We start from the raw sequence: 57,500 nt of genomic DNA, 5'->3' as shown, positions 1-57,500 counted from the left end.
CGTCAATCCTAGAGTTGCAGATTCTCGGCCGCGGCGAATTGCTCGATGCGCTGGCGCAGTGTCATGCCGGTTTCGGAATGATCGAGCAATGGCCCGATCGCGGCCAGCGCCTTTTCGGCATCGAGTTCGAGCAGCATGGATTTGACCGGGCCGACGGCCGAGGGCGTGAGCGACAGCGACCGGTAGCCGATGGCGACCAGCACCAGCGCACCGATCGGCTTGGAGGCAAGCTCCCCGCACAGCGTCACCGGCTTCTTGTGTTCGCGGCCCTTGCGCGCGATCAGCCGAAGCGCCCGGATCACCGGCACCGAGATCGGATCGTAGCGTTCCGCCACCCGCGCATTGCCGCGGTCGGCCGCGAACAGGAACTGGCAGAGATCGTTCGAACCGACCGACAGGAAATCCACCTGCGGCAGCAGGTCGTCGAGCTGAAACAGCAGCGAGGGCACTTCCACCATCACCCCGATCTCGACCCGCTCCGGCAGGGTGTGGCCGTGCCGGCGCAGATAGGTGAGTTCGTGCTCGACCATCAGCTTGGCCTGGTCGAATTCGTCCACCACGGCCACCATCGGGAACATGATCCGCAGCGCCTTGCCGGATGCGGCGCGCAACAGCGCGCGGATCTGGCTGCGCATCAGGCCGGGCCGGTCGAGCCCGAGGCGGATGGCCCGCCAGCCCATGGCCGGGTTCTCTTCCTCGAAGGCGCTCATATAGGGCAGCACCTTGTCGCCGCCGATATCGAGGGTGCGGAAGGTCACCGGCTTGTCGCCGGCCGCCTGCAGCACCGCGCGATAGAGCGAGAGCTGTTCGCCGATGCGCGGAAAGGTCGGCGCGACCATGAATTGCAGCTCGGTGCGGAACAGGCCGATACCGGCGGCGCCGGTCTCCTCGATGTGGGGGAGATCAACCAGAAGTCCGGCATTCAGATGCAACGCGATTTCGTGTCCGTCCCGGGTGAGGCAGGGTCTGCCGCGCAGCGTCTGGTATTGCGCCTGCTTGCGGGCGCGCAGCCGCACCCGCTCGACATAGGCGGCCTCGATATCCGGCGGTGGACGCAGATAGACGTCGCCAGAAACACCGTCGACGATGATCGGGTCGCCGGATTCCACGAGACCGGTGGCGTTGTCGACCTCGCCGACGGCGGGAATGCCGAGCGCGCGCGCGACGATCGCGATATGAGAGGTCGGGCCGCCTTCTTCCAGCACGAGGCCGCGCAACCGCCTGCGGTCATAGTCGAGCAGCGCCGCCGGCCCCATCATGCGGGCGATCAGGATCGCATTGTCGGGAAGCTGATCGCGATGCGGGGCATGCTCCACGCCCATGAGCTGGCGCATCAGCCGGTTGGCCAGGTCGTCGAGATCGTGCAGCCGCTCGCGCAGATAGGGGTCGGTGGCGCGCAGCATGCGGGCGCGGGTGTCGGATTGCACGCGCTCGACCGCGGCTTCCGCGGTCAGACCGGTGCGGATGGCCTCGCGCATGCGCGACAGCCAGCCGCGGTCATGGGCGAACATCCGGTAGGCCTCCAGAATGTCCTTGTGCTCGCCGCCATCGGCGATTTCTCCGCGCTCCAGCATCACATCGACGTCGGACCGCAATGCCGCGATCGCGTCGTCCAGCCGCTTCAATTCGCCCGGGATGTCGTCGGCGACGAAATTCTTGATCACCACGCGCGGCTCGTGAAGAACGGCATGGCCGAGCGCGATGCCGTCCGCGAGCACGGTGCCGGCGAGATGCCGCCGCGGATGCACGGCCGGTTCGGCGCCGGGCTTTGCCAGCGAGGTCAGTTCGCCGGATGCGATCATCTCGGCGAGCACCATCGCGGTGGTTTGCAGCGCCTCTTCTTCCTCCTCGGAATAATTGCGGTGGGCGCGGTTTTGCACCACCAGAACGCCGAGCGTATTGCCGGCGCGCAGGATCGGCACGCCGAGATAGGAATGATAGATTTCCTCGCCGGTCTCCGGACGGTACGAGAAGGCCGGGTGCGACTGCGCGTCCGACAGGTTGATGGCATTGGCCTGGCTTGCGACCAGGCCGACCAGGCCTTCGTCGATCCGCATCACGGTCTGGTGCACGGCTTCCTTGTTGAGGCCCTCGGTCGCGTAAAGCTCCAGCGTGCCGTCCACGCGCAAGACGTAGACGGAGCACACTTCCGCGACCATGTTGGCGGCGATCAGCACGACGATCCGGTCGAGCCGGTCCTGCGCGCTCACCGGTTCCGCCATCACTTCGCGGAGCCTTCGCAGCAGCACGCGCGGGCCGCCCATTGCGCCTCGCATGGGCAAATCCTTCCAGGAGTCACCGGCAAAACCGGCTATGGCGGGCTATAGCCGCTGTCCGCGGCTGGCCGCAAGGGAACGCTGGGAAAAGCGATTATTTCGCGGACTTCTTGTCGAAAAACTGCGCCAGCGCGCCGATATCCGCCTTCTCGCTGTGATTGTCGGCGGCCAGCCGCTCGTACAGGTCGGCGATCGCCTCGTACATCTCGCGCGAGGGGCCGCCGCCGGTGAAATGTGCGATCTCTTCCATTTCGGCGACCCAGCGATAGGCCTTGCCGAACATGTCCGGCACGCTGCGCTGGAAATAGGCGAGGAGGTTCGGCTGGCTGGCGGCAAGCTCCGCATGCAGCGCTTCGGCGACGCCGGCGCGATTGGCGGCGAGCAACATGGCCGAGCCGACCGCAGTCAGTCCCTTGGTGATGCCGCCATAGCTCATCTTCAGCGCCGACGCCGCGCCGATTTCGTCATTCACGCGGCGGAACACCAGGCCGAAGTCGTTGAGCCGCTCCAGCGACCCCGCCTCCGGTCCTGAATAATAGAACACCGGCCCGCCATAGCCCGCTCGCGGCGGCCCGCCGATGATGCCGGCATCGGCGAACGGCGCGCCGGTCGCCTCGATCGCAGCGGCAATTCTCTTCACCGTGTCCGGGCTCACCGCATTGCAGTCGGCATAGACCGGCTTGTTGTTTGCGGCGGTGAGGGCAGGGGTCAGCCGCTGCGCCAGCGGCAGCGCTTCGCCCGGCGGCACGATCGAGAGAATGACGTCCGCCGCCGCGATCTCGGTGTCGCTCGCGTCGATCATGCCGGCAGCCTGCGCGCGCTTCGCGCTGGCCTCGCTGCGTCCTGCTAGCGAGGTCAGCACCCGCACGCCGTTTTCGGTCAGTCGCGCCGCGGTGGCGGCGCCCATGCTGCCCTGCGCGATGATGGCGATTGTGGGGGGCATGACGGTCTCCGATTTTTCTCTCAGTGCATCCATCACCTCCGCTCATGCCCGCGCAGGCGGGCATCCAGAATCTGGACTCTGGGTCCCCGCCTTCGCGGGGACGAGCGGTGGAGAGAGCACATCCATCAATCCTGCGGTCCCAGTGCCTCGATCAGTGCCGCAAGCGCGGCGCGTTCCTCGGCGGTGAGGTCGGTGAGCGGCGCGCGCACGTGGCCGCCCGGGCGGCCGACGATGTCGGCGCCGGCCTTCACGATGCTCACCGCATAGCCCGGCTGTGCTTTTCGGATGCGGATATACGGCTCCAGAAATTCCGTCGTCAGCCGCTGCACCACAGCCTCATCGCCCTCATGCACCGCGCGGTGGAATTCGATCGCGGTGCGCGGCACGAAGTTGAAGATCGCCGACGAATAGGTCGCCATGCCGAGCGCCCGAAATTCCGTGGCAAAAGCCTCCGCGGTCGGCATGCCGTTCAGCAGCAGCATGCGGTCGCCGAGCAGGGCGCGGATCGCACGTATCGTCTCGACGTCGCCGACGCCGTCCTTGAAAGCGATCAGGTTCGGGCAGTCCTCCGCCAGCCGCGCCAATGTCTCCGGCTGCAGGCGGCAGGTGCCGCGGTTATAGACGATGACCGGCAGCCGGGTGGACCGGCACACCGCGGTGACATGCGCGCGAAGCCCTTCCTGCGGGCCTTCCACCAGATAGGGCGGCAGCAGCAGCAGCCCGTCGGCGCCGATCTTCTCGGTCTTCTGCGCGTAGCTGATGGCCGTCGCGGTGCCGTAGCCGGCGGCGCCGATCACCGGAATCTTGCCGCGCGCGGTCTGCACCGCGACCCGCAGGACGTTGGCGTATTCCTCGGCCGTCAGCGAAAAGAATTCGCCGGCGCCTCCGGCCGAGAACATCGCCGCTGCCGGATAGCGCATCAGCCACTCGATCCGCGAAGCCGAGGCGCGCGAATCGAACACCCCGCGCGCATCGAAATCGGTCAGCGGGAACGAGAGGAGGCCGCCCGACAGAGCGTGCTTCAGGTCGTCGGGGGTCATCGTGCAAGTCCGATTGCCGCAAGTCCTGTTGCCGCAAGTCCTGTCGCCGCAGGCTCAAACATTATTTCTGCCCATCTTTGCCCACCGCTCGCAGCGGGGACGGATTGTCGCATAGGATACCTCACACATAAGAACACCGAATGGTTTCGGGAGGATACAATGCTCAAAGTTGTCGTGCGAATTGCCGCCCTTGCACTGTGCGGCGCGGCCGCTGCGTCCGCGGTCCATGCGCAGACCTACCCATCGAAGCCGATCCGCATGCTGGTCGGCTTTCCCGCCGGCGGGCCGAGCGACGTGCCGGCGCGCATCATCGGCGCGCAATTGCAGTCGGCGCTTGGCCAGCCCGTGGTGGTCGAGAACAAGACCGGCGCCGCCGGAATGATCGCGCTCAACGAAATGCTGGCGCAGCCGCGCGACGGCCACACGCTGCTGCTGTGCTCCTATATCGATCCGACCAACGTGCATCTCTACAAGAAGGCGGCCTACAAGGTCGACGACATCGCGCCGGTGTCGATGATCACCAGGGCATATTACGCCATCGTGGTGCCGGCGGATTCGCCCGCGAACACCATCAAGGACTTCATCGCGCTGGCGAAAAGCAAACCGGGCGCGCTGAATTACGGCAAGGTCGGATCGGGTTCGGTGACCGAAATCATTCCGCGGCAGATCGAGAAGGAGACCGGCATCAAGATGACCGGCGTGACCTTCCGCGGCACCGGCCCGGCGCTGCAGGAGGTGGTCGCCGGCCGCCTCGATTTCGCGGTGTCGCCCCTGTCGCTCGCAATCCCGCTCTACAACGAGAAGAAGGTCAAGATCATCGCGATGACGAGCCCGGAACGGCTTCCGGTCGCCAAGGATGTGCCGACCCTGAAGGAAGGCGGCGTCAATATTGTCAATTACGGCTGGTGGGGTGTGTGTGCCGCATCCGGCACGCCACGTCCGATTCTCGACGCGCTGAACAAGCATGTCGCGGCGGCCGTAGCGTCGGATGCGTTCAAATCGACAATGCAGAAGACCGGCGTGATTCCGGAGACGAACTCGGTCGACGCCTTCGGCAAGATGATCGTCGATACCGCGGCGGACGCCGGCAAGACGCTGAAGGACCTCGGCATCGAACAGCTGGATTAGTGAGCATTCAATCCAGGTGCCATGGGGCGGGCTGGGGCGCGCAGCGCAGAGCCCACAAAAACTGATTGAGACTTTGGGGTGGCTCGCTCAGCCCACCCGTGCCTTATGTTTGCATGTCGATAGGTCAGTCGGTGCTTTCAATGACTTGATCGGCACGAGCGAGCAGTGTGACCGAGGGCTCGATCCCGAGTGCTCTGGCGGCTTTGAGATTGATGACGAGTTCGAACTTGATGGCGTTCTGAATGGGCAACTCGCCTGGCTTCTCGCCTTTCAGGATGCGATCGATATAGGCCGCGGCGTTCCGGTGCAGTTCAATATTGTCGATACCGTAGAAGGCGAGACCGCCGGCGCTGACCCAGTAACGAAATGGATACACGGCTGGCAGCCGATAGCGTTCGGCGAGTCGAACGATCTGGTTGCGCCGGACGATGATCGACGGACCGGGTCCGGGCAGGATGATCAGCCCGCCATCCGATCCGTGACTGAAGCGTTCCACAGCGGTATCGAGTGCGGCGGCAGCAAGTTCATGCGCTCCTGAGACCGGGACCGGCAGTTCCACGACACTGGCGTCGAAGCTGGGCGCGCTGTCGCGGATTTTCGTCAGGTATCCCGCCGTGGCCGGATTGTTCGGATCGAATACAATCCCGACCCGCCTGACCCTGGGGGCCAGCTCGCGGAGCAGTTCAAGCCATTTCACGCCGATCGAGAAGTCATGCTGCGTGAAGCCGGTGATGTTGCCGCCCGGTCTTGCAAGGCTTTTGACGAAGCCTGCCCCAACCGGATCGGTGACTTGCGCAAACACAACCGGGATCGTGCCGGTCATCTTCTGCAAGGCTACGAGCGCCGATGTCGCGGATGCAAACAGCACGTCCGGCTTCAGATCGATGAGTTCTCTTGAACTCGCAAGAAGCGCTTCCGGGCTGCCTCCGGCATAGCGTACGTCGATTATCACATTGCGGCCGTCGCTCCAGCCCAGCTTCCCGAGTCCATTGAGGAGCGCCGCGATGCGATCGTTGGTTTCGGAGTCGCCCTGGATTTGCGAGCTCAATACACCGACCCGTGGCATCCGCCCGGGCTGCTGTGCGAGGGCTCGCGGGCGCGACCAGAACGCCGCAGCCCCGCCGATCACGCCGAGAACTTGCCGTCGTTGCATGGCGTCCCGTTCCAGATTCGATCGGCCGCAGCGGCCAGCTTGGTCCAATTCGGCGGGGCTGACCAGTCCCGCCGCCGCGCCAGGCAAGATCGAAAATGGGAAAAAAATCCTCAATTTCGCCTCTTTCCTGTGATCCACTGCGTCCATCCCGCCTCGTCCAAGGGGCGTCTGATCAGCGTCATGAGACGCGGGGCGGGATGCGGTGGCCGTTGCCTGCGTCAAGACGTGACGCGGGCGGCGGCAGGTTCAAGCCGCGTCCCGCCGGGTTAGCCACCCGGCGTTTCGGTGGAGGAACATCCACCGGGGACGATGGGAGCAGACCTTCAAACACCGCGCGCGGAACGCCGACGCAATCGGCGGTCCGTGGTGACTGCAATCTCGTGTGCTTTACCCACTCGCACACGAGGCCATGGGCTGGCTGAAAGCCCGGCGTTCCGCGCGCCCCTTGGCATATCGGGCCTGCCCGATATGCCAGTGAAAAAAGGGCCACGGGTTTGGAAATACGGGCGCGCCCGCGCCGGCTAAAAAATAAGGGACGGCGGAGCCTTGCCTGCCTGTCGTCCCCGCGAAAGCCGTCGAGAGTGACCGGCCCGACAGAGTCGCACAAGTGATCCCCCGGTCGCCCTATCCATTTGGATAGTGACGCCGCGGGTCGAATGGACCATGATTTCTGCCCGAATGACAGCCGGAACTGCGACTGCTCCTGATGTCTGAATGAGATCCGGCCGTATCAGGTGGTTCTCGATCGGCTGGAAGTGCCGGTCTGCGAACGAACGCGCCTCCATGGAGCCCGGACGATGGCCACGATTTTCGGCACCAATCTCGACGACATCATCGATGCGACGCACAGCGCGCCGGGGCAACCCTTTGCGACAGAGGGCCCCGATACGATTCTCGGGAGAGATGGCAGCGACGTCATTGACGGCGGCGGTGGCAACGACTCAATCACCGGAGGCAACGGCATCGACACCATCTACGGCGGCGACGGGGACGACTACCTCATTCCGTTCGCAGGCACCGGCCTCGACGCCTTGTCCAACGTCACGCCTGCCGACGTCGTTGACGGTGGAAACGGGACAGACACCCTCGAAATCAACTATGCCGGACAAATCAGCCAGGGGCTGCAGAGAGAATACGATGTCCTTGTCGATATTTCGATCGCCTCCGGAAATGTCAGGTTTGCCCTGCCGGTGATCCTCTCCGGCACGCTGAAGGCCGTCTCCTTCACCAGCATCGAAAAACTGCGCTTCACCGGCGGCGCAGGCAACGACGACGTGACCGGCGGTGCGCTTGACGATCATATCTTCGGCGGCGACGGCAACGACATCATCATAGGCGGCGCCGGCGACGACCTCCTCGCCGACGGCCTCGGCGTATTGAGCATCGATGGCGGCGACGGGATCGACGTTCTGAGCATCGATCGCGGCGACGAACCAGACGATCTCGTGTTCGACGCGAATGCGGGCACGCTTTCGATCGGCGGCCTCTCCGGAAGCCATATCTTCAACGTCGAGGTCATTTCGTTTCGCGGCGGCGCGGGCAATGACACGATCACCGGATTGAGTACGCTGCCGACAGGTACGGTGGTCACGCTAAGAGGTCGCGGCGGGAACGATGAGATCACCGGCGGCGACGGATCGGAAATCATTCGTGGCGATGCCGGCGATGACATCCTCATCGGCGGCGGCGGGAACGACACGCTTGAGGGCGGCGACGGGGTCGATGAGGTCTTTGGCGGGGGCGGCGACGACCTGTTCGAGGTGGTGCATCACCCCGTGACCGGAGAAACCTATGACGGCGGCGCGGGACGCGACACGTTCCAGATCAGCGTCGGCACGGGCGGGGTGAGTGACTTCACCGTTGCCAGCATCACCGGCTTCGAGGTGATGCACAACCACAATTTCGGTACGGTCGATTACACCTTCCGGATGAACGCAATTCAGCTTTCGCAATTCGGCGAGATTACGCTCAGTGAGGGCAGGGTCACGATCGAACTGGCGGACAGCGGGTCAATTATCTTTGCCGCCGGCGGCGTCATCGACCTGGAAGCCATTCGCCTGAGGGACGGTGGCCAGTCGATCGACTTCTCGGCGACGTCCGGAGCCCGCCTGTCCGACGGTTTGATCGGCGGTGACGGCGACGACGTCGTCCTCGGACCGGGTTTTGCGAGCACGGTGACCTATCAGACCTTCAAGGCGTTCCTCGGCGCAGGAAACGACACCTTCACGGCCTCGTCGGCTAACGTGTACAATGTCGTATCCGGCGAGAGCGGCGACGACACGCTCACCGGCGGGATCGGTGACGACACGTTGAACGGCGGCGCCGGCGCCGACGCTCTCGACGGCGGCGGCGGCATCACCACTGCTACATATGCGAGCAGCACCGCTGGCGTCACCGTGAACCTCGCCACATCGACCGCATCCGGCGGCGAGGCCGCCGGAGACACGATCGCGAATTTCCGCAACGTCACCGGCGGCAGCGGCAACGATACGCTGACCGGCGACGACAATGACAACGTCCTCGACGGGCAGGGCGGCGACGACACCGTCGACGGCGGTGGTGGCAATGACACCATCCGTGGGGACATCTCCTACACCGGTGTTGGCGCTGACACGCTTCGCGGCGGCGACGGCAACGATACCATCTTCGGGTATGCCGGGAACGACACGCTGATCGGCGGTGACGGCGACGACACGTTGTCCGGCGACACATTGAGCGCCGGCTCCGGGCAGGACATCCTCGAAGGCGGCGCCGGCAACGACACGATGACCGGAGGCCAGGCCAACGACACCTTCGTCTATGACGGGCAGGGCGCCGACATCATCACCGATTTCAATGGCGGTCCGGGCGTCGGTGATGTGATCCGGGTCACCGGCGTCTACACTACGTTTACACAGATTCAGGCCAACGCCACGCTGGTCAACGGTGGCGTTGACACCCGCATCGATTTCGGCGGCGGCAACGCGCTGACGTTGCGTGGCTTCAGCGGCGTGCTGGATACGAACGACTTTTCGTTTGATGCGGTCGAGCCTCCCCCCAGCGGCCCCGAGGTTACCGTCACCGGCAACGGCGTCGTCATCGCCGACGGCGACGGAAGCCCGGATATCGCCGATCACACCCATTTCGGCACGGTGGGCGTCGGGGCCGTCGCCACGCGGACCTTCACGGTCGAGAATGACGGCAACGCGCCGCTGTCCATCGCGAAGCTGAAGATGCCGAAGGGCTTCAAGCTGAGCGAGGGGGTATCGAGCCCGATCGCACCGGGTGGGTCCGACACCTTTACGGTGAGCATCGACACCAAGAAGGCCGGATTCAAGAGCGGCGAGATCACCTTCAGCACCAATGATCCGGACGAAGCTGCCTTCAACTTCGCGCTCTCCGGCGACGTGGTGGTGCTGCCGCCGGAAATCGAAGTCACCGGCAACGGCAACGTCATCATTGACGAAGATTTGCCGGACCTGGCCGATGGCACCGATTTCGGCGACGTCACGGTCGGCAGCGCGGTCATTCAAACCTTCACGGTGAGCAATAGCGGTCCCGGCACCCTCACCATCTCGAAGCTGAAGGCGCCGAAGGGCTTCAAGGTCGTGGAACCGCTCGCTTCCTCGATCGCTTCGGGCGGGTCCGATACATTCAGTCTGCAACTCGACACCAAGAAGATCGGGCTGAAGACCGGTCAGATCGTTTTCACCACCAACGACGCCGACGAGGGCGCGTTCAACTTTGCGCTATCCGGCAATGTGATCGCGCCGGTCGCGCCGCTTCGGCTGGATGGTGCGTTCGGGAGTGAGACGGCAGGCCTGTTCACCCCGGACGACCTGATGTCTTTCATCTTCGACAAGCTCGACATCAGCGAAGTCTTCCCGCGCAACGCACTGACCGATTTCGATCTGGTGTGAGCGAGCGCCGGATGGTACCCGGCCCCTCCGCTCTGCGTCGGGCAAAAAAAGGGGGCGGCGGCGCCTTGTTTCCCGCCCCGGACGCGGCGCTACGCCTTGTCCAGTCCGTACAGCGAATGCAGCGTACGCACTGCGAGCTCGGTATAGGCGGCGTCGATCAGCACCGAGAACTTGATTTCCGACGTCGTGATCGCGCGGATGTTGATATTGCGCTCGGCGAGCGCCTTGAACGCGCGCGCGGCGACGCCGGCATGGCTGCGCATGCCGATGCCGATCACCGACACCTTTGCCACGTCGCTCGCGCCGTCGACGCGCTGATATCCGATCTGGTCCTTGGCCTTGGCGATCACGTCCATCGAGCGGGTGTAATCCGCGGCCGGAACGGTGAATGTCAGGTCGGTGGTCTTGCCGTCGGCGGACACGTTCTGGACGATCATGTCGACATTGACGCTGGAATCGGCCAGCGGTCCGAAGATCGCGGCGGCGATGCCCGGCTTGTCCTCGACGTTGCGGATCGAAATCTGCGCCTCGTCCTTTGAGAAGGCGATTCCGGTGACGACCTGTTGCTCCACGATATCCTCCTCATCGCAGATCAGCGTGCCAGGCGGCATGCCGTGCGGATCGATGTCTTCCGGCTTGTCGAAGCTCGAGCGCACGAAGATCTTGACCTTGTGCACCATGCCGAGTTCGACCGATCGGACCTGCAGCACCTTGGCGCCGAGCGAGGCCAGTTCCAGCATCTCCTCGAACGCTACCCTGTCGAGCCGGCGCGCCTTCGGTACCACCCGCGGGTCGGTGGTGTAGACGCCGTCGACGTCGGTGTAGATGTCGCAGCGGTCCGCCTCGATCGCGGCCGCAATCGCGACCGCGGAGGTGTCCGAGCCGCCGCGGCCAAGCGTGGTGATGCGCCCGGTCTCTCTGTGGATGCCCTGGAAGCCGGCGATCACCGCGACCTCCTTGCGCTCGCGGAAGCGCTTGACGAGTTCAGAGCCGTTCAGCTCGGCAATGCGCGCCGACCCGTGCGCGTTGCTGGTGTACATCGGCAATTGCCAGCCCTGCCAGGAGCGCGCGCTGATACCCATGTTCTGCAGCACGATGGCAAGGAGACCGGCGGTGACGTTTTCCCCCGACGACACGATCGCATCGTATTCGCGCGCATCGTGCATCGGCGCGGCGTCCCTGCACCACGCGACAAGCTCGTTGGTCTTGCCAGCCATGGCGGACACGACGACTGCGACATCGTGGCCGGCCTTGTATTCGCGCTGCACATGGCGCGCGACGTTGCGGATGCGGTCGATATCGGCGACCGACGTTCCGCCGAATTTCAGCACGAGACGTGACATGAAAGGATCGGCGCCCCCCGTGGAAACGTTAATGCGCGGCGGAGGGGGCGGCGCCCGGCGCGGGCCGCAGTCATAGCGACGGGCGGTGGCTCCTGCAAGGCACCGGGCTGAGCGAAAAAGTGATAGGGTTCCGGTTGCAGCGGGACGCTACAAAGGACATCGCCCGGACCCGGCGCATCGTACCGGCCGCGGGCTTTCCGGAATGCGGGTGAATGAATGCCGAAGCAGGGCGAGACCACCATCGACCGGGCCGAGGTCGAGCAGTTTTCGAAACTCGCCGCCCAATGGTGGGACGAGCGCGGCCCGATGGCGATGCTGCACAAGTTCAATCCCGTCCGCCTCACCTATGTCCGCGACCAGGTGGCGACCCATTTCGGCCGTAACCCGCGTCAGATCGGCTGCCTGTCCGGATTGCGCATGCTCGATATCGGCTGCGGCGGCGGCATTCTGTCGGAGCCGCTGGCGCGGCTCGGTGCCAGTGTGGTTGGCGCCGATCCCTCGGACTCGAATATCGAAGTGGCGCGAAAACATGCTGCACAGGTCGATCTCGTCATCGATTACCGCGCGGTCACGGCGGAGGACCTCGCAGACAGGGGCGAGAAATTCGATGTCGTGCTGGCCATGGAGGTGGTCGAGCATGTCGCCGATGTCGGCCTGTTCGTGCGGCGCTGCGCCGAGATGGTACGGCCCGGGGGCATGATGATCGCCGCCACTCTCAACCGCACGATGAAAAGCTTTGCGCTCGCCATCGTCGGCGCGGAATACGTCCTGCGCTGGCTGCCGCGCGGCACCCACCGCTGGGACAGGTTCGTGACGCCCGCCGAACTGGAGGCCGCGATGCAGGGAGCCGGCCTGAATGTGGTTGACGAGCGCGGCGTGGTCTATCGCGTGATGGGGGACCGCTGGGAGTTGTCCACGGACATGGACGTGAACTACATGCTCACCGCTGCACGCGGTGCATGACAGGCAGAACGCGGGCAGAAAAGTTATGCTCCCCGGCTGCGCTCGTGCGAAGATGAACCATTGATTGCGTTAGGGAGCAGCCCATGATTGTCGAACTCGTGACCTTCACCTTCCCCGCCGGCCATGATCGCGAAAGCGAACTGGAAGCGGTGCGCGGCGTGACGGCGAAATGGGCCGCCAACAAGGAGCTTGTGCGCAAGCATTTTCTCTGGGGCCTCGGTGAGGCGGCCGGTACCGGCGCGGGCTTCTATATCTGGCCGTCCATCGAAGCCGCTGAGCGCGCCCATGGCGACGAATGGCGCGAGGCCGTAAAGAAGCGCACCGGCGGCTATCCGACCATCCGCTATTTCGATCTGATGACGCTGGTCGACAATGAGCGCGGAGCGATCACCGAGTGGGATGCGGCCGGCAAGACCCGGCAGCACGAAACGGTGTGATGACGTGTCCCACCAGAGCCGCTCTCCTCTTTGTCATGCCCCGCGAAGGCGGGGCATCCAGTAATCACGGCGCGCATCGCGTTTACTGGATCGCCCGCCTGCGCGGGCGATGACAGATAGCGATTACGAGCGGACTGCCTCATGCCCGATACCGGCTGGCTGTGGATCGTCTTCACGCTGCTCGCGGCCGCCGGACAGACCATCCGCAACGCGATGCAGCGCGAGCTGACCGCGACGCTTGGCACCGCCGGAGCCACCCACGTTCGGTTCCTGTTCGGATTCCCGTTTGCGGTTCTGTTTCTCTTTGGCCTGATCCTCATCAGCGGCGCACCGGTGCCGCGCCCCCCGGCGATATTCTGGCTCTGGGTGCTGCTCGGTATGGGCGCGCAGATCGCCGCAACCGCGTTGATGCTGATGGCCATGGGCGAACGCTCTTTCGTCGTCACCATCGCCTATATCAAGACCGAGCCGGTCCAGGTGGCGCTGTTCGGGCTGATCTTTCTCGGCGACCGCCTAACGCTCGGCATGGTCACAGCGATTCTGATCGCGACCGCGGGCGTGGTCGTGATGTCGCTGAAGCAGGGCGGTGACGCGAATGATGGGTGGCGGCCCACAATCCTCGGGCTTTCGTCGGGAGCCGCCTTCGCGCTGTCGGCGATCGGGTATCGCGGCGGCATCCTGAGCCTGGGGCTTTCCGATTTTGTGATGGCTGCGACCTTCACGCTGACGGTGGGCCTGCTGATGCAGGCGGTCCTGCTGTCGGGCTGGCTGATGCTGCGCAGTCCGGAGGTGATGCGCGCGATCGTGACGGCCTGGCGGCCGTCGCTGTTCGCGGGCTTCATGGGAGCAACCGCCTCCCAGTTCTGGTTTCTTGCTTTCGCGCTGGCAACGGCGGCAAGCGTGCGTACGCTTGCTCTGGTCGAAGTGCTGTTTGCGCAGGCGATCTCAAGCTTCGTGTTCGGGCACAGGACCACGGCCCGGGAAGCGTTGGGTATCGTGCTGATTGTGATCGGCGTCGTGCTGCTGATCTGGGCGCATTGATGCCCGCACGTCTTCGATCGAGCCTGAAATGCGAAACCCCCGTTCGCGACGAACGGGGGTTCCTGAAATCAATTGCGTTTCGAGGCGACGGAGGCGCCCCCGAGGGTCACCGGCGCAAGCCCGGAAAATCCCAGCGCCCGCGCCGCGGCCGGCGAAAGGTCGATGACGCGGCCGCGCACGAAAGGCCCGCGATCGTTGATGCGGACGGTGACCGAACGACCATTCTTGCGGTTGGTCACGCGGACATGGCTGCCAAACGGCAAGGTCCGGTGAGCGGCGGTCATCGCGCCAGGGTTCATGCGCTCGCCGCTGGCGGTCCGCTTGCCGGCATGTCCGTCACCGGCCCCATAGACCGATGCGATGCCGGACTGTGCGTGAGCGGCTCCTGCGAGAGAAAGACAAAGTGAAAACGCCAATGCGTAGGCTCTTGCCTGCATCAAAACTGTCCCGTGGTTGTTGGAGAAGGGCGCGCGCTTGCCGGTCGAATGCGACCACGATGTGGCAAGCTGTTCGCTTTGTTACCGCCGGAAAGAATTCTTGAGCCGGCTGCGGCGCCCCAATTCGGGTCTGCCGGAAGTGGAAATGTATCTGGCTGTGCCGAACTAGTGGTCCGATTCTAACGTTCGCATCCCGTTTCGGCGACCTCTTTTGCGAACGTTAGAATCAAAGGACCACTAGCAAGTATTGGTTTCTGGTGGAGCTTTGGATTTGACATTCGCTTTACGAACTCGTGGTGGGGTGGGTAGCGAATGTCAAATCCGCTCCACTAGTTGCGTTCGTCCGGCAGCACCGGCAGCGGGTGAAACTCGATGCCCTCGTCGTGCAATTCCTTGGCCTCCTGCGGCGAGGCTTCGCCGTAGATCGAGCGATGCTCGACCTCGCCGTAGTGCATCTTGCGTGCCTCTTCCGGAAATTGCTTGCCGACATTGTCGGCATTTGCCGTCAGATGATCCCGCAGCTCCTTCAGCTTGGCGCGAAACTCACGCTCCTGCGGAGAGATCATGGCGACCGGCTCGGGGGCCGCAGGCATGTCGGGTGCGGCACCAGGTGCCTCGACATGTGCCTCGATCGCTGCTTTGCGCTTGCGTGCGCCACGTCCCAGCGACGGCGCCATGATCGCCTTTTCAACCTTCTTGGAATCGCAGACCGGGCACGTCACGAGCCCACGCTTGCGCTGCCTATCGTAGTCGGCGGAATCGCTGAACCAGATATCGAACCCATGCTTCCGCTCGCAGACCAGCGCGTATTTCATCATGACGGGTCACCAACGACATGCAGATGTGCCGGCTCCGCCATCGGCTCGATGATGTCGAAGCGACGGCCGTGCTGCAGCGACGGCACCTTGGCCCGGGCGGCCGCGACTTCGGCCGGATCGATCTCGACCATGATGACACCCGGCTCGGTGCCGCCTTCGCCGATGATGCGCCCCCAGGGGTCGACGGCGAGCGACCGGCCGAAGGTCTCGCGGCCGTTTTCGTGCGGGCCGCCCTGCGCGGCCGCCAGAGCGAACGAGCCGTTCTCGATCGCGCGGGCGCGGATGAGCGTATGCCAATGCGCCTCGCCGGTCTGGCGGGTGAACGCCGCCGGAATCGTCAGCACCGTGGCGCCGGCCTCGGCGAGCGCGCGGTAAAGCGCCGGAAAGCGCAGGTCATAACAAATGGTCAGGCCGAACCTTGCCCAGGGCAGATCGACGACCACGGCGTTTTCGCCGGGGCGGAAATTGTTCGATTCGCGATAGCTCTCGCCTCCGGCGAGGTCGACGTCAAACATGTGAATCTTGTCGTAGCGCGCGACGATCTTGCCCCGGGGGTCGATCATGAAGGCACGATTGGCGGCCTTCTCGGGCGAGACCTTGATCGCGAGCGAGCCGACATGGAGATGGAGTTTGAGATCGCGCGCGAGTTCGCGGAACGCTGCGAGGCAGATGTCCTTCTCTTCCTCCGTGATCGCGGCGAACAGTTTCGCCCGCGACAATTCCATGATGTTGGTCATTTCCGGGGTCTGCACATAGACGGCGCCGGCGCTGGCGGCTTCGCGGATCATCTTGACCGCGGCGTCCAGATTGACCTGGGGGGTGCGGCCCGACCGCATCTGAATCAGGCCGACGCGAAACTTGCCGTCGGATTTGGTCATGCAGCGGGTCCTGACTGGGCCAACAGCGGGTCGAGCTGGCCTGCGTCCTCCAGCGCGTAGAGGTCGTCGCAGCCTCCGACATGGGTCGTGCCGATGAAGATCTGCGGAACCGTGGTGCGCCCATTGGCGCGCCCGGTCATCTCGGCGCGCAGCGCCGAATTGCCGCCGACATCGATTTCCTTGAAGGCAACGCCCTTCTTGCCGAGCAGGTCCTTCGCCCAGGCGCAATAGGGACAATAGGCAGTGGTGTAGATTTCGACCGGAGGCATGAGATTTCGCTTCGACGAAACCACTATATGGGCGCGCGGACGCTGTCGACAACCCGCGCGAAGACGAGGACATCCACCTGCCGGGCGCCCGCGCGCAACAGCGCACGGGCACACGCATCCGCGGTCGCGCCCGAGGTCAGGACGTCGTCGACCAGCACCACCCGCCGGCGCGCGATCTCGGCCTTGTCGGCGGACCCCACCCGAAAGGCGCCCTGTACATTGGCGGCGCGTTCGGTCTTCGACAGGCCCACCTGCTGCGGCGTGGCCTTGATCCGTTTCAGCACCGAGGTGCTCACCGGCAGGCCCAGCGGGCGCGCCAGGAGGTTCGCAATTGTCGCCGACTGATTGAAGCGGCGGGCCCACATCCGCCGCCAATGTAGCGGAACCGGAACCACGACATCGGCCTCGCAGAGGACATCGGACCCGGCGCGGCCCATCCATCGCGCCATCACCGGCGCAAGGTCCAGCCGGTCCCCATATTTCAGGGCGTGAACCATGTTCCGGGCAATCTCGTCATAACGCACGGCCGCGCGCGCCCGGGTATAGGCCGGCGGGTCGGCGATCGCCTGCATCGAGTAGATCCCGGGACCCGGATCATAGGTGAACGGAATTCCGAGCCTTTCACAGAACGGCCGTTCGATGGGCGACAGCTTCGACCAGCATTTCGCGCATAGCCCGGCGCCGTCGCCAACCGGGTCACGGCAGGACGGGCAGAGCGGCGGCAAGCCGACATCGAGCATGAGCCGGAGCGGCATTCGCACCGTTGCCGCAATTTGCGACAGACGCGAGGATATGCGTTCGTCCATGCCGGCGCCAAGCATGGCGTACCGTAGCGCCGGCAAGAGGTCTGTGGAAGTGGCAGAAGCGCCCCGAATCTTTGATCGTGATTTGCAACGCCGGCGCCGCCTGCGCGCGCGGCGGGCCGCGCCGGTCGACTTTCTGCTCAGGCATGTTGCGCGGGAGTTGGTGGAGCGGCTGCTTCTGGTGAATCGCTCCTTTTCAGTCGTGGCCGATATCGGCACGCCCGGTGATGCGTTGCGGGCCCTGATGCGGCCGCAGCTCGCGGCCGCGGATGTCATTGCGGTCGATCCGCTGGCGCTTCGATGGCGTCGCGATGAGCCGCTTCAGGTTGCCGCCGACGAAGAAGCGCTGCCTTTCGCCGATTCCTCGCTCGATCTCGCGGTCTCCGCGCTTGCTCTCCACGTCGTCAACGATCTGCCGGGAACGCTGGTGCAGATTCGGCGCGCGTTGAAGCCGGACGGCTTGTTTCTTGCGGCATTGCTCGGCGGTGAGACGCTGACGGAATTGCGCCAGGCCTTCGCCGCGGCAGAGGCCGAGATCGATGGCGGTGTCTCGCCGCGTGTCGCACCCTTTGCCGATGTGCGCGAACTCGGCGGCCTGCTGCAGCGCGCGGGATTTGCGCTTCCGGTCGTCGATTGCGATCGTGTGACGGTGCGCTACGCGACGCCCTTCGATCTGATGCGGGATTTGCGCGGCATGGGCGCGACCAATACTCTGGTGGAGCGCCGGAGGACGCCGCTGAAGCGCGTCATCGTGCAACGCGTGGCGGAAATCTATGCGGAGCGCTTCGGCGACCCGGACGGACGTCTGCGCGCCAGCTTTGACATCGTCTGGCTGTCGGGATGGGCGCCGCACGAAAGCCAGCAGCGGCCGCTACGCCCTGGGGCGGCGAAAGCGCGTCTCGCCGACGCGCTGAAAACAATCGAGTTGCCGGCGGGCGAGAAGACGAAAAAATTCGACTAGCTTCCCATCGCCGTGCTCACCGAGTCGTACATTCCCTTGACGGACACGCCGAGCGCATTGACCGCGGCGACGATTGCAACCGCAATACCGGCTGCGATCATCGCATACTCGATCGCGGTTGCCGCGCGCTCGTCGCCGATAAAGCGTTGGACCATTTTGTCATCCGGCTTGCGCATTTCCTGGGTTCCCGTCTGCTTCTTTCGGTCACAACAACGCCATCAGGTGTGGGATCAACGGTTCATCCGCTGGCGGCATCGGGTATTCCCTGAGCTTGTTGGGCCGGACCCAGGCGAGCTGCACGTGGTGCCTGGCGCTGACCTGCCCCTCCCATCGCCGGCACACATAAAGCGGCATCAGGAGATGAAAGCCGGGATAGGCGTGGCTCGCGAAGGTCAGCGGTGCAAGACAGGCTTCCCTGACGACGATTCCCAGTTCCTCCTGCAGTTCCCGTATCAGTGTCTGTTCGGGCGTCTCGCCGTCCTCGATCTTGCCGCCGGGAAACTCCCATAAGCCTGCCATCGCCTTGCCGGCCGGCCGCTCCGCGATCAGGATGCGGCCGTCGGCATCAATCAGGGCGCAGGCCGCGACAATGATGAGTCTGGCGTTCAATACCGTTGATCCACTCTAGGTAGTGCCGCGTTAACGGCTGCTTAAGAGCAGCATGCAGACTACGACCGGTAGTCGCCGTTGATCGCGACATACTCCTTGGTCAAATCGCAGGTCAGGACGCGGTCGCGGCCTTTTCCGATCCCGAGCGACACGCGCAATTCAATCTCCGGCTTTTTCATTGTTTCGGAGACCATGGCTTCGTCATAGGACGGATCGCGCGCACCCCTGGCGGCGACGCGGATACCATTGAACCAGATCGACAGCTTGTCACGATCGGCCGGTTCGCCGGCCTTGCCGACCGCCATTACCACCCGGCCCCAATTGGCGTCCTCGCCCGCAATCGCCGTCTTCACCAGAGGCGAATTGGCAATCGACATGGCGATGCGCCGCGCGGATTTGTCCGAAGCCGCGCCTTCGATCCTGATCTCGACGAGCTTGCGGGCGCCTTCACCGTCGCGCGCGACCTGTTCGGCGAGATTGCCGAGCACGGCATGCAACGCCCTGGCAAAGCCCTTGAGGCGGGGGTCGTTGGCACGTGCGATTCGCGGTGCCCCGCGCGCCGACGCCGCGCCGGTCGCAAAGGCCAGCAACGTATCGGAGGTCGAGGTGTCGCCGTCGATGGTGACGGCGTTGAAGGTGTCGGTGACGGCTTCGCTCAGGAGCTTCTGCAGGACCGGCGCCGCAATCGGCGCGTCGGTGAAGACGAATGACAGCATCGTCGCCATGTCGGGCGCGATCATTCCGGCGCCCTTGGCGATTCCGTTGACCGTCACCGTCGTCTTGCCGATGCGGGCCTGCGCGGTCGCGACTTTCGGGAAGGTGTCGGTGGTCATGATCGCCTTCGCCGCATCGAGAAAGCGGCCCGGCGCCGCACTCTCGACGAGCGTCTGCATCACGCCGTCGAACTTGGTGGCGTCCAGCGGTTCGCCAATAACGCCGGTCGAGGCGAGAAACACGTCGTCGACGTCGCAGTCGTTGGCCCGGGCGGCAAGCCTTGCGGTAAGCTGTGTTGCCGCACGTCCCGACTTGCCGGTGAAGGCATTGGCGTTGCCCGAATTCACCACCAGCGCGCGGGCCGTGCCGCCCTTCAGCCGCGCGCGGCACCATTCCACCGGCGCCGACGGGCATTTCGAGCGCGTGAGCACGCCGGCGACCGTCGTGCCCTTGTCGAAGGCGGCGAACAGCACATCGGTGCGGTTCCTGTAGCGGATGCCGGCTTGCGCGGTTGCGATGCGCATGCCGTCGATCGCGGGCATCTCGGGTGTGGTGGCGGGAGCCAGCGGGGAAACAGCGGTCGACATGTGCAGGGCCTCGTCGCCCGGCGGCATGCGGGCAGCCCCGTCATAGCGGCATGGTTGCAAAAATAAAGCGGGACGCTCGCACGTCCCGCCCGCAACCGCTCTGGAGCCGCGGCTTATTTCTTGGCCGGGGCCTTGGTATCGGGCTTGGCGTCCGGCTTGGCGGCCGGTGCCGGATCGGCAGACTTTTCGCCGAGCTTCTCGATCTTGGCCTCGGCGCGCAGCTTCTGGATCATCTCGGCCTGCGCCTTGCGCTGGACGAAATTCTGGATCTGCTCCTTAACCTGGTCGAAGGTCGGCGGCTGCTTGGCGCGCTTGTCATCGACGCGGATCACGTGCCAGCCGAACTGCGACTTCACCGGGTCGGAGACCTGACCCTTGTCGAGCTTGAAAGCGGCTTCGGCGAATTCCGGCACCATCTGGTCCTTGCCGAAGAAACCGAGGTCGCCGCCGCTGTCCTTTGAACCGGGGTCTTTCGATTTTTCCTTGGCGATGGCGGCGAAATCGCCGCCCTTCTTCAGGTCGGCGGCAATCGCCTTGGCCTCGTCTTCCGATTCGACCAGGATGTGGCGCGCGCTCACCTCCTGCTCGTCGCCGATGTCCTTGATGGCCTCGGCATAAACCTTCTTCATTGCCTCGTCGGTGACCGCGCTGCTTGCCTCGCTCTGCAGCAGCGCTTCCATCAGCAGCTTGGTGCGGGCGAGCTGAAGCTTCTTCTTGAAGTCGTCGGTTTCGCCGAGCTTTTTGGCCTCCGCGGCCTTGGCCACGAGGATCATGTCGGCCACATAGGTCGTCAGATATTCCTTTTTGGCCTCCGGCGACATCGGCGGGAGCTGGGCGCCGATGTCTTCCTCGGCGGTTTTCAGGTCGCTTTCCTTGATCTCGGTACCGTTCACCCTGGCCACCACCGGGTCGGTCTGGGACTGCGCGGGCGTGCCAAAGGGGCCGGCTATGACGAACATGGCGGCGGCAAGGGCCGGCAGCCACAGGAGCGACGAACGGGGTCTGGTCATTGGTCCTTCCTCAAGGAGGCTTGTGCCGGCGGCAAATCGCGCCGGACACTTACGCAAGCCCTATAGCTTGGCAATGCCCAAGCCTTCTTAATTTTCCGCAATCACCGGCCCACGGGCTCTGATTGACAAGGGTCCGACCCCCTCCTATTTCTCCAAGAATTCCGGCCGCAACCCACGAAATTTCCCCGCGATCCGGCTATATTGGGGTCCGCGACCCGGACCGTTTCCGGGGCGGATTCGCGCTCGGTTGACCGGCGGGTGTCCCGCGGCGTCAAAACTTCGTGTGTTGAACGCCTGGGCCGAACCCGCGGTTCCAATCGTCCGACCCAAGACGACCTGAAGAGAAGGAATTCGTATGCTCGGCGCAGTCGCCCGCAAGCTGTTTGGCTCCGCCAATGACCGGCGGATCAAAGGCTACCAGCCCCAGGTCCAGGCGATCAACGCGCTCGAGCCCGAACTCGCGAAGCTTTCCGACGACGAATTGCGTGCGCGCACCGCGGCGTTCAAGAAGCAATTGGCGGACGGCAAGACTCTCGACGACATCCTGGTTCCGGCCTTTGCCACCGTACGCGAGGCCGGCAAGCGGACCCTCGGCCAGCGCCATTTCGACGTCCAGCTGATCGGCGGAATGATCCTTCACGAGGGCGGCATCGCCGAAATGAAGACCGGCGAAGGCAAGACGCTGGTCGCGACCCTTGCGGTCTATCTCAATGCGCTGGCCGGCCGCGGCGTCCATGTCGTTACCGTCAACGACTACCTCGCCAAGCGCGACTCCGAATGGATGGCGCAGATCTATGGCTTTCTCGGCCTGACCACCGGCGTGATCGTGCACGGTCTCGACGACGAGGAGCGCAAGAAGGCCTACGAGTGCGACATCACCTATGGCACCAACAACGAACTCGGCTTCGATTATCTGCGCGACAACATGAAATACCGGCTCGAGGACATGGTGCAGCGCGGTCATGTGTTCGCGATCGTCGACGAGGTCGACTCGATCCTGGTCGACGAGGCACGCACGCCGCTGATCATTTCCGGGCCGCTCGACGATCGTTCCGATTTCTACAACACCATCGACAAATTCATTCCGCGGCTCGAAAAGTCGGATTACGAGATCGACGAAAAGCAGCGCACGGTGAATCTCACCGAGGCCGGCATGGAAAGGATGGAGCAGTGGCTCCGTGACGATGGGCTGCTGAAGGGCAATTCGCTGTACGACATCGAGAATGTCTCGACCGTGCACCATGTCAACCAGGGTCTGCGCGCGCACAAGCTGTTTCAGCGCGACAAGGATTACATCGTTCGCAACGGCGAGGTTGTGATCATCGACGAGTTCACCGGCCGCATGATGCCGGGCCGGCGCTATTCGGAGGGACTGCATCAGGCGCTCGAGGCGAAGGAACACCAGCCGATCCAGCCGGAGAACCAGACGCTCGCCTCGATTACCTTCCAGAACTATTTCCGCATGTACGACAAGCTTGCGGGCATGACCGGAACCGCGCTGACGGAAGCCGACGAGTTTCTCGACATCTACAATCTCAGCGTGGTCGAGGTGCCGACCAATCGTCCGATGATCCGCGACGACCAGGACGACGAGGTGTATCGCACCAACGACGAAAAATATCGGGCCATCATCGCGCTGCTCGAGGAATGCAAGCAGAAGGGCCAGCCGGTGCTGGTCGGCACCACCTCGATCGAAAAGTCCGAGACTCTTGCCGAAATGCTGCGCAAGGACGGCTGGGAGGCGCATGACTTTACCGACCCGAACGCCTTTGCGGCACTCTATACCGGTGACGAGGGCGCCAAGAAGACCAAGGTGTTCGCGATCCTGAACGCCCGCTACCACGAGCAGGAAGCCTATATCGTGTCGCAGGCCGGCGTGCCGGGCGCGATCACGATCGCGACCAACATGGCCGGCCGTGGCACGGACATTCAGCTCGGCGGCAATGCCGATATGCGCATCAAGCAGGAATTGACCGGAATCGAGGGCGAGGAGCGCGAGAAGCGTGCCCAGGATATCCGCGATCAGGTCACGCGTCTGAAGGAAAAGGCGCTGACGGCCGGCGGGCTGTTTGTGCTCGGCACCGAACGCCATGAAAGCAGACGTATCGACAATCAGCTGCGCGGCCGCTCGGGCCGGCAGGGCGATCCCGGCCGTTCGAAGTTCTTCCTGTCGCTGGACGACGACCTGATGCGCATTTTCGGGTCCGACAAGCTTGAGGGGATGCTGACCAAGCTCGGTCTCAAGGAGGGCGAGGCCATCATCCATCCCTGGATCAACAAGGCGCTGGAAAAGGCGCAGCAGAAGGTGGAAGCCCGCAACTTCGACCTGCGCAAGAACATCCTGAAATACGACGATGTCGCCAACGACCAGCGCAAGGTCATCTTCGACCAGCGCATCGACCTGATGAAGGACGACAACGTCACCGAGACCGTCGCCGATATGAGGCACGCCCTGATCGACGAATTGGTGTCGAAGCACATTCCGGAGAACGCATATCCCGAGCAGTGGGATACGGCGAACCTGCAGGACGCGGTGAAGCACATCCTCAATCTGGACCTGCCGATTCAGGACTGGGCCAAGGAGGAGGGCATCGCCGACGAGGAAGTGCGGGACCGCATCAACAAGCGTGCCGACGAGCATATGGCCGGCAAGATCGCTCAATATGGCCCTGAGGTCATGCGCTATGTCGAGAAATCGATCCTGCTGCAGACACTCGACCATCTGTGGCGCGAGCATCTGGTCATGCTCGAGCATCTTCGTCAGGTGGTGGGCCTGCGCGGATACGGGCAGCGCGATCCGCTGAACGAGTACAAGTCGGAGGCGTTCCAGCTGTTTGAAGCCCTCATCGCCAATCTTCGCGAAGGCGTGACCGCTCAACTCATGCGGGTTGAGGTGATGCAGGCTCCGCCGGAGGACATGCAGCAGCAGCTCCCGTATATGGAGGCCCACAAGATCGATCCGTTCACCGGCGAAGACGAGATGGCGTTCGCGGATGCGACTCTGTCTCCGGCGATGGCCGGTGGAAACGGTGCGCAGCGGGCGATCGAGCGCGATCCCAAGAATCCGGCGACCTGGGGCAAGGTCGGACGCAACGAGACCTGCCCATGCGGATCGGGCAAGAAATACAAGCATTGCCACGGCCGCTTCGGCTGAACGGCGGTCGCCGTTCGAGCAAAAGTCTGATAATTGTCAAGGCCGGGCTTGAGCCCGGCCGTTTTGCTTGGGGCGTCCCTGCCGACGCAGCCGAAACCAACATCTCGGCCGCGCGTTGGCGTTCATAGATTGATCCAGCGAGTGCAAAGATGCAGGTCCCCCTCGAAATTGCCTTTCACAACGTCGATCATTCCGACTGGGCTGAAGACGAGATTCGAGGGCACGTTGCCCGCCTTGAAGAAATCTACAAGCGATTGACATCCTGCCGCGTCCGTGTCGATCAGCGCGCGAACAATGCCAATCAGACCATTCCCCCGGTTGTGCGCATCGAAATCGGTCTGCCGGGACACAAGGATATCGTTGTCGCGCACGAGCCGGAGCATCTGCAGCGCAAATTCCAGCGGCCCGATCTTCATCACGCAATCAACGAGGCGTTCCGGCTTGCCGAGCGGCAGCTGAGCACGTTCAAGGAGCGGGTGTCCGACCGCAAGACAGCGCTGACGCACGAGGCTGCCCAGGAGTTTCTCGGTCAGGTCGCGGAGATGCACGCGGACAAGGACCACGGCTTCCTGATGACCAAGGAAGGCGGGCTCCTTTACTTCCATCGCAACGCGGTCCTGATCGGGGAGTTTGACCGGCTCAAGCGCGGTGACGCGCTGAGCTATGTCGAGGAAGTCGGAGATACCGGGCCGATCGCCACGAAGATTCGTGTGAAGGTGGAGTCGAACGGGAGCGCAGGTTCCTGACCGGATCCAGCGTGATGTCGCTTCAATTGAGCGTGCCTTTATCCGCGCCGGAAAGCAGCGGCGCGGCTGGCGCAGCCAACGTCAGCGAAACGCGCTCCAGCGGCTGTCGAAGTTCGAGCTGGAAGGCGCAGGCTGCGCGCCGCTGACAAATGCGCGGCTGGGCAGCGGCGCGGGCGCTGATGCCGCGGGCGCTGGTGCCGGTGGCACTTCCGCAGTCTTGACATTCGACGTGTTGTTTGTGGCCCGTGCCGGGGCGGCAGGCTTTACGTCAGCTTGGGGGCCGGACGGTTGCGGCTGTTCGCTCGATCCGCGAAGACCGACCATGCGCGACACCCGAGACCTGACGCTTTCACGCTTGGGTGCGGGCCGCGGCGCTTCGACTGCTGCCACTTGTGTTTGCACCGGCTCCGGATTGGTGGTTCCGAACCGGAAGAAATTTCCGACCTTCTCTGCAAAGCTGGGCTCGCTCGCTGGCCGGGCGTCAGGTTTTGCCAGCGGCGCGGTGCGGGGCAGCGGCACGTTGGCCATGCGCACGGGCTCGGGCGCGCGGGCCGAACTGGTGATGTCGTTGTCGGATGCTTGCGGCGAACTATAGGCGACGATACTGCCCTGGCTGTTGCGGTCGACAACCAGTTTCACGTTGCCGCGCTCGTCTACCATCTCCCGCGGTTGCAGCTTGGCAACGAAAGTCGGGTGCATGCCGCCATCGCGGCCGGTTCTTACCGGGGCGACCGGCACCCCGCGCGACGCCAGCTGGGCGACCTGCAATTCATCGCTGCGCTGTTTGCTGTAGACCGCGGAGGCGATCTCGTCAGGCACCTCGTAGACCGGACATTGGCCTCGCGGGCTGAAATTCAGCGGTGTCGCGCCTCCGCCGGCCGACTGGGCGTTGAACACATAGCGCTTCTCGCAGACATCGACCTTGGGCTCGAGACGCGTCACCTCAAAATGGTCGTTGCCCTGCTTGAGCATGCGCCAGAATGGCATATTCGGATTGTTGCGATGCTTGGCCATGTTCGCGGCGGTCATCCGGAACGGATAGGCCTGCACCTGGAACGACTTCTGCCCGCCGAAGAAGGATTCCCGGCCGAGCGCGAAGATTTCCTGGATCTGCTCGTCGCTCATGGCATAGCAGCCCCGGGACGAGCAGTCGCCGTGAACCATGAGATGCGCGCCGGTGCGATCATGGGCGCGGTCAAAGGCGTTCGGATAACCGAGATTGAACGCCAGATAGAACTGCGAGTTCGGATTCATCTGGCCGGGCGTGATGTCATAGAAGCCTTCGGGCGCCTGGCGGTCGCCTTCCTTGATCTTGGGTCCGAGATCGCCGGACCACTTGCAGATCGGATAGGTCTTGAGCAGCGCATAGCGGCCGGTTCGATCCTTCTTCCAGACCTCAAGTTCGGATTCGGTCTTAAATACCCGAACGAGGATCGGAGAGGTGACGTCCATGTTCTTGTCGCCGATTTCCGCCAGCAGTCGCGGCGGAATCGGCGCATTGGCCTTCGAGGAATAGGGGAACGTAGCGTCGGACTTGCAGCCGGACAGCACCACGGCACCGGCCAACGCCGCCGAGATCAGAAACGTCCGCAACAGGTCAGGGCGTGACGTCAAACCTTTTGCCCCCAAAATACTGCCCCGAAATAGTGCCCCAAGATCGGCCTTCCCAAGCCTTCGGACGCCAAGCCTTCAGACCCCAAGTCTCGGAGAGATTGCTATCCCCCCGGATAGAGCCGTGCAAGGGCCTCAGCTCCGTTACCGAATGATCATACCACCATGAACGTCCGGTAAAATCGTATAAATACAAGGCTTTCAAGGCGGCGGCATTATGGCCGGAACAGGGCAGGCGAGGAACCCGGTAAGGTTAACACCTAAAATCACAGCGAAATCCAGGGACTTTGGTATCCGCTTCCGGCAGCGGCCCGCATCTTACAGCTTGCCGCGTCCGATGCTCAGGAACTTGTCCCGGCGCGACTGGCGCACAGCGCTGCGATCGAGCGCTTTCAGGTCGGCAAAGGCGGCCGCAATCGCTTCGGCGGCATGGGCAATGGCTGCCTGGGGGTCGCGATGCGCGCCCCCGGCGGGCTCCTCGAGGATCTGGTCAACGATCCCGAACCGGATCAGGTCCTGCGCCGTGATCTTCATGTTGGTCGCGGCCTCCTGCGCCTTAGTGGTGTCATGCCACAGGATCGAGGCCGCCCCCTCGGGCGAGATCACGCTGTAAATCGCGTGTTCCAGCATCAACACGCGGTTGGCGGTCGCGATCGCGATGGCGCCGCCCGAGCCGCCCTCGCCGAGAATCACCGCGACATTGGGTACGCCCAGATTGAGACAGGCTTCGGTGGACCGGGCGATCGCTTCCGCCTGCCCGCGCTCCTCCGCTCCGATGCCAGGATAGGCGCCCGCAGTATCGACCAGCGCCAGTACCGGGATGTCGAAGCGGTCCGCCATGTCCATCAGCCGCACCGCCTTGCGGTAGCCCTCGGGGCGGGCCATTCCGAAATTGTGCCTGAGCCGCGCCTCCGTGCTCGAGCCTTTTTCGTGGCCGATCACGCAGATGCTCTCGCCACGGAACCTGCCAAAGCCGCCGACGATCGCATCGTCATCGCCGAATTTCCGGTCACCCGACAGGGGCACGAAATCATCGATCAAGGCGCCGATGAAGTCGAGACAATGGGGACGCTGCGGATGCCGCGCCACCTGAGTCTTCTGCCAGGGGGTGAGGTCCTCGTAGATTTCCTTGAGGGTCGCGGCGGCCTTCGACTCGAGCCGAGCGATTTCCTCGTCGACCTGTACTTCGCCGCCGCCATCGGCTTGCACGACTCGCAATTCCTCGATTTTGGCTTCGAGTTCTGCGACCGGTTTTTCGAAGTCGAGGTAGGAGCGCATCGGGTTTTGCCGGCATCGCGGGCCAAGGTGCCGCGGCCGGGCGCACATGGCGGTTTGCCGCGCTCAAGTCAAGCAATGCGGGCTTCAGCAGCGTTAACGCCGGGGGCCGGAGGCGGCCGGGTCGTCGTTCAGCGGATGCAGGTCGCGGACCAGACTCTTCAACCGCTCTTCCAGAATATGCGTATAGATCTGTGTGGTGGAAATGTCGGAATGCCCGAGCAAGGTCTGGACTACGCGTAGATCCGCGCCGTTCTGCAGCAGGTGGCTCGCAAAAGCGTGCCGCAGCACGTGCGGGCTGATGGCGTTGGTGCGCAAACCGCAAAGCGCTGCCAGCGCCTTGAGATCGCGCGCAAAATGTTGCCGTGTCAGGTGGCCTTCCTTTCCGGATGACGGGAACAGCCAGACCGAGTTCCGGTTCTTGGTATCCTTCAATAGATCCCGGTATTGCGTCATGGCGCGCCGCGCCGCGTCGTTAAGCGGTACCATGCGCTCCTTGCCGCCCTTGCCGCGCACGATCAGCATGCGCTGGTCACGGCGGGCGGCCGACGCCGGAAGTTCGACCAGTTCCGAAACCCGCAGGCCGGTCGCATACAGCAATTCGAGCAGACAATAGAGACGCGCTGCGCGTTGCCGGTCGGGGGCCGAACGCTCTGTCTGCTCCGCGTTGGCGCGGGCCGTCGTGATCAGCCGGTCGACTTCGGCGACGGTGAGCGTCTTGGGAAGCGAGCGGCCGCGCTTCGGGCCTTCCAGGATGGCGGCGGGGTCGTCGGATCGATAGCGCTCGGCATAGAGGAAGCGATAAAGCTGACGTACCGCCGACAATTTGCGCGCAACCGATGATGGCGCGAGACCGCGGCGGGAGAGGGCGGCGAGATAGCTTCGAATGCCGTCACTCGTGATGTCGGCAAGTCGGGCTCCCGCCGCGGCGGCGTGGCCGGCGAAGTCTTCGAGGTCGGAACGATAGGCCGCAAGCGTGTTCGGACGGGCACCGCGTTCGGCCGCGAGCATGTCCAGGAACAGCGCGATGCTGTTTTCGCTCGATATTGCTGCCGGGCGTGCCATGCGCGCCGGCTGCTAGCGCTGCTTGCTGAACCGGTCCTGCGGGATCGTCACGCTGATCTCGCGGGATTGCGGCTTTACCAGCAAGGTGAGCGCGACCATGCCGCCATAGATCACCCCGGCGATGACAGCGACGACAGCGAGGAAGCGGAACAGGCTCGGCATGGCAGCTCGATGGGATAGAGGCTTTCGATCAGCCGAAATCGAAGGAAGGCGTCAGTACCAACATGTTCGCGCCGGTCTGACAAGGATGGGCCCGCAACCCGACAGGATCAAGGCAGGCGCGGGCTTGCAATGCGCCGCACGTGCTATAGTCGGCATGTGTCCAAGGCAAACCCGCAGAATCCTGATGCCGCAAACCGTCGTCCATAGCGCTACCCGTACCAAGGAGGCTGCGATCGTGCATGCGCTCGGACGGCGGGCGCTGGTGCTGGTCGGCATGATGGGGGCAGGCAAGTCGTCGGTCGGGCGCAAGCTTGCTTCCCGGCTGGCCATGCCCTTTGTCGACGCCGATACTGAGATCGAGGCGGCTGCCGGAATGACGATTCCCGAGATTTTCGAGGTGCGCGGCGAACCCGAGTTCCGTTCTGGCGAGGCGCGGGTGATCGCGCGCTTGCTGGACGCCGGGCCGCAGGTGCTGGCGACCGGAGGCGGCGCCTATATGAACGATGATACGCGCGCAATCATCGCACAAAAAGGGGTTTCCATCTGGCTGAAAGCCGACTTCGATGTCCTAATGCGACGGATCAGGCGTCGCAACGACCGGCCGCTCTTGCGCACTGCCGATCCCGAGGCGACTTTGAAGCACTTGATTGAACGGCGCTACCCCGTCTACGCGCTTGCCGATATCACGATCGGATCGCGCGACGTCTCGCATGATGTCATCGTGGATGAGTTGATCGAGGCTTTGGCCGGACATTTCGCGCTCTCGCCGAGGGACGAACCATGACCGCTCCTCTCCGCTCCGGCGATCCGATTACGGTCGACGTTGCGCTCGCCGGTCGCGCCTATGACATCGTGATCGGTCGCGGGTTGCTGTCCGGCCTTGGACAACGGGTCGCGGCCCTGCGCCCCGGCGCCCGCGTCGCCATTGTGACCGACGAGGTGGTCGCGAAACAGCATCTCCCGGCAGCGAGGGAGTCTTTTGCTCACGCTGGCATCGCGACCGGCCTGGTGGTCGTGCCCGCCGGTGAAGCATCGAAGAGCTATCCGGTATTCGAGCGGGTTTGCGAGGACTTGATCGGGGCACGCATCGAGCGCGGCGATCTCGTGGTGGCGCTCGGCGGCGGGGTGATCGGTGATCTCGCCGGCTTCGCCGCTTCCGCGGTGCGTCGTGGCGTGGACTACGTCCAGGTTCCGACCACCTTGCTCGCGCAGGTCGATTCATCGGTCGGAGGCAAGACCGGAATCAATTCGCGCCACGGCAAGAACCTCGTCGGCGCCTTCCATCAACCGATCCTTGTGGTCGCGGATACCGCGCTTCTGGATACGTTGCCGCCCCGAATCCTGCGCGCCGGTTATGCGGAGGTGGCCAAATACGGCCTGATCGGGGACAGCGAATTCTTCGCCTGGCTCGAGGAAAACTGCAGCGATATCTTCGCCGGCGCGCCGGCGCGCGAGCACGCGATCGCGGTGAGCTGCCGGATGAAGGCGCAGGTCGTCGCGCGCGACGAACGCGAGACCGGCGACCGTGCTCTCCTGAATCTCGGCCACACCTTCGGCCACGCGTTGGAAGCTGCGGCCGGATTTTCCGATCGGCTCTACCATGGCGAAGCGGTCGCAATCGGAATGGTACTGGCCTTTGGCTTCTCGGCAAGCCTGGGGCTATGCACGCAGGCGGATGCAGAGCGGGTGGCGCAACATCTTGCGGCCGCCGGATTGCCGACGCGCATCGCCGACATTCAAGGCGAGCCGCCGACCGCCGATCGGTTGCTCGACCTGATCGCGCAGGACAAGAAAGTCAAGCGTGGCCGGCTGACTTTCATCCTCGCACGCGGCATCGGACAGAGCTTCATCGCGCCCGATATCGACGCCGCTGATGTCCGCCAGTTTCTCACCGGTCAAATCGACTGATCGATGGATATCCCCGACTGGCTGGCATTGCTGGCGATCCTGGTCTGCCTCGCGCTCTCCTTCTTTTTCTCGGGTAGCGAGACCGCGCTCACCGCCTTCTCACGCGCGCGCATGCTGCGCATGGAGAAGGCCGGCAACCGCAACGCGGGCATCGTCAACCGCCTTACCGAAGCGCGCGAGCGGCTGATCGGCGGTATTCTGCTTGGAAACAACGCGGTCAACGTCGCCGCGTCCTCGCTCATGACCGGCGTCATGCTCGCCTGGTTCGGCGAGGTCGGTGTCGTCTACGCGACCCTTGTGATGACTGCCGTCATCGTGATCTTTACCGAAGTCCTGCCCAAGACCATCGCAATCAATGCGCCGGAACGCGGCGCATTGCTGGCAGCCCGGCCGATCCAATGGGTGGTCAGGGTGTTCGGCCCCATCCTGATCTGGATCGAGAGGCTGGTGCGGTTGATGCTTTCCGCATTCGGCTTGCGGGTCGGTGAAAGCCAGCCGATTCTTTCCGCGCGCGAAGAACTGCGTGGTGCGGTCGACCTGATGCACCGCGATGGCAGCGTCGAGAAGCACGACCGTGACATGATGGGGGGCGTTCTGGACCTGCGCGAGTTGCAGGTGTCGGATGTCATGATCCACCGCACAGAGATGATTACGGTCTGCGCGGATGAAAGCTCGGAGGAGGTGCTGAAAGCGGTGCTTGCCGCACCGGTCACCCGGATCCCGCTCTGGAGTCGGACGCCCGACAATTTCGTCGGCATCCTGCATGTGCGGGACCTGCTGGTCGCGATTCAGGAGGCGGGCGGCGAGTTGTCGAAGATCGACGTGGTTTCGCTTGCGCGGCCGCCCTGGTTCGTACCCAACGTGCGGCCCCTGACCGAGCAGCTCAAGGCGTTTCGCCGCCGCAAGACGCCGCTTGCGCTGGTCGTCGACGAATATGGCGAGGTCATGGGCCTCGTGACGCTCGAAGACATAATCGAGGAAATTGTCGGCGACATTACCGACGAGCACGATGTCAATCTGCCCGGCGTATGGCCGCAACCGGACGGCTCTGTTCACGTCGAAGGCAGTGTTCCGATTCGCGATCTCAACCGCGCCATGGAATGGAGCCTTCCGGACGAGCAGGCGACGACGATCGCCGGGCTCGTCATCCACGAAGCGCGCTCGATTCCCGATGTCGGCCAGACCTTCACTTTTTACGGGTTCCGGTTCGGCGTTCTGCTGAAGGACCGGAACCGGCTCACCTCGCTTCGCATCACACCGCTTTCCCGCAAGCCGGGTGGTGATTTTGCGCATGCGGAGCCCTTGCGCCCGGTGTGAGCGCTTTTGCCGATCCGTTTTTGTTTCGTCTATTGCTCTTCCTATTGTCCGCTCTCTCCCGGTGAACTCGCGTGGACCGCCAAGGCATGGACATTGCCGGCAAGCTCGGTCGCCAGCGCAGCGTTGATCGCTCGGTGCCGTTCAACTCGGGTCTTGCCCCGAAAGGCTTCCGACACGATATAGACGCGGTAGTGAGTCTGCCCCCCAGGACGATGCCCGGCGTGGCCAGCGTGAAGATGTGACTCGTCTTCGACCCGCAGGCTTTCGGGCGCGAAAGCTTCCGTCAATTTCTTTGTGATGATGTCTTTTGTTTGCATCGTCGTATGCCTGTTTCTTGGCTCATCCGCTTGAGCCGGATCAATCTCGGAAATGTCAAGTCTTGAACCTCAGCGCGCAATGTTCGCATACTGATCACCCATGAAACTCGACTCGCCATTGTTTGACAAAATCCGGGTGAAGCCCGGCGAAGATCGGCGTGCGCGCGCGACCGAGCATGCCTGCGAATGGCAAGGGTGCAGGAATGAAGCAACGCATCGCGCCCCCAAGGGCCGCGGTCGCGAGAAGGATTACTGGCGCTATTGTCTCGATCATGTGCGTGAATACAACCAGAACTACAATTTCTTCCAGGGCATGACCGACGACGACGTCCGCAAGTATCAGAAGGATGCCCTGACCGGACATCGGCCGACCTGGAAAATGGGCACCGGCAAGCAAGCCGATCCGGGCCGCTTTTACGCCGAGAATGGAATCGATCCGTTTGCAATGTACCGCGAACTCGGCGGCGAGGGCCGTGGCCAGTCCGGCCCCCGGGTCAAGGCTGAAAGCCGAACCATCCGGAATGCCGAGCGCAAGGCCTTCAACACGCTCGGGCTCGATATCGGGGTGTCGCGGACCGAGATCAAGGCCAAGTTTCATGACCTCGTAAAGCGGCACCATCCGGACAGCAACGGCGGCGACCGCTCGACCGAGGATCGGCTGATCGAAATCATTCAGGCCTATAATTATCTCAAATCGGTGGGTTTCTGCTGATTTCGGCGGCGGCCCTGGCGTCGACCCTGCCCCACGACAATCCGGCCCAGCCTTTCCCGACGAGAGCAGAATACCCATGTTTCCCGTGCATCATGAGGCAGACGCGCGTCCGGACGGGTTTCGCGGCGGAAGGCGTTTCTGCTAGGTTGGCTCTCGATTTGCCAACCTGAAGCGACATTTTGCGCGCCCGGTCCGGCTGGCGCATGGAGAAGCAATGGCTACCGTATCCGAAGAGATTCCCCAGGGGCCTGGCGGCCTGCCCGACATGAAGGTTTCGGTCCGGCAGGTCTTCGGCATCGACTCCGATCTTGAAGTCCCGGCCTATTCGGAGCCCGACGCGCATGTGCCCGATTTCGATCCGGACTACCTGTTCGATCGGCCGACCACGCTCGCCATCCTTGCAGGTTTTTCGCGCAATCGCCGCGTGATGGTGACCGGCTATCACGGTACTGGAAAGTCCACGCATATCGAGCAGGTCGCCGCGCGGCTGAACTGGCCCTGTGTGCGGGTCAATCTCGACAGCCACATCAGTCGCGTCGATCTCGTCGGCAAGGACGCGATTGTCATCCGCGACGGCCTGCAGGTCACCGAATTCCGTGACGGCATTCTGCCCTGGGCGCTTCAGCACAATATCGCGATGTGTTTCGACGAATATGACGCCGGCCGACCGGACGTGATGTTCGTGATTCAGCGCGTGCTTGAGCAGTCCGGACGGCTGACGCTGCTCGACCAGAACAAGGTGATCCGGCCGCATCCATGTTTCCGGCTGTTTGCCACGGCCAACACGGTCGGCCTTGGCGACACCACCGGCCTGTATCACGGTACGCAGCAGATCAACCAGGGACAGATGGACCGCTGGTCCATTGTCACCACGCTGAACTATCTGCCGCACGACAAGGAAGTCGACATCGTGCTGGCCAAGGCCAAGCATTATCGAAACGAGGAAGGCCGCGACATCGTCTCAAAGATGGTGCGCGTCGCCGATCTCACCCGCAATGCCTTCATGAACGGCGATCTTTCTACGGTCATGAGCCCGCGCACGGTGATCACCTGGGCGGAAAATGCGGATATTTTCGGCGATATCGGCTTCGCTTTCCGCGTTACCTTCGTGAACAAGTGCGACGAACTGGAGCGTCCGATTGTTGCGGAATTCTATCAGCGCAGCTTCGGGCAGGAATTGCCCGAGTCGTCGGTGAATGTTGCGCTGACATAACGGGGCGTTGCTGGAGCGGTTCGAACGATGGGCCGGTGCGGCACGCGCAAGAGTTTCGTTCAGGATACAGGGCCGCTTCGCGTCATACCGCACTAAACAATTGGGGCTGGTAGCTACCCTTGACGCACATGTTTCGCACATTCGTGTCCGGTCTGATCCTGCTCCTGCCGCTGATCATCACGCTCGCCGTGGTGGCGTGGCTGGGGCAGTTCATCATCGATTACGTCGGACCTTCCAGTATCGTCGGCCACGCTTTGACGACGATCGGGTTCAGCTTCTCCGCCTCCCAGATCGTTGCCTATGTAATCGGACTCATTGTTTTCCTCGCGGTCGTCTATCTGCTCGGTCTGGCGGTCGAGTCGCGGCTGCGGAGCCATCTGTCGCAATTTCTCGACTCGACCATGCGGCGGATTCCGGTGATTGGCAATCTGTACGATCTGATCCAGCGCTTCGTGGCCCTGATGGACAAGAATGACGTCGAGGGACTGAAGAGCATGAGCCCGGTCTGGTGCTTCTTCGGCGGTCTCGATGGCGCGGCGACGCTTGCATTGCTGCCGACGCCCGAGCCGATCATGGTCGGGGACAAGGCCTATCATGCGGTGCTGGTTCCTTCCGCGCCGCTGCCGGTCGGCGGATGTCTGATTTACGTGCCGGCTGAATGGGTCCAGCAAGCGGATGTCGGCGTGGATAAACTCGTGAGCATTTATGTGTCGATGGGTGTGACCTCACCGCTGAAAATACCGCCGCTGCCAGGCCCCGGCCCGAGGAAGGGCAACCTGACCGCGACTTGAGGAAGACGCAGGAACGAACGACGATCATGTCCTCGAACTACAAACCGAAACCGTCTCCAAAAGAATCCCCCACCGAGCCGTTCAAGCGCGCCGTGACGGGATGCCTGCGTGCGATTGCCAAGCGGCCGGAAATGGAAGTCGCATTCGCTGCCGAGCGGCCCGGCCTCGTCGGCGGCAAGGTGCGGCTGCCGGAGCCGCCGCGCAAGCTCACAAAGGCGGAGGCCGCGATCGTCCGGGGACATGCCGATTCGGTCGCGCTCAAGCTCGCGTGTCATGATCCCAACGTACACCGCAAGCTCATCCCGGGGGGGCAGCAGGCGCGTGCCGTGTTCGATGCGGTCGAGCAGGCGCGCGTGGAGGCGATCGGGGCGCGCCGCATGTCGGGTGTCGCGAAGAACCTCACGGCAATGCTCGATGACAAATTCCATCGCGGCAAGTTCGACGACATCACCGACCGTGCCGACGCGCCGATCGAGGAAGCGGTCGCCATGATGGTGCGCGAACGCCTCACCGGTCAGGCGCCGCCGCAGGCCGCGAAGAAGCTGGTCGAACTGTGGCGGCCGATCATCGAGAGCAAGGCCGGCCGCGGTCTCGACCGGCTCGAATATCTGATCGAGGATCAGGCGCGCTTCGGCGACGCGATCCACGATCTCCTCGATGCGCTGGATATGGGCGAGGATCGCAACCGCGATTCCGAAGAGGAGGAGGACTCCGAGCAGAGCGAAGACGATCGCCGTCAGAACGAAGAAGGAGAGCAGGGCGAGACGTCCGAATCGGAAGACATGCAGCGCATGTCGGTGGAGGAAGCGGAGGCGTCGGCGGAGGACGCTCAGGAGGCTACCGCCGAGGCCACGGACGCACCGAGTTCGGACATGTCCGACGATGCCGACATGGGCGATTCGGAGACCCCGTCGGAACCCTGGCGTCCGCGCTCGGGCCACAACGAGCATCGCGGGCCGGAATACGGCGCCTTCGTCACCAAGTTCGACGAGGAGATTGAGGCCGAGGACCTGTGCGAGCCGGAGGAACTGGACCGGTTGCGCAGCTATCTCGACAAGCAATTGTCGCATCTGCAGGGTGTGGTCGCCCGGTTGGCCAATCGCCTGCAGCGGCGCCTGATGGCGCAGCAGAACCGCGCCTGGGAATTCGACCTCGAAGAAGGAATGCTCGATCCGGCGCGGCTGTCGCGCATCATCGTCGATCCGATGCATCCGCTGTCGTTCAAGCGCGAGAAGGACACCAATTTCCGAGATACCGTGGTGACGCTTCTGCTCGACAATTCCGGGTCGATGCGCGGGCGTCCGATCACGGTCGCCGCCACTTGCGCCGACATCCTCGCGCGCACGCTGGAACGCTGCGGCGTCAAGGTCGAGATCCTCGGCTTCACCACGCGCGCCTGGAAGGGTGGTCAGTCGCGCGAGGCTTGGCTCGCTGCCGGCAAGCCGCCCAATCCGGGCCGGCTCAACGATCTGCGTCATATCGTCTACAAGGCAGCCGACGCGCCGTGGCGGCGTGCGCGCAAGAATCTTGGTCTGATGATGCGCGAGGGCCTTCTGAAGGAGAATATCGACGGCGAGGCGCTGAACTGGGCCTATCGTCGCCTGCTCGCGCGCCCCGAACAGCGCCGCATCCTGATGATGATCTCGGATGGCGCACCGGTCGACGATTCCACGCTGTCGGTGAATGCCGGAAACTATCTCGAGCGCCACCTACGCTGGGTGATCGAGGAAATCGAGACCCGCTCCCCGGTCGAATTGATCGCTATTGGCATCGGTCATGACGTGACGCGCTATTACCGGCGCGCGGTGACGATCGTTGACGCCGAGGAACTGGGCGGTGCGATGACGGAAAAGCTCGCCGAATTGTTCGATGACGAGGTGAGTGCGGCGGCCGCCGCGGCGCTGGTCCGCCGGGGTCCGCGCAGGCTTCATTCGTGACCAGACGGCATTTTCGCGTGATGCTGCTCGCCGTTGCGGGCCTGTCCTTCACCGCCTCGCTTGTTTCCGCCCAGCTCCTGCCGAGGACGGTTGCCGAACCGCCGGCGAAGCTTGAAATTCGGGCCAAACCGATCGAGGCATTCGATCCTCGCGAGCCGCAGCGCACGCAATTCGGCCCCTTGGTATTTCGCGGGGGGCTCGAATTGACCTCGCCGAACAAGCATTTTGGCGGCCTGTCGGGCATTCGAGTTGCGGCGAGCGGAAGCTTTCTTTCGATCACCGACAAGGCGCATTGGCTGCGCGGACGCATCGTCTATCGTGGCAATGCTCCGGTCGGCATCGCCGACGCGGAAGTGGCCCCCATGCTCTACAGCGACGGCCGGCCGATTACCGCACGGGGCTGGTACGACACCGAGGCGCTGTCCGAAGACGGCGGCTACGCCTATGTCGCGCTCGAACGCGTTCATCGAATCCTGAAATTCGATTACGGCAAGCGCGGTCTGCTCGCGCGTGCGACGCTCGTCCCGGCACCGCCGGAACTGAGAAAGCTGCCCAGCAACAAGGGCATCGAATGCCTCGTGGCCGCTCCGAAAGGGACGCCGGTCGGCGGCGCGCTGATTGCCATTTCGGAACGTGGGCTTGATGCGAACAAGAATATTCGCGGCTTCCTGATCGGCGGGCCGAAGCCGGGCGTGTTCGCGGTCAAGCCGAGCGATGATTTCGATGTAGTCGATTGCGTGCTGACCCCGGATTCCAATTTGCTGATCCTCGAGCGGCATTTTTCGTGGCGGCGCGGTGTGGCGATGCGGCTGCGTCGAGTGGCATTGTCCGACGTCGTACCGGGCGCGGTGCTCGAAGGCTCAACGCTGATATCGGCGGATATGGGGTTTCAGATCGACAATATGGAAGGCATGAGCGTGCACCGGTCGGCGAATGGCGAGACGGTGCTGACGCTGGTGTCCGACGACAATTTTTCGATCATCCAGCGGACGATTTTGCTGCAATTCACGCTGCTGGATCAATAAGCGCGCAACTCGTGCGTTCGCTCGTCCACGCGGACGAGAACCCAGATCGATGACTCCCGGATGGCCGCCGTTGCGGCCATGAGAGGGAATGCCGTGCGGATATCAGCCTGCCTTGGCGAGCTTTTTCTCAAGCTGGCGCTTCAGGTCGAGAGCCTTGGGTGACAGCTCGACGTCCTTTGCCTTGGCCAGAAAGCCGTCGAGACCGCCGCGGTGGTCGACGGTCTTGAGCGCATTGGCGGAGATGCGAAACCGCACCGCGCGCTCCAGCGCTTCCGACGTCAACGTCACGTTGACGAGATTGGGCAGGAACCGTCGCTTGGTCTTGCGGTTCGAATGGCTCACCTTGTGACCGGTCTGGAAAGCCTTGCCGGTGAGGTCGCACTTTCGCGACATGGTCAAAAATCCCGAATATGCTCGACGGCGCCCCTTGGGCGCGGGCCGAAGCTGCGTTTTCGCTATGAGGCGCGACCTATAGAGAGCCCGGCTGGAGGCGTCAAGGCGGCACGGCCTCTGAACCATAGAAACGGCGCATTGGTGCCGAATCGCTTAGGTTTGCGGAGTCCAGCCCGGTTGGGGGGGCCGAAGTGGAGCCGCAACGGAAGGGCCGCGAGGCTCCGAAAGGACCAGAGTGCATTTTTTCGGCAAATCCGGCATCGGCGCAGCATTTGGCGGCCTTCTGGTTGGGCTTGCCGTCCAGACCGCCGCGTGCGCGCAGGCCCGGCTTGATGCACGGTATGTCGTGACACTGGCGGGCGTTACGCTCGGGGAAGGGTCCTGGCTGGTGGATGTCCGGGAAGACAGCTTCGCCGCCGAAGCCAAGGGTTCGACCGCTGGACTGGCCAAAGTCTTCAGTTCCGGCCACGGGACCACGGCTTCCCGAGGTGCCATCAAGAACGGGCAACTGGTTCCTGCCAGTTACGCAATCTATGTCAAATGGGGGAAGCGGTTCGAAGACCTGCGCATGAAGATCAAGGACGGCGCGGTCAAGGAACTCACGATTTTGCCGCCCGCGGTCGAGCATCCCGATCGCGTCCGCGTCACGGAAGCGCATCGCCGCAATGTCCTCGACCCTATGACCGGATCGCTTCTGCGCGTGCCCGGCAAAGGGGATCTGATGGCGCCAAATGTATGCCGGCAGCATGCGCCGATTTTCGACGGCCGCATGCGCTATGATCTGACCCTTGCCTTCAAGCGAATCGAGCAGGTCAAGACGGCCGGATATTCCGGCCCGGCGCTCGTCTGCGCGATCTATTTTGCGCCTCTGGCCGGCCATGTGCCCAACCGCTCCGCGGTCAAGTATCTGATCGATCAGCGCGACATGGAGACCTGGCTCGTGCCGATTGCGGGCACACGCGTACTGGTTCCGTTCAAGGTCGTGGTCCCGACCCCGGTCGGCAATGGCGTCCTGCAGGCGACGCAGCTTGCAGTGACACCGCTTCCCACCCGTGCCAGCATGACGGCGCAATAGGGTCGCTTGCAATATCCCCGTTATTCTCCACATTCGGCCCTCCAGGAAGCTTGACTCTGAGCCGGAGTCTGGAGCGGTTCCGCGCATGAATGCATACAGGTCGGCGGATGGCGGGACGCAGCGAAATCACCCGATCTAGAGAGTTTGAGCCGGGGCGCTCTATATGCAGCAGTGAACGAACATGAACATTCCTGAGTCAGCGATTCGGCCGCGATTCGTTCCAGACTCGTTCCATTGCCTGACCGGCGTGGCCAAAAGCCAGGCCCGGGTGTTGCGTTGCGAGACAGGTCGGTTCAAAGCTTCGCGCGATTTCAGCCAAAGCAACCCGGTTCGCACCCTCTCGACATCGCCTGTCGCCTTATGAGACTTCGGTTTTCGGATCATTGATGGCCATTTCCTTTTCGCCCAGCGTTCGAAGCGACGCGCGCATGCGCGGGGCAGGCGTCACAGCCGTGCTTGGACCGACCAATACCGGCAAGACGCATCTCGCGATCGAACGGATGCTTGCGCATTCCTCGGGAATGATCGGACTGCCGCTTCGGCTGCTCGCGCGCGAGGTCTACAACAAGGTCGCCGACAGGGTGGGCGCGGATTCAGTCGCGCTCATCACCGGCGAGGAGAAGATCAAGCCATCCAATCCCCGCTTCTGGGTTTCGACAGTCGAGGCGATGCCGCGGGATATCGATCCGGCCTTCATCGCGATCGACGAAATTCAGCTGGCTGCCGATTTTGAGCGAGGGCATGTCTTCACCGACCGCATTCTCAATCGCCGAGGGCGTGAGGAAACGCTGATTCTTGGTGCTGCGACCGCGCGGCAGATCGTCGAGCGCCTGTTGCCGGGTGCCAACATCGTTTCCCGGCCGCGGTTGTCGCAACTCACCTACGCTGGCGACCGCAAGCTGACGCGCCTGCCAAGCCGCTCCGCCGTCGTGGCCTTCTCGGCCGATGAGGTCTATGCGATCGCGGAACTGATCCGCCGCCAGCGCGGCGGTGCGGCGGTTGTTCTCGGGGCGCTGTCGCCGAGAACGCGCAATGCGCAGGTCGCGCTTTATCAGTCCGGTGATGTCGACCATCTGGTTGCCACCGACGCGATCGGGATGGGGCTCAATCTCGACGTGGATCACGTCGCCTTTGCTTCCGATCGGAAGTTCGACGGCTATCAGTTTCGCAATCTCAACCCGGCGGAGCTTGCGCAGATCGCCGGGCGCGCGGGCCGCGCCACGCGAGATGGAACCTTTGGGACCACCGGCCGCTGCGCGCCATTCGACGATGAACTCGTTCAGCGGCTTGAAAGCCACTCCTTCGAGCCGCTCAAAATGCTGCAATGGCGCAATTCCAGCCTGGATTTCGCATCGATCGGCGCATTGCAGGCCTCGCTGGCCGAGATTCCCGACGAACCCGGCCTCACCCGTGCCCCGCTCGCCGAGGACATCCTCGTGCTGGAACATGCCGCGCGTGATGACGGTGTTCGCGTGCTGGCCAAGGACCGCGGGTCGGTCGAGCGGCTATGGGAGGCTTGTCAGGTTCCGGATTACCGCAAGATCGCTGCGGCAAACCACGCCGAACTCGTCATCACCCTCTATGGATTTCTGATGAGGGAGGGTAAAATCCCTGACGACTGGTTTGCCCGCCAGGTGGCGCAGGCGGATCTTCCTGAAGGCGACATTGATAGTCTCTCCACACGGATCGCGCATGTTCGGACCTGGACATTTGTTGCCAACAGGCCGGACTGGCTTGGCGACCCGGATCACTGGCAGGGTGTTACGCGCGCGGTCGAGGACAAACTTTCCGACGCATTGCACGAGCGGCTCACGGCGAGGTTCGTGGACCGCCGCACCAGCGTGTTGATGCGGCGGCTACGCGAGAACACCACATTGGAAAGTGAAATCTCCAAAACCGGCGAAGTGACTGTCGAAGGCCATCTGATTGGGCGGCTGGAAGGCTTCCGATTTGCGGCCGATCCATCGGCCGGAGGTTCGGAAGCAAAGGCGCTGCATGCGGCCGCGCAAAAGGCGCTTGCCGGCGAGATCGATGCCCGCGCTACCAGGCTGTCGCAGGCCCCTGATGAGCACTTCATTCTCACATCGGAGGGGACGATCCGCTGGACTGGCGACGCCGTCGGCAAGCTGACCGCCGGCGAGGAAGTGCTGCGTCCGCGGGTACGCATCCTCGCCGACGAACAACTCACGGGGCCTTCGCGCGAGCAAGTGCAGGCGCGGCTCGATCTGTGGGTTAAGGCTCACATCGACAAGGTTCTCGGGCCGCTTTCCTCACTCGCCGCGGCCGAGGATGTGACCGGGATTGCCCGCGGCGTGGCCTACCGGCTGATCGAGGACCTCGGTGTGCTCGAACGCCAGAAGGTCGCCGAGGACCTGAAGGGACTGGAACAGAACGCTCGTGCTTCGTTGCGGAAATACGGTGTTCGATTTGGTGCCTATCACGTCTACGTGCCGCCACTCTTGAAGCCTGCGCCGCGCGCGCTGGCGACCCTGCTCTATGCGATCAAGCACGATTCCGGCGACACCCGCGGGCTCGATGAAGTCCAGCAGCTCGCGTCGAGCGGGCGCACGTCCATTCCGGCAAACAAGGATGTGGCCAAGAATCTTTATCGGATTGCGGGGTATCGGGTGGCCGGCGAGCGCGCCGTGCGCGTCGACATTCTCGAACGCCTTGCGGACCTGATCCGCCCGGCACTCGGCTGGCGCGACAATGCGCCTGGCGTCAAACCGCCGGGCGCGCTCGACGGCACGGGCTTTACCGTCACGGTAGGAATGACCTCGCTGGTGGGGTCCTCTGGAGAGGATTTTGCCTCGATCCTGCGCTCGCTCGGCTACCGGATGGAACGTCGGCCAAAGCCGCAGGAGACGGCGCCTGCGCTTGCGGTCGCCGAATCGGGGCAGACTGCCGAGACGCCCGAAAGCTCGGCCGATGCGGTGCCGCTGGCCGATGATGTCGTGGCAGAGACCGGGATGGCCGCAGAGCCGGCTCCGGCGGCCGGGGAAGCGGTCGTGGCGGGCACGTCGCAGCCCGATATCGCTGCGGAACCGATCGCTGCCAGTGCCGGAGACGAGCCCGAGCGTGGCCCTGAAGCAGACCCGATGGTGGAGGGGGAGGTGTCGGCGCCCGTGATCGCGGCACCGGATGGTCTGGGAACCGCTGAGGCTGTGCCGGAAGCTGCCACGGCACCCCTGTTGTCCGACTCTGACGCTCCGGAGGCGGCTGGCGTTTCGGCTGAGCCCATCATGATCGAGGTCTGGCGGCCCGGTCGGTTTGAGAATCGCGAGAAGCGTCCGCATCGCAGGCACCAGCGCCGCGACCAACGCAGCGCGCAGAAGTCGGCGGCGGAGGCGCAGACCATCCCATCCGAAACCGTCGCGGCGCCGGCCGATGCGGTTGCGGCGCCGCCGCAGCCGCAGCCGCGCCCGCACGGGCCGCGTCCGCCTCGAAAGGATCGCGGCGGCCGGCCGCGCCGCCACGACAGCGGTGCCGACGCTCCGCGGCACGGCAAGCCGGACGGACGGCCGCCCCGTCAGGACCAGCGGCCGCGGCCCGAGCGGCGCGAGCGCGAGCCGGACCCGAATTCGCCATTCGCGAAGCTCGCGGCGCTGAAGGCGCAACTCGAAGCGGATTCCAAGGAGCGCCGCTGAAGGACCTGGACCGGCAGCGCATCGACAAATGGCTGTGGCACGCCCGGGTCGTGCGCACCCGCACTGCCGCGGCGGGGCTCGTCGATGGTGGCCTGGTCCGCATCAATGGGAGGCGGATCGGCGCGGCGAGCCGCCCGGTGCGCGCGGGCGACGTGGTGACGGTCGCTCTGGACCGGATCCGGGTGCTTCGGGTGAACGGGTTTTCCGCGCGCCGCGGTTCGGCGTCCGACGCGGCGGCGCTCTACGACGATCTTTCGCCGCCGCCGGCGGCGCCGCCGGAGGAAGGCATCGCGACAAGGCGGCCGAACCGGGATGAACGGCGCGATATTCTTCGGCTGAAGCGGCCGGGGAACGGCTGACGGATCACCCAGCGGTCCCTTGCGCGCTGTTGACCCGTAGGCTAGGGACCGCTTCGATATTCAGCATTTGGTCGGGTTCGGAATGACCTACATCGTCAACGACAATTGCATCCGATGCAAGTTCATGGATTGCGTGGAGGTCTGTCCGGTGGACTGCTTCTACGAGGGTGACAACATGCTGGTCATTCACCCGGACGAATGCATCGATTGCGGCGTCTGCGAACCCGAATGCCCGGTCGAGGCCATCAAGCCCGATACCGAACCGGGTCTGGAGAAGTGGCTCCAGATCAACGCCGAATATTCCAGGGTCTGGCCGAACATCACCGCGAAGAAAGAGCCGCCGGCCGACGCCAAGGACTGGGAAGGCGTCGAGGGCAAGGAACAGTATTTTTCCGCCGAACCGGGAACCGGAAATTAGGCGGTTTCGGGCTGCCCGATCTTAATCCTGTCGCGGATTTTTCCGCCCGCCGGCTGTGCCCTTCGTCCAAGGTCGGGTCTTAACACATTGATTTTTGCGGAAAATGTGCTATGTTGGCGGCATAGGAACGCAAGAACCGGAACAGGCTCCCCCTTTTCACCGTTTTCCCCGGGGGGAGCTTATTTTTTCGGAGCCGTTCCAGAGGAGCCGTCTTGAGGAGGGGCGTGGTACCCCACGCACAATCCAGTGCCCGAGAACAAATCGCGTCAGAAATCGAAGAAAGCGTCCCGCGGCAACGACCGCCGGGCCAAGAAGCCTTCCGCCGCGACCCGGCGGAACTCGCAAGGCTCCCGGCTTGCCGGCCGTGGAGCTCCCGTGGCCAAAGCAGCGCCCAGCCGTCCCAAGCCGGCGGGCGAAGGAGCACCCTCTGGAATGACTGTCAATAAGAAGACGACGCAGCGCCAAGGCTTCAAGACGACTGAATTCATCGTCTATCCGGCTCATGGCGTGGGCCAGATCCTGGCGATCGAGGAGCAGGAGGTGGCCGGCGCCAAGCTGGAGCTGTTCGTCATCAATTTCGTCAAGGACAAGATGACGCTGCGGGTTCCGACCGCGAAAATCGCGTCGGTCGGCATGCGCAAATTGTCCGAGCCGGCGATGGTCAAGCGCGCGCTGGAAACCCTGAAGGGCCGGGCCCGTGTCAAGCGCACCATGTGGTCGCGCCGGGCGCAGGAATACGAGGCGAAAATCAATTCCGGCGATATCGTCGCCATCGCGGAGGTGGTGCGCGACCTGTATCGCTCCGAGCAGCAGCCGGAGCAGTCCTATTCGGAGCGTCAGCTTTACGAGGCGGCGCTCGACCGGCTGTCGCGCGAGATTTCGGCGGTGCAGCACATCACCGAGACGGAAGCCGTGAAGGAGATCGAGGGCGCGCTCGCCAAGGGCCCGCGCCGCGGACCGAAGCCGGCCGAAGGTGCGGCCGCCGAGGACGAGACCGACGAGGAAACCGACAAGGTCGAGGACGAGGCGGCTTAAGACGCGCGCTTGGCGGCGCTTGTCCGGCGCCGGTCTGTCCGATCATCTGTGATGAACGCCCGGCTTCTGGTCGGGCGTTTTTCGTTTGGCCGGCGGTGGTCTGATCGGCCGTTGCGAAGGCTTCTTCCGGCTGACTCGGAATTTGAAAAAGCGCGTGACGCGCGACGGAACCCCGCCTCACACCAGATCGAAATCGTGCAACCAACGCGGGCCGAAATCGTGGAGGAGCGGCACATCGTCGAGCGGCGACCCCGACGCTTCGGCGGTCAGGTCGAAGACGAGGGCATCGGCCTCGGCGCGCGCGCCGTCGTCGTCGACGAGCGCCGACAGCGGCACCGCCGTGACGTTCGCGGACAGGTTGAAGTTGAACGGCGTCTCGTCGGGATCGTTGGTGGCGAAGGTGAGCGTGCCGGTCTTGAGCCCGATCTTCTTGGTGTCGACCCGGACCTGGAAGGTGTCGAAGCCGCCAGGAGCAATCGAAGACGACAGGCCCTCCACCAGCGCAAAACCTTTCGGTAATTTCAGCTTGGAGATGGTGAGCGTGCCGAAACCGGTATTGTCGACCGTGAAGGTGTGGATGGCGGTGCTGCCGACTGCGACATCGCCGAAATCCGTGCCGTTGCTCGCTTGAGGGGGGAGCTGGGTACCCGGGAGCGGCGGGTTGTCGACGATCAGATTGCCATTGCCCCTGACTTCGATCTCCGGGGGAACGATCACGACTTGGCCCGACAGCACAAAGTTGAAGGGGGTTTCATCGGCATCGTTGGTGGTGAAGGAGACCGATCCGGTCTTGAGGCCAACCTTCGTGGTGTCCATGCGAACGGTGAAGGTGTCGCTCGTGCCGGGCGCGATCGAGGCATTTAGGCCCTCGATCACCTCAAAGCCGTTCATCTTGCCGAATTTCCCGATCAACAATGGCGCATCGCCGGTGTTGCTGACGGTGAAGGTGTGAGTCGCCGCGTTGTCGCCCACGCCGACGGTGCCAAAGTCCGTGTTGTCGGCGGCGCTCGGCGTTGTGTCGCCGTCGGTGATGCCGATGCTGTTGCCGGACACCGCGATTTCGGGATTGGCGGTGGATGCGACCACGCTGCCATCGATCGCGAAACTGAAGGTCCGTTCGCTCGAGTCGTTGGACTTGACGACGATGTTACCCGCCTTCGTGCCGACCCGGCCCGTGTCCATCTGCACCGTGAAGAAATCGAACCCGCCGGGCGCGATGGTGCCGTTGAGCGGCTCGACGATGGAGAACGCGCCCTTCGGCACGGTGATCTTGCTGATCTGGAGCGGCGCGCTGCCCTGGTTGATGACGGCGAAGCTGCGCTCCACGACGTCGCCGACACGCGCCTGGCCGAAGGCGGTGTGATCGTCCGCCGACGGCGTCGCGTCGCCGGAGGTGATGTCTGTATGGTTGCCCCAGACCGCGATCTCGGGAACAGCCGAGCCTTCGTTCACGTCGGTGACATTGACGGTGATGGTCTGCCGGTCGAAAAACACGCCGTCGGAGGCCTGTACCTCGACCACATAGCTGTTGTTTTCGCCGGCATCGTCGGGCAATTCGAAATCCGGCGGGGTGAGGAAGAACAGCGTGCCATTGCCGGCATTGATGCCAAACAGCGCCGCATCGGCGCCGCCTGTGATCGAATATTGCAGCGTGGTCCCGGAATCCGGATCGTCTGCGGTCACCGTGGTGACGATGTCGGTATTCTCCGGGATCAGGACGCCGGCGGTGTCGCCGCCGCCATTCGAGGTGATGACCGGCGACGGATCCTGCACCGTCAGCGTGTAGCTGCCGCTCGATCCGTCGTCGCGCGCGCCGGCCTCGATGTAATAGAAGCCCGTGGTGATGGGCGTGAACAGGAGCTGCGAATTGAAGCCGGCGCCGCCGTCGTCGGCCTCGGCCACCACCGTTGCCTTGTCGGCGGCATAGACGCGCAGGAACGGATCGACCAGCGTGCCGTCGTCGCTCGACGTCCCTTTCAAGTCGATCAGATAGGTCTCGCCGGCGATCAATTGCCGTTCGGCATTGCCGGCGGTGTTGGTGATCGTCCACAGATCAACATCGCCCAGAAAGTCGATCCTGTCGGCACGCGTGGCGCCGACGGCGATGCGGAAATCGGTATGGTCATCGTCCGGACCCGAGGTGAAGGTGTCCGGCCCGGTATAGAGGGAAAGTCCGCGTCCGAAGAGAGCATTGGTATTGGCGGCGAATTGCAGGGCTTCGTTGCCAACCGGGTTCGAACCGGCGGTGTTCACTGTCAGGCCGAGAGTGTTGACGACATGCTCGCCAAGCATGATCCCTGCGCCGTCCTGACTTATGAGACTTGAACCGTCGTTGCTGATCACTCCGGCGCCATCCTGGCTGATCAGCATGGCGATGTTGAGCATCTTCAGTCCAGCGCCGTCCTGGCTGATCAGGGATGCTCCGTTGTGGCTCAGCGTAAGGTTGCCGCCGCTGATCAGGCCGGCCCCGTCCTGACTGATGATGCTCGATCCGTCATTGCTGATGACCTTGACGAATGGATCGATGTTGCCTCCGCCTGTTGCGACCAAAGGAGAGGAAGGCCCGGCTTTCTGCAGGGTTACGGAATATGTGTTCGCCGCAACATCGTGGGTTGCCGCGAGGCTGAAACTGCCTTTGGTCAGGCTATAGCTGGTGAGGTGTTGCTGAACGAACTCCTGGTTGATCGTGTAGCCCGACGCGCTGCTGAAAGTGGAGGAGACCAGCGGGCCGTGTTCGTAAAGCCCCGCGCCTCCGGATGTGGGACCGTAGGCCAGGCTGATGTCAGGAGCCGACGGCGTATTGCTGTCTGCAAAGTTCAGGACGATGTGGCTGCCGTCGGCGCTCTGCGCCTCGAACGTCTTTATCTTCCCGCTGGGATACAGAAAGTAGCTTTGGAAGGTTGTCGCGAGAGGAAACGGGCCTGGTCCGGTGACTAGCTGTCCCTCCGGATCGACCCGGATGACAGTGGCATCGGCGTCATTCACATAACTGATGTTAAGGGCGCGCTTTCCCTCGTTGTTAAGGAGAACGATGCTGGTCCCCGGCAGCAAATGATTGAATGCCATGATTTTCCCCAGTGATCGACGCAGCCTGTTGCTGACGTTGCTTTAGAAGTCTGTCCGTGACGGTGGATCGCGAGCGTTGATTGCGCTCGCCGAAAGGAAGAATCCGCTCACCCGCTGTCGGCCGTCGCGATCCGCCGACTGCTTCTGAGGTGACGGTTTGATTGGGTACCGGAGTCTGGCTGCGTTGCGCGCGAACGATATTGCGGGCGCGCGTCGGGCACGGTGCGCGAAACTGGAAGTCCCATGCAATTCCTCGACCTACGCGATTGTTCTTGGTCGTGCGCAATTCGCGATGTGCGACCGCCATCGTTAATCGTGATGGATGATCACTAGCGTATACTTATACCGAAGCTGCGAGCGCGATGAATATGAAAAAAGACGTAGAACTCGCGGGGGGTGATCACGGTTATGCGGGAACATCGCTGCTGATCCGGGAGAGCATTGCGATGCGAGACGTTGTCGCCGCGGCCAATGACGCCATGCGCATCATGCGTGCGTGCTTTGTTCGACGATTCTTGAACCCTCGTTCATCTTGCGGCGAGTATCCCACATGCTTGCGACGGGTGCTGCCGCGTGCTCCGGCGCCTCATCTCTCCCACAAGCGGGAGAGGGAAGAGCCCTCACTCGATGATCAGCTTCACGGTGTCGCCGGGCTTCACCCTGTCGGTCGGGTCGAGTCCGTTCAGCACCCGAAAGCGTTCGACCGGCTTGTCCGAGACGGCCATGCGCGCTGCGAGCCGTTCCGCTGTGTCGCCTGCGCCGACGGTCACGATCTTCAGGCGCAGCGGACGGGCGGAACGGACCTCGGCATTGCTCATCCGACGGAAGCTCTGCACGCTGCCGCGGAACTGGCGGTCAAGCTCGGCGGACTTGTTCTTGGCCGCGAAGATGAAGCGATAGACTTCGCTGCCGAAGCGAATGGCATAGAGCCGGAAGCCCCAGGGTTCGCCATTCGCCGTCGCGGTCGCGCCGCGGAAGCCGTTCACCGTGACTTCCTCGATCGAGGCGACATCGATGTTCTCGATCCAGCCGGCGGCGAGATAGTCGGTCAGCTTCTGGTCGGCCGGGATGCGCACGACATCGAGACGCAGCGCCAGCTCGCCGCCGTCCTTGACGCCGAACACCGCCTGCGGCGTGTTTTCCAGCACGAAGCCTTCCGGCGCGGTGAAGGTGAAGCCAAGCTTCGGATGCAGGAATCGCCGTCCGCGCACGAAGCCTTCGCTCGGGTCCTCGCCGAACACCAGTCCGTCCAGCAGCCGCAGATAATCGCCGCGCTCGCGGTTGCCGGGTCCGGGCGAGGAATATTGCCGGGCATTCAGTGTCGCATTGGCGACGCGCTCGGGCGTCGCCGGATGCGAGGACAGAAATTCCTGGGTGCGCGGATCGGACTTCGAGCCCGCGCGCAGTTCGGCATTGCGCCCCATCGCGGTGAGGAAGCGCGTCGCGCCATAGGGATCGAATCCCGCGCGCGAGGAAATGCCGACCCCGATGCCGTCGGCTTCGAATTCCTGGCCGCGCGAGAAGGTGGCGAGCGCGATCTTGGACTTGGCGAGCGCCAGCGCGCTGGTCTGCGGATCGCCGAGCACGTCGCTGGCGACACGGTTCACGAGTGCGGCCTGGCGAATCTGATCTTCGCGGATCGCGGCATGGCGCGCGATCACATGCGCCATCTCGTGCGAGAGCACGGAGGCGACCTCGGAGGAGTCATTGGCAAGCGCGAGCAGACCGCGCGTGACATAGAGCTGCCCGGTCGGAAGCGCGAAGGCGTTGACCGCAGGCGAGTTGAGGATCGTCACCTTGTAATGGAGGTCGGGCCGCTCGGACGCGGCGACGAGCTTCTCCACCATCAGGTTGAGGCGCTCTTCGAGTTTTGGATTGGGATAGGCGCCGCCATAGACCGCGAGGATGCGGCGGTGCTCGCGCTGGGCCGGGGTCAGGGTTTCGGCGCGTTCGGTCGGCGGGTCGGGCAGCGAGATATGCCGGGCGGCCTGGTACTGGCCCGAGCAGGCGCCGAGCAGCAGCGCGAACGCCGCCATTCCTGCCGCCTTCAGCCTGTTCCGAGCCGCCTCAGACAAACGCGCAATTCCCATCTCGTTAGGGCTCATCGCTGGCCGTCCCAGTCGAACTGGTCGGCCGAAACGGCCTCGATCCAGGGGCCCGCCCGCTCCTCGATCACCCCGCGTACCCGCACCGTCCGGCCCGCGAGCGACTTCGGCGGAAGCCCGGCAAAGGCTTGCAGGCTCCGCCGCGCGATCGTGACGGTGAAATCCTCGGACCAGCGCCGCCCGAAATTCACATAAGTCGTGCTGCCGCTTTCACGCACGGACAGCACGCGTCCCTCCACGATCGCAAACCGGCCGCGATCCTGGAGGATTGCCACCGGGTCGTCCGCCTGATGCAACCGATAATCCCCGGAGCCCCAAATTCCAAGCCTTGCCGCGCGTGCCGCCCGCTCCCTGCGCAACAGCTTTTCCCGGCAGGCGGGATCGCCGATCCGCACGCCGGTGACGGCAAGGCCCTGATCCAGCAACGAATACTGGATCGGGGTTTCCGAGCCGCTAACGGATGGGAAAGCATGAATCCTGCGGTAGCGATCCTCTGCCGGGACGCCCCTCAGGGTGACGGTGCGGTTTCCAAGCAGCCTTGCAAGATGAGCCCGGGCGGTCGCGGGCGGAACCGCCCATTCGATGCCGGCCAGGCGAATGCTCCGGCCATCCGACAGAAGCAGGGTCCGGCTGTCGGAGATCGCCGCGACATGGCCTTCGCCCAGCGCTTCGGCGCCGCAGGCCCGCGCCGGCGAGCCAAGCGACAAGAGCGCCAGCAGCGTCGCCGCGGCGATTGCCAGAACCGGTCCGCCATGCTCCCCCATCATCGGACCCTATCGAATGGCGGGAATGCGGCATCAGCGTGATCGAAGTGCCGCGGGCATGGCCAAATCGGTTTCATCCCCAGACGATGTGCATGGCATCCGTGCCAAAGACCGAGCATTTCAGTTCCCACACGCTGCCGCCGGCCAAAGGCTGGAGAGGCGAAAATTTGTGCGCAGCCGGTCAGCCTATTTCGCCGGGCCGTGCTTCGACAGATCGAGCCTGCGGGCTGCGGCGCGGTATTGTCCTGCCGGGTCACCCTTGAGCAATTCCGAGACAAGATCGGCCCGCGACAGCAGCTTCTGCGCCGTGGCGGCGGGAACCGCCTTCATGCCGCGGACGAGGCTCACGGCATGGTCGCTGTTTTCGGGGCCGGAATAGAAGCCGGCCTCCGTCAGCACCAGCCAGCGCCCCTGCGGGTCCATCGCGGCCGTTGCCAGCGGCTTTCCGCTGGCGCGGTCCCAGCTGCGTAGGGTCCCGTCATAACTGCCGGACAGGATGGACTTGCCGTCCTTCGAAAAGGCGAGTGCGGTGATCGCGCCGCGATGGCCGCGCAGTGTGAAGCGGAGCTTGCCGCTGCCGAGATCGAACACCAGAATCCCGCCGGTCTCCGTGCCGATGTCGCCGGAGGAGAGCGCGCGCTGACCAAGACCGGCCGCGAGCATCTTGCGATCGTGCGACAGCGCGACGGCGGTGACGACTCGATATCCGGCCAGCGAGTCCGGCAAGGTGATCGTGCGCATCAGCTTTCCGGTGCCCAGATTCCAGACGAACACGCTGTCGTCGAATGTCGATCCGCCGGCAAGCAGGGTGCCATCGGGCGAGAAGGCCAGCGGGCGGCTGTCACCATCCTCCTGCTTGTAGGGCGGCAGTTTTTTCAGAAGCCGCGCCGACGCGATATCCAGGATTTGTGCCGACCCGTCGCGAAATCCGGCCGCGATGCGCCCGCCGTCCGGGGAAACGACGAGACCGGTCATTTCGCTTTCGGTGGAAGCGACCGGGAGTTCGTGCATCGCACCGGACGCGAGATCGATGACGAACGTGCGTTCCGGACCGTCATCGGCCCCAATGGTTCCGTTGACGATTGCTGTTTTGCCGTCCGCTGAGAGGCGGGCGAACTTCGCTGACGTCAGGGGAGCGATCGAAAATCGGCGCGGCGCGTGCTTGCCCTCGAGTGACAGCAGCAGTATCTCGCCATCCTTGCTGCCCAGCGCCAGCAGCGGAGCGGCGGCGAAATCCTCCAGCCTGACTGCGGCCGGCAGGTCGATGGTGAAGGCGCTTCCCTGCAAGGCGTCGAGTGGGCGGATGCCGATCGAAACCGCATCGTCGGTGCCGCGCCGCTCCGCCTGGATCATGACGCGGGTTCCATCGGCACTGAAAGCCATCAGGTCGGCCGCGACCCCGAAGCTGCGCAAGGTCTTCACCAGGGCGCCGGTATCGAGCGCGCGGATCGCGATGGACCCTTCCTCGCCGATGGCGACCATCCCGAGGTCGCGCGAGACTCCGAGCACGCGCGTGCCGGCGCCGTCCGGGAGGCGAACCGTGCGCTCCATCTTGCGGGTGGCGACATCGAAGATGCGCAAATTCGGATCGCTCTCCTGCGAAATCAGAACGCGGCCCGAGTCAGGACTCGCATGCAGTCTCAGCGGCTTGCGGTCTTCATCGTCCTTGGGCTTGGTGCAGAGGGCGGGTTTGTGGATCGCTGCCGTGACGGCGCGCTCCTTCAGGCTGAACAGCTTGAGCTCGCCGACCTCGCAGTCGGCGCCCGAGACCAGCACCACCAATTCGTCATCGCCAACGAAGCCGTTATCAACCACGATGTGGTTTTCCGGCAGGTCGAAAAAGGCGATCTCCGCGCCGGTCTTTGCGTCGTGGATGCTGACGGCATCGGTTTCGTTGAAATTCCGGCTCACCAGCAGAATCAGTTTGCTGCCGTCCGCGGTGATGCGCCCCGATTTGATCTGTTGCGCTTTGGCGAGGCGGTCGGTCTCGGCATGGGGCAGAGCGAGAAGCTGCTTGCGGCCGGAGATGCTCCACACCGTTGCAGCCGGTCCGAATTCCGAGGTGATGATATGCTCGCCCGACCGGTCCATGGTGAGTCCGATAATGGCCTCCGGTTCGGAGCCTTCCGCGCGCGGCGGAGCGCGCATGGCATGCAGCACCGCGCCCGATTCCGCGTCCCATAGCCGAACGGCGCCATCCTTGTGCGCGGTCACGACGCGCTTGCCGTCTCTGGTGAACGCGGTGCCGGTGAGATAGGCGCGCGGCATCAAGGTGCGGAGCGGAAGACCGGAAGACAGATCCCACAATGTGACACCGCCGCTGGCGGTCGCCACCGCCAGTATTCGCGCGTCGGGCGAGAAGATGGCGTCATCCGCATATTGCAGATCGAAGAAGTTCGCGACAATCGACGGCGCAGGCGTTTTCGCTGCAGCCGGGGGCGGAGAAATGCCGGGAAAGAGTGCGGCAACGAAAGAAAATAGCCACACAATGCGCGTCAAACGCATGCGTTCCTCCGGACATTCGTCAAGAGTCGCAATCTATCGCGATGCGGCCTTCCATGCACGGGATTTGCAAGCGAAGCTTCGCGGGCTGTGCTGGGACTTGTCGATTTCTCGTGACCATCCGAAGGGCGATCGGAGGATGCGCGTTCGCTACAGCGAAATCTATTTCGCCAGATCGAGTCCGATCCGGGGCTTCGGTGCGGTCAGGTCCAATGTGGCGGATACAGTATATTGCAAAAGGTACAAATGTTCCCGCACTTATTCGTACAAGAAGTGATCGGCGCCAGCCGTTTTCCTTGCAATTCGCAAATATAATGGGTCACAAGCATCAGGCGGCTTGCTGCATGGGCGTCGAAGCCGGAACCTTCCCGCGCAGCGACAGGATGGGGCGTGAAATGAAGGGCAAAGCACCAAAAGTCCGTGTCGTGCCGCTCGACGAGCGGGTCAGCTATCGGTTTTCCGTGATCGCCAAGCGGCTGGATCAGCGGCTGGCGGCGGTGCATTCGAAAAAGTTCGGAATTTCCGTGAACAACTGGAAGATCATGCGTGTCATCGCGTTCTTCGGCCCGCTTTCGGCGACGGAGCTTGGCGGACGCACCGGCCTCGACCCCGACAAGACCACACGGGCGGTAGATACGCTGGTGGACCGCAGCTACGTCATTCGCAGGGACGATGAGGCTGACCGCCGCAGGGTGGTGCTTACGCTCTCGGCAAAGGGCAGACGGGTCCATGAGAAAATCGAACGTGTCGCGAACGCGATGGAGGCCGAGTTCCTGAGCGTGCTGACGGGCGAGGAGAGCAGGACATTGTTGTCCTCGCTGAGCAAGCTCGAACGGCATTCCAGCGTCATGTTTGGCCGGCGCGAAGGCTGGTACGAGCGTCGGCACCTGGCCGGCGAGGCGTCGCGCGCGACCAAAATGCCGGAACGACCGAGCGCGCGGGTGGGCAAGAGCGTGGGACGCAAGCTCGTCGCTGCGGAATAGGCCGCCGCAATTTTTTTGTCCGCATATCCCAAATGGGGGATGACCTTTGAGCGGTCGGGCCGCAGCGTGGCCTCGCTGCATGACGCGCAAGGTCGGACCGTGCGCTGCCTGCAGTTCATTCTTCGACTTTCTCCGCGCAGATGATCGGTCCGCGCGATGCTTTTCTTCGTGCGTCACGTTTTCAGGATCGGTTGCAGCGGCCGGCTGAAGGCGAGGATCGCCGCACCTGCAAACGCCGCGACAACCGCAATCATCATGAAGAACTGGCCGGTTTCGACCACGCTCCAGAAACTGCCAAGAAAGCCGCCGATAAGATTGCCGACAAAGCTTGTCGCCAGCCACAGGCCCATGACCAGCGAGACCACGCGCGCCGGCGCCACCTTGGTGACAAGCGACAGCCCGATCGGCGAAAGATAAAGTTCGCCGATGGTGATGATCGCGAAATAGCCGACAAGCCAAAGCCAGCTCGCCTTGCCGCCGCCGGCCTGCCAGACGGCGGCCAGCAGAACGAGATTGGCCAGCGCGACCCCGAAGCATCCGAGTGCCATCTTGACCACCGTGGAAGGTTCGTTCCTCCGCCGCGCCTGCCAGGCCCAGAGCGCAATGACCAACGGGGTGAAAGCAAAAATCATCAACGGGTTGAAGGCCTGAAACCAGGTGATCGGAATCTGCCCCTGCCAAATCAGGAGATTCAGCGTGCGGTCGGTCTGCGTGTCGGCGAACAGAGCAATCGTGTTTCCCTGCTGCTCATAAGTCGCCCAGAACAGGCTCACCGGAACGAAGAGCGTGGCCAGCGCAAGAATTCGCCGCCACTCCTCGCGGTCAAGCGGCGCTCCTGGTTTGCCCGCGCGCCTCATGCGTTCGTCCGGCGGCAGCGTATGCCATCCGGCGACATAGATCAGCGTCCCGACCAGCATTCCGATCCCGGCGGCCGCGAAGCCATAATGCCAGCCATAGATTTCGCCGAGTGTGCCGCACACGAGCGGCGAAAAGAACGCGCCGATATTGATGCCGACGTAGAAAATCGAAAAGGCGCGATCGCGCCGCGGGTCACCCGGCGCGTAGAGGCCGCCGACCTGCGTGGAAATGTTCGGCTTGAAGGCGCCGTTGCCGAGGATCAGCGCGGCAAGCGCAAACAGGAACAGGGATTCGAACGCCATCATGAAATGGCCGATCGCCATCAACACCGCGCCGACGATCACGCTGCGGCGCTGGCCCAGCCACCGGTCCGCAATGAGTCCGCCCAGCACCGGCGTGAGATATACCAAGGCGGTGTAGAGGCCGTAGATATGCGAGGAGAGCGGCTGAATCCCGAGCGGTCCGAACAGGAATTCCAGACCACTTTTCAGCGCGCCATACCCGATCACCGTCTCCGCCCGCTCGGGCTGCAGCAGGTGCTTCACCATGTAAAGGACGAGCAGCGCGCGCATCCCGTAATACGAGAAGCGCTCCCACATCTCGGTTGCGAACAGGAAAGTGAGGCCCTTCGGGTGCCCGAACAGTTGCGGTGACTTCGCAGATGCAGCCTCGGCGGTCATCAGTTCCTCGCAAGCGCCAGCAGGCAGACTGTGTCGCAACTTCCGCCATGCGCCAAGCCAGTCGCACGCCAGCGAGACGCAAAGCTCGACACCCCGAGCCAGGCCGGCGCTCACGCTGACAAGTACGTCCAGCCTGTCAGGTGGACGTCGGGACGCATGCCGTAACGTGGCGGGAGCAGCGTCTTACCTAGCGAGTCGGGGAAAGGCCGTTGATGTACGCCACGATGGCGTCGAGTTCATCCGGTGTCGGCCTGAACCGGGGCATCTCGTCATGTGGCGCCGCAAGTCCCCGCGTGATCGGAGTGCGCAGCGAGAGCATGTCGTAGCGCCTCTGCAATTCGCGAAACGCCGGCGCCCTGGCGTTCGGGCTCGCGCCGCGTGAACCGGTTGCGTGACAGGGAGCGCAATTGGTTTCAACCAGCAGCCGGCCCGCCCGGACGCGTGCATCGCTTTCGCGCTCGGCGGGACCGATTGCACCAAGCCTCTTCAGCGCGGCGCGGACCGAAGCCTGCGACGGGTCGAGTTGCAAGGATAAAGAGAGGTCGCGGATTGCGTCATCCTTCCTGCCCTGGCTGTCGAGCAGCCGGCCGCGATTGGCGTATGCAAGTGCGTAGACCGGGTTCAGTGCGATTGCCGCATCATAGTCGGCCAGCGCCGCCGCGAGATCGCGCTTCTTGCGATAGGCCAGACCGCGGTTGTTGAAAGCGACCGCGCTGCCCGGCTGCAACCGCAATGCTTCGGTCAGATCGCGGATCGCGGCGTCGCTATCTCCCCGCACGAAATGCGCGTGACCGCGTCCGACGAAATTCGTGCTGTCGGATGGCGCGATGGCAATGGCCTTGTCGTAGTCCTGAATCGCCGCGTCGGAATTGCCGGAAGCGGCTTGCGCCTCCGCGCGTCCGGCATAGGCGCGCGCGTTGTCGCCATCCAGTCGGATCGCCCGGCCGAAGTGATAGATGGCCTCCTTCAGCGCTCCCGCCTGGGTCCGAAGCTCGCCGATATTGGTGTGGGCAACGCTCCTTGCTGCGTCGTCGAAAGCCGGTGAGGCGATCACCTGACCACATCCCGCAAGT

48 protein-coding genes are annotated in these 57,500 nt (G+C 63.7%); 22 read left to right on the top strand and 26 right to left on the bottom strand.

The window, feature by feature from the left end:
• Positions 1-8: 8 nt before the first annotated feature.
• From ptsP to kdgD, 3 genes are all read right to left on the bottom strand, one after another.
• Positions 9-2,276 (bottom strand): phosphoenolpyruvate--protein phosphotransferase, encoded by a 2,268-nt coding sequence (ptsP, locus tag AB7F49_RS16935; RefSeq protein ID WP_428524370.1) that lies wholly within the window; start codon positions 2,274-2,276, stop codon positions 9-11.
• A gap of 94 nt (positions 2,277-2,370) precedes the next feature.
• Positions 2,371-3,219, bottom strand: coding sequence for a DUF1932 domain-containing protein (locus AB7F49_RS16930; protein ID WP_428524368.1), 849 nt, complete (start codon positions 3,217-3,219; stop codon positions 2,371-2,373).
• Between the two features lie 125 nt (positions 3,220-3,344).
• Entirely contained in the window at positions 3,345-4,259 is a 915-nt protein-coding gene (kdgD, locus tag AB7F49_RS16925) for a 5-dehydro-4-deoxyglucarate dehydratase (RefSeq protein ID WP_428524366.1), read from the bottom strand.
• Positions 4,260-4,418: 159 nt separating this feature from the next.
• Here kdgD and AB7F49_RS16920 point away from each other — a divergent pair, with 159 nt between their 5' ends.
• Entirely contained in the window at positions 4,419-5,387 is a 969-nt protein-coding gene (locus tag AB7F49_RS16920; protein ID WP_428524364.1) for a Bug family tripartite tricarboxylate transporter substrate binding protein, read from the top strand.
• Between the two features lie 124 nt (positions 5,388-5,511).
• On the opposite strand, the gene AB7F49_RS16915 is transcribed toward AB7F49_RS16920, so the two are convergent.
• On the bottom strand, positions 5,512-6,540 hold the full coding sequence (locus tag AB7F49_RS16915; RefSeq protein WP_428524362.1) for an ABC transporter substrate-binding protein: 1,029 nt from the start codon (positions 6,538-6,540) through the stop codon (positions 5,512-5,514).
• 797 nt (positions 6,541-7,337) lie between these two features.
• Here AB7F49_RS16915 and AB7F49_RS16910 point away from each other — a divergent pair.
• A complete protein-coding gene (locus AB7F49_RS16910) occupies positions 7,338-10,439 on the top strand; it encodes a choice-of-anchor D domain-containing protein (RefSeq protein ID WP_428524360.1) in 3,102 nt (1,033 codons plus the stop codon).
• A gap of 89 nt (positions 10,440-10,528) precedes the next feature.
• On the opposite strand, the gene AB7F49_RS16905 is transcribed toward AB7F49_RS16910, so the two are convergent.
• Entirely contained in the window at positions 10,529-11,782 is a 1,254-nt protein-coding gene (locus AB7F49_RS16905; protein ID WP_428524358.1) for an aspartate kinase, read from the bottom strand.
• Positions 11,783-11,998: 216 nt separating this feature from the next.
• Here AB7F49_RS16905 and ubiG point away from each other — a divergent pair, with 216 nt between their 5' ends.
• From ubiG to AB7F49_RS16890, 3 genes are all read left to right on the top strand, one after another.
• Positions 11,999-12,745: a bifunctional 2-polyprenyl-6-hydroxyphenol methylase/3-demethylubiquinol 3-O-methyltransferase UbiG gene (ubiG, locus tag AB7F49_RS16900; protein WP_428524356.1), complete on the top strand. Its 747-nt coding sequence runs from the start codon at positions 11,999-12,001 to the stop codon at positions 12,743-12,745.
• An 83-nt stretch (positions 12,746-12,828) separates the two neighbouring features.
• Positions 12,829-13,182 (top strand): hypothetical protein, encoded by a 354-nt coding sequence (locus AB7F49_RS16895; RefSeq protein ID WP_428524354.1) that lies wholly within the window; start codon positions 12,829-12,831, stop codon positions 13,180-13,182.
• A 141-nt stretch (positions 13,183-13,323) separates the two neighbouring features.
• Positions 13,324-14,223 carry a DMT family transporter gene (locus AB7F49_RS16890; protein WP_428524352.1) on the top strand — a complete coding sequence of 300 codons (900 nt, stop codon included), beginning with the start codon at positions 13,324-13,326 and terminating at the stop codon, positions 14,221-14,223.
• A gap of 68 nt (positions 14,224-14,291) precedes the next feature.
• Here the strand turns inward: AB7F49_RS16890 and AB7F49_RS16885 are convergent, their stop codons facing one another.
• The 5 genes from AB7F49_RS16885 to AB7F49_RS16865 form a co-directional block, all read right to left on the bottom strand.
• A complete protein-coding gene (locus AB7F49_RS16885) occupies positions 14,292-14,660 on the bottom strand; it encodes a septal ring lytic transglycosylase RlpA family protein (protein ID WP_428524351.1) in 369 nt (122 codons plus the stop codon).
• Between the two features lie 329 nt (positions 14,661-14,989).
• On the bottom strand, positions 14,990-15,478 hold the full coding sequence (locus AB7F49_RS16880) for a DUF1178 family protein (RefSeq protein WP_428524349.1): 489 nt from the start codon (positions 15,476-15,478) through the stop codon (positions 14,990-14,992).
• Complete coding sequence (locus AB7F49_RS16875; protein ID WP_428524347.1) at positions 15,475-16,356, bottom strand: carbon-nitrogen hydrolase family protein; 882 nt, start codon at positions 16,354-16,356, stop codon at positions 15,475-15,477. The genes AB7F49_RS16880 and AB7F49_RS16875 overlap by 4 nt, the downstream gene beginning before the upstream one ends.
• Positions 16,353-16,625: a glutaredoxin 3 gene (gene grxC / locus AB7F49_RS16870; RefSeq protein ID WP_428524345.1), complete on the bottom strand. Its 273-nt coding sequence runs from the start codon at positions 16,623-16,625 to the stop codon at positions 16,353-16,355. Before grxC ends, AB7F49_RS16875 begins: the two co-directional genes overlap by 4 nt.
• A 23-nt stretch (positions 16,626-16,648) precedes the next feature.
• Complete coding sequence (locus AB7F49_RS16865; RefSeq protein ID WP_428524343.1) at positions 16,649-17,431, bottom strand: ComF family protein; 783 nt, start codon at positions 17,429-17,431, stop codon at positions 16,649-16,651.
• Positions 17,432-17,444: 13 nt separating this feature from the next.
• On the opposite strand from AB7F49_RS16865, the gene AB7F49_RS16860 reads away from it, so the two are divergent.
• Positions 17,445-18,389 carry a methyltransferase domain-containing protein gene (locus AB7F49_RS16860; protein WP_428524341.1) on the top strand — a complete coding sequence of 315 codons (945 nt, stop codon included), beginning with the start codon at positions 17,445-17,447 and terminating at the stop codon, positions 18,387-18,389.
• Here AB7F49_RS16860 and AB7F49_RS16855 read toward each other — a convergent pair.
• From AB7F49_RS16855 to AB7F49_RS16840, 4 genes are all read right to left on the bottom strand, one after another.
• Entirely contained in the window at positions 18,386-18,544 is a 159-nt protein-coding gene (locus AB7F49_RS16855; protein ID WP_428524339.1) for a Flp family type IVb pilin, read from the bottom strand. The genes AB7F49_RS16860 and AB7F49_RS16855 overlap by 4 nt on opposite strands.
• 49 nt (positions 18,545-18,593) lie before the next feature.
• Entirely contained in the window at positions 18,594-18,998 is a 405-nt protein-coding gene (gene mutT / locus AB7F49_RS16850) for an 8-oxo-dGTP diphosphatase MutT (RefSeq protein ID WP_428524337.1), read from the bottom strand.
• Positions 18,999-19,057: 59 nt separating this feature from the next.
• Positions 19,058-20,299 (bottom strand): bifunctional glutamate N-acetyltransferase/amino-acid acetyltransferase ArgJ, encoded by a 1,242-nt coding sequence (argJ, locus tag AB7F49_RS16845; protein WP_428524335.1) that lies wholly within the window; start codon positions 20,297-20,299, stop codon positions 19,058-19,060.
• Positions 20,300-20,412: 113 nt separating this feature from the next.
• On the bottom strand, positions 20,413-21,309 hold the full coding sequence (locus AB7F49_RS16840; protein WP_428524333.1) for a peptidylprolyl isomerase: 897 nt from the start codon (positions 21,307-21,309) through the stop codon (positions 20,413-20,415).
• Between the two features lie 355 nt (positions 21,310-21,664).
• On the opposite strand from AB7F49_RS16840, the gene secA reads away from it, so the two are divergent.
• Entirely contained in the window at positions 21,665-24,463 is a 2,799-nt protein-coding gene (gene secA / locus AB7F49_RS16835; RefSeq protein WP_428524331.1) for a preprotein translocase subunit SecA, read from the top strand.
• 149 nt (positions 24,464-24,612) lie between these two features.
• On the top strand, positions 24,613-25,209 hold the full coding sequence (locus tag AB7F49_RS16830; protein WP_428524329.1) for an HPF/RaiA family ribosome-associated protein: 597 nt from the start codon (positions 24,613-24,615) through the stop codon (positions 25,207-25,209).
• A gap of 81 nt (positions 25,210-25,290) precedes the next feature.
• Here the strand turns inward: AB7F49_RS16830 and AB7F49_RS16825 are convergent, their stop codons facing one another.
• The 4 genes from AB7F49_RS16825 to AB7F49_RS16810 form a co-directional block, all read right to left on the bottom strand.
• The gene (locus AB7F49_RS16825; protein WP_428524327.1) at positions 25,291-26,823 is read right to left on the bottom strand and encodes a L,D-transpeptidase family protein; all 1,533 of its coding nucleotides are present in this window, start codon (positions 26,821-26,823) and stop codon (positions 25,291-25,293) included.
• A gap of 315 nt (positions 26,824-27,138) precedes the next feature.
• A complete protein-coding gene (locus AB7F49_RS16820; protein WP_428524325.1) occupies positions 27,139-28,098 on the bottom strand; it encodes an acetyl-CoA carboxylase carboxyltransferase subunit alpha in 960 nt (319 codons plus the stop codon).
• Positions 28,099-28,191: 93 nt separating this feature from the next.
• On the bottom strand, positions 28,192-29,160 hold the full coding sequence (gene xerD, locus AB7F49_RS16815) for a site-specific tyrosine recombinase XerD (RefSeq protein WP_428524324.1): 969 nt from the start codon (positions 29,158-29,160) through the stop codon (positions 28,192-28,194).
• A 12-nt stretch (positions 29,161-29,172) separates the two neighbouring features.
• Positions 29,173-29,322, bottom strand: a complete 150-nt coding sequence (locus AB7F49_RS16810; protein ID WP_428524322.1) for a histidine kinase — start codon at positions 29,320-29,322, stop codon at positions 29,173-29,175.
• Positions 29,323-29,506: 184 nt separating this feature from the next.
• On the opposite strand from AB7F49_RS16810, the gene AB7F49_RS16805 reads away from it, so the two are divergent.
• From AB7F49_RS16805 to AB7F49_RS16795, 3 genes are read left to right on the top strand one after another with little or no spacing between them, the layout of a single operon-like run.
• On the top strand, positions 29,507-30,106 hold the full coding sequence (locus tag AB7F49_RS16805) for a shikimate kinase (protein ID WP_428524320.1): 600 nt from the start codon (positions 29,507-29,509) through the stop codon (positions 30,104-30,106).
• Positions 30,103-31,230: a 3-dehydroquinate synthase gene (gene aroB / locus AB7F49_RS16800; RefSeq protein WP_428524318.1), complete on the top strand. Its 1,128-nt coding sequence runs from the start codon at positions 30,103-30,105 to the stop codon at positions 31,228-31,230. Before AB7F49_RS16805 ends, aroB begins: the two co-directional genes overlap by 4 nt.
• Positions 31,231-31,233: 3 nt before the next feature.
• Complete coding sequence (locus AB7F49_RS16795) at positions 31,234-32,547, top strand: HlyC/CorC family transporter (protein WP_428524316.1); 1,314 nt, start codon at positions 31,234-31,236, stop codon at positions 32,545-32,547.
• Positions 32,548-32,588: 41 nt separating this feature from the next.
• Here AB7F49_RS16795 and AB7F49_RS16790 read toward each other — a convergent pair whose 3' ends face one another.
• Positions 32,589-32,864, bottom strand: coding sequence for a BolA family protein (locus tag AB7F49_RS16790; RefSeq protein WP_428524314.1), 276 nt, complete (start codon positions 32,862-32,864; stop codon positions 32,589-32,591).
• A 100-nt stretch (positions 32,865-32,964) separates the two neighbouring features.
• On the opposite strand from AB7F49_RS16790, the gene AB7F49_RS16785 reads away from it, so the two are divergent.
• From AB7F49_RS16785 to AB7F49_RS16765, 5 genes are all read left to right on the top strand, one after another.
• On the top strand, positions 32,965-33,576 hold the full coding sequence (locus tag AB7F49_RS16785) for a J domain-containing protein (RefSeq protein ID WP_428524313.1): 612 nt from the start codon (positions 32,965-32,967) through the stop codon (positions 33,574-33,576).
• Positions 33,577-33,790: 214 nt separating this feature from the next.
• Entirely contained in the window at positions 33,791-34,789 is a 999-nt protein-coding gene (gene cobS / locus AB7F49_RS16780) for a cobaltochelatase subunit CobS (RefSeq protein WP_428524311.1), read from the top strand.
• A 128-nt stretch (positions 34,790-34,917) separates the two neighbouring features.
• On the top strand, positions 34,918-35,580 hold the full coding sequence (locus AB7F49_RS16775) for a DUF502 domain-containing protein (RefSeq protein WP_428524377.1): 663 nt from the start codon (positions 34,918-34,920) through the stop codon (positions 35,578-35,580).
• A gap of 26 nt (positions 35,581-35,606) precedes the next feature.
• Positions 35,607-37,517, top strand: coding sequence for a cobaltochelatase subunit CobT (gene cobT, locus AB7F49_RS16770; protein WP_428524309.1), 1,911 nt, complete (start codon positions 35,607-35,609; stop codon positions 37,515-37,517).
• Positions 37,514-38,542, top strand: coding sequence for an esterase-like activity of phytase family protein (locus AB7F49_RS16765; protein WP_428524307.1), 1,029 nt, complete (start codon positions 37,514-37,516; stop codon positions 38,540-38,542). The genes cobT and AB7F49_RS16765 overlap by 4 nt, the downstream gene beginning before the upstream one ends.
• 102 nt (positions 38,543-38,644) lie before the next feature.
• Here AB7F49_RS16765 and rpmB read toward each other — a convergent pair whose 3' ends face one another.
• Entirely contained in the window at positions 38,645-38,935 is a 291-nt protein-coding gene (gene rpmB, locus AB7F49_RS16760; protein WP_428524305.1) for a 50S ribosomal protein L28, read from the bottom strand.
• 235 nt (positions 38,936-39,170) lie between these two features.
• Here rpmB and AB7F49_RS16755 point away from each other — a divergent pair, with 235 nt between their 5' ends.
• The 5 genes from AB7F49_RS16755 (at position 39,171) to AB7F49_RS16735 (ending at position 45,469) form a co-directional block, all read left to right on the top strand.
• Entirely contained in the window at positions 39,171-40,010 is an 840-nt protein-coding gene (locus tag AB7F49_RS16755) for a DUF3108 domain-containing protein (protein ID WP_428524303.1), read from the top strand.
• A 386-nt stretch (positions 40,011-40,396) separates the two neighbouring features.
• Entirely contained in the window at positions 40,397-43,657 is a 3,261-nt protein-coding gene (locus AB7F49_RS16750) for a helicase-related protein (protein WP_428524301.1), read from the top strand.
• Between the two features lie 50 nt (positions 43,658-43,707).
• On the top strand, positions 43,708-44,016 hold the full coding sequence (locus AB7F49_RS16745) for a S4 domain-containing protein (protein ID WP_428524299.1): 309 nt from the start codon (positions 43,708-43,710) through the stop codon (positions 44,014-44,016).
• 82 nt (positions 44,017-44,098) lie between these two features.
• The gene (fdxA, locus tag AB7F49_RS16740; RefSeq protein ID WP_428524297.1) at positions 44,099-44,434 is read left to right on the top strand and encodes a ferredoxin FdxA; all 336 of its coding nucleotides are present in this window, start codon (positions 44,099-44,101) and stop codon (positions 44,432-44,434) included.
• A 432-nt stretch (positions 44,435-44,866) separates the two neighbouring features.
• A complete protein-coding gene (locus tag AB7F49_RS16735) occupies positions 44,867-45,469 on the top strand; it encodes a CarD family transcriptional regulator (RefSeq protein WP_428524295.1) in 603 nt (200 codons plus the stop codon).
• Positions 45,470-45,646: 177 nt separating this feature from the next.
• Here the strand turns inward: AB7F49_RS16735 and AB7F49_RS16730 are convergent, their stop codons facing one another.
• The 4 genes from AB7F49_RS16730 to AB7F49_RS16715 form a co-directional block, all read right to left on the bottom strand.
• Positions 45,647-48,535 carry a choice-of-anchor D domain-containing protein gene (locus AB7F49_RS16730; protein WP_428524293.1) on the bottom strand — a complete coding sequence of 963 codons (2,889 nt, stop codon included), beginning with the start codon at positions 48,533-48,535 and terminating at the stop codon, positions 45,647-45,649.
• 620 nt (positions 48,536-49,155) lie between these two features.
• Positions 49,156-50,571 (bottom strand): M48 family metalloprotease, encoded by a 1,416-nt coding sequence (locus tag AB7F49_RS16725; protein ID WP_428524291.1) that lies wholly within the window; start codon positions 50,569-50,571, stop codon positions 49,156-49,158.
• A gap of 65 nt (positions 50,572-50,636) precedes the next feature.
• Positions 50,637-51,407 carry a thermonuclease family protein gene (locus AB7F49_RS16720; RefSeq protein WP_428524289.1) on the bottom strand — a complete coding sequence of 257 codons (771 nt, stop codon included), beginning with the start codon at positions 51,405-51,407 and terminating at the stop codon, positions 50,637-50,639.
• 183 nt (positions 51,408-51,590) lie between these two features.
• On the bottom strand, positions 51,591-53,909 hold the full coding sequence (locus AB7F49_RS16715) for a WD40 repeat domain-containing protein (protein WP_428524287.1): 2,319 nt from the start codon (positions 53,907-53,909) through the stop codon (positions 51,591-51,593).
• Between the two features lie 392 nt (positions 53,910-54,301).
• Between AB7F49_RS16715 and AB7F49_RS16710 the strand changes: the two genes are divergently transcribed.
• Positions 54,302-54,889 (top strand): MarR family winged helix-turn-helix transcriptional regulator, encoded by a 588-nt coding sequence (locus tag AB7F49_RS16710; RefSeq protein WP_428524285.1) that lies wholly within the window; start codon positions 54,302-54,304, stop codon positions 54,887-54,889.
• Positions 54,890-55,062: 173 nt separating this feature from the next.
• On the opposite strand, the gene AB7F49_RS16705 is transcribed toward AB7F49_RS16710, so the two are convergent.
• Together AB7F49_RS16705 and AB7F49_RS16700 are read right to left on the bottom strand one after the other, a co-directional pair.
• A complete protein-coding gene (locus tag AB7F49_RS16705; RefSeq protein WP_428524283.1) occupies positions 55,063-56,427 on the bottom strand; it encodes a peptide MFS transporter in 1,365 nt (454 codons plus the stop codon).
• 187 nt (positions 56,428-56,614) lie between these two features.
• The coding region (locus tag AB7F49_RS16700; RefSeq protein ID WP_428524281.1) for a tetratricopeptide repeat protein at positions 56,615-57,500 on the bottom strand (886 nt) is incomplete at its 5' end.

This window comes from Pseudorhodoplanes sp. (genome assembly GCF_050250235.1).
In the GTDB taxonomy this organism is placed as follows: domain Bacteria; phylum Pseudomonadota; class Alphaproteobacteria; order Rhizobiales; family Xanthobacteraceae; genus Pseudorhodoplanes.
This window is presented reverse-complemented; position numbering and strand designations above follow the sequence as displayed.

Bases quoted from the DNA above. Each gene is read 5' to 3' on its own strand.
- AB7F49_RS16790 (WP_428524314.1), bottom strand. From the start codon at position 32,864: ATGCAAACAAAAGACATCATCACAAAGAAATTGACGGAAGCTTTCGCG.
- AB7F49_RS16885 (WP_428524351.1), bottom strand. From the start codon at position 14,660: ATGCAGGCAAGAGCCTACGCATTGGCGTTTTCACTTTGTCTTTCTCTC.
- AB7F49_RS16705 (WP_428524283.1), bottom strand. From the start codon at position 56,427: ATGACCGCCGAGGCTGCATCTGCGAAGTCACCGCAACTGTTCGGGCAC.
- AB7F49_RS16855 (WP_428524339.1), bottom strand. From the start codon at position 18,544: ATGGTCCAACGCTTTATCGGCGACGAGCGCGCGGCAACCGCGATCGAG.
- AB7F49_RS16910 (WP_428524360.1), top strand. From the start codon at position 7,338: ATGGCCACGATTTTCGGCACCAATCTCGACGACATCATCGATGCGACG.
- AB7F49_RS16775 (WP_428524377.1), top strand. From the start codon at position 34,918: ATGTTTCGCACATTCGTGTCCGGTCTGATCCTGCTCCTGCCGCTGATC.
- AB7F49_RS16820 (WP_428524325.1), bottom strand. From the start codon at position 28,098: ATGCGCTCCTACCTCGACTTCGAAAAACCGGTCGCAGAACTCGAAGCC.
- AB7F49_RS16875 (WP_428524347.1), bottom strand. From the start codon at position 16,356: ATGACCAAATCCGACGGCAAGTTTCGCGTCGGCCTGATTCAGATGCGG.
- cobS (WP_428524311.1), top strand. From the start codon at position 33,791: ATGGCTACCGTATCCGAAGAGATTCCCCAGGGGCCTGGCGGCCTGCCC.
- AB7F49_RS16720 (WP_428524289.1), bottom strand. From the start codon at position 51,407: ATGATGGGGGAGCATGGCGGACCGGTTCTGGCAATCGCCGCGGCGACG.
- AB7F49_RS16735 (WP_428524295.1), top strand. From the start codon at position 44,867: ATGACTGTCAATAAGAAGACGACGCAGCGCCAAGGCTTCAAGACGACT.
- xerD (WP_428524324.1), bottom strand. From the start codon at position 29,160: ATGGCACGCCCGGCAGCAATATCGAGCGAAAACAGCATCGCGCTGTTC.
- AB7F49_RS16880 (WP_428524349.1), bottom strand. From the start codon at position 15,478: ATGATGAAATACGCGCTGGTCTGCGAGCGGAAGCATGGGTTCGATATC.
- AB7F49_RS16930 (WP_428524368.1), bottom strand. From the start codon at position 3,219: ATGCCCCCCACAATCGCCATCATCGCGCAGGGCAGCATGGGCGCCGCC.
- AB7F49_RS16785 (WP_428524313.1), top strand. From the start codon at position 32,965: ATGAAACTCGACTCGCCATTGTTTGACAAAATCCGGGTGAAGCCCGGC.
- AB7F49_RS16840 (WP_428524333.1), bottom strand. From the start codon at position 21,309: ATGACCAGACCCCGTTCGTCGCTCCTGTGGCTGCCGGCCCTTGCCGCC.
- cobT (WP_428524309.1), top strand. From the start codon at position 35,607: ATGTCCTCGAACTACAAACCGAAACCGTCTCCAAAAGAATCCCCCACC.
- ubiG (WP_428524356.1), top strand. From the start codon at position 11,999: ATGCCGAAGCAGGGCGAGACCACCATCGACCGGGCCGAGGTCGAGCAG.
- AB7F49_RS16830 (WP_428524329.1), top strand. From the start codon at position 24,613: ATGCAGGTCCCCCTCGAAATTGCCTTTCACAACGTCGATCATTCCGAC.
- AB7F49_RS16750 (WP_428524301.1), top strand. From the start codon at position 40,397: ATGGCCATTTCCTTTTCGCCCAGCGTTCGAAGCGACGCGCGCATGCGC.
- AB7F49_RS16865 (WP_428524343.1), bottom strand. From the start codon at position 17,431: ATGGACGAACGCATATCCTCGCGTCTGTCGCAAATTGCGGCAACGGTG.
- argJ (WP_428524335.1), bottom strand. From the start codon at position 20,299: ATGTCGACCGCTGTTTCCCCGCTGGCTCCCGCCACCACACCCGAGATG.
- AB7F49_RS16805 (WP_428524320.1), top strand. From the start codon at position 29,507: ATGCCGCAAACCGTCGTCCATAGCGCTACCCGTACCAAGGAGGCTGCG.
- secA (WP_428524331.1), top strand. From the start codon at position 21,665: ATGCTCGGCGCAGTCGCCCGCAAGCTGTTTGGCTCCGCCAATGACCGG.
- AB7F49_RS16890 (WP_428524352.1), top strand. From the start codon at position 13,324: ATGCCCGATACCGGCTGGCTGTGGATCGTCTTCACGCTGCTCGCGGCC.
- AB7F49_RS16860 (WP_428524341.1), top strand. From the start codon at position 17,445: ATGGCGTACCGTAGCGCCGGCAAGAGGTCTGTGGAAGTGGCAGAAGCG.
- grxC (WP_428524345.1), bottom strand. From the start codon at position 16,625: ATGCCTCCGGTCGAAATCTACACCACTGCCTATTGTCCCTATTGCGCC.
- AB7F49_RS16810 (WP_428524322.1), bottom strand. From the start codon at position 29,322: ATGCCGAGCCTGTTCCGCTTCCTCGCTGTCGTCGCTGTCATCGCCGGG.
- rpmB (WP_428524305.1), bottom strand. From the start codon at position 38,935: ATGTCGCGAAAGTGCGACCTCACCGGCAAGGCTTTCCAGACCGGTCAC.
- AB7F49_RS16920 (WP_428524364.1), top strand. From the start codon at position 4,419: ATGCTCAAAGTTGTCGTGCGAATTGCCGCCCTTGCACTGTGCGGCGCG.
- ptsP (WP_428524370.1), bottom strand. From the start codon at position 2,276: ATGCGAGGCGCAATGGGCGGCCCGCGCGTGCTGCTGCGAAGGCTCCGC.
- aroB (WP_428524318.1), top strand. From the start codon at position 30,103: ATGACCGCTCCTCTCCGCTCCGGCGATCCGATTACGGTCGACGTTGCG.
- AB7F49_RS16715 (WP_428524287.1), bottom strand. From the start codon at position 53,909: ATGCGTTTGACGCGCATTGTGTGGCTATTTTCTTTCGTTGCCGCACTC.
- AB7F49_RS16795 (WP_428524316.1), top strand. From the start codon at position 31,234: ATGGATATCCCCGACTGGCTGGCATTGCTGGCGATCCTGGTCTGCCTC.
- AB7F49_RS16895 (WP_428524354.1), top strand. From the start codon at position 12,829: ATGATTGTCGAACTCGTGACCTTCACCTTCCCCGCCGGCCATGATCGC.
- AB7F49_RS16725 (WP_428524291.1), bottom strand. From the start codon at position 50,571: ATGGCGGCGTTCGCGCTGCTGCTCGGCGCCTGCTCGGGCCAGTACCAG.
- AB7F49_RS16730 (WP_428524293.1), bottom strand. From the start codon at position 48,535: ATGGCATTCAATCATTTGCTGCCGGGGACCAGCATCGTTCTCCTTAAC.
- AB7F49_RS16915 (WP_428524362.1), bottom strand. From the start codon at position 6,540: ATGCAACGACGGCAAGTTCTCGGCGTGATCGGCGGGGCTGCGGCGTTC.
- kdgD (WP_428524366.1), bottom strand. From the start codon at position 4,259: ATGACCCCCGACGACCTGAAGCACGCTCTGTCGGGCGGCCTCCTCTCG.
- AB7F49_RS16710 (WP_428524285.1), top strand. From the start codon at position 54,302: ATGAAGGGCAAAGCACCAAAAGTCCGTGTCGTGCCGCTCGACGAGCGG.
- AB7F49_RS16905 (WP_428524358.1), bottom strand. From the start codon at position 11,782: ATGTCACGTCTCGTGCTGAAATTCGGCGGAACGTCGGTCGCCGATATC.
- fdxA (WP_428524297.1), top strand. From the start codon at position 44,099: ATGACCTACATCGTCAACGACAATTGCATCCGATGCAAGTTCATGGAT.